This is a genomic window from Novosphingobium silvae (assembly GCF_009856825.1).
Lineage (GTDB): Bacteria > Pseudomonadota > Alphaproteobacteria > Sphingomonadales > Sphingomonadaceae > Novosphingobium > Novosphingobium silvae.
On the sequence record NZ_WVTD01000005.1, the window covers coordinates 1 to 53,504 of the forward strand.

At 62.6% G+C, this 53,504-nt stretch carries 68 protein-coding genes (1 of these 68 running past the window's edge); 61 read left to right on the forward strand and 7 right to left on the reverse strand.

The genetic code is table 11. From position 1 onward, the window contains the following. Positions 1–313: 313 nt before the first annotated feature. The 3 genes from GR702_RS08110 to GR702_RS08120 all read left to right on the forward strand — a co-directional run bounded on the left by GR702_RS08110 (position 314) and on the right by GR702_RS08120 (position 3,160). Positions 314–799 carry a hypothetical protein gene (locus GR702_RS08110; RefSeq protein ID WP_202408152.1) on the forward strand — a complete coding sequence of 162 codons (486 nt, stop codon included), beginning with the start codon at positions 314–316 and terminating at the stop codon, positions 797–799. 28 nt (positions 800–827) lie between these two features. Beyond that, positions 828–1,604, forward strand: coding sequence for an NYN domain-containing protein (locus GR702_RS08115; RefSeq protein WP_137710414.1), 777 nt, complete (start codon positions 828–830; stop codon positions 1,602–1,604). A gap of 92 nt (positions 1,605–1,696) precedes the next feature. Continuing rightward, on the forward strand, positions 1,697–3,160 hold the full coding sequence (locus tag GR702_RS08120) for an ADP-ribosylglycohydrolase family protein (protein WP_160985488.1): 1,464 nt from the start codon (positions 1,697–1,699) through the stop codon (positions 3,158–3,160). A gap of 193 nt (positions 3,161–3,353) precedes the next feature. Here GR702_RS08120 and GR702_RS08125 read toward each other — a convergent pair whose 3' ends face one another. Next, positions 3,354–4,466, reverse strand: a complete 1,113-nt coding sequence (locus GR702_RS08125) for an IS110 family RNA-guided transposase (protein WP_160985489.1) — start codon at positions 4,464–4,466, stop codon at positions 3,354–3,356. Between the two features lie 120 nt (positions 4,467–4,586). Here GR702_RS08125 and GR702_RS08130 point away from each other — a divergent pair, with 120 nt between their 5' ends. The 5 genes from GR702_RS08130 to GR702_RS08150 all read left to right on the forward strand — a co-directional run bounded on the left by GR702_RS08130 (position 4,587) and on the right by GR702_RS08150 (position 9,360). Then, positions 4,587–5,198: a S24 family peptidase gene (locus GR702_RS08130; RefSeq protein ID WP_160985490.1), complete on the forward strand. Its 612-nt coding sequence runs from the start codon at positions 4,587–4,589 to the stop codon at positions 5,196–5,198. Between the two features lie 520 nt (positions 5,199–5,718). Beyond that, positions 5,719–7,098, forward strand: a complete 1,380-nt coding sequence (locus GR702_RS08135; protein WP_226949049.1) for an integrase family protein — start codon at positions 5,719–5,721, stop codon at positions 7,096–7,098. Positions 7,099–7,571: 473 nt separating this feature from the next. Next, entirely contained in the window at positions 7,572–8,027 is a 456-nt protein-coding gene (locus tag GR702_RS08140; protein ID WP_144033782.1) for a helix-turn-helix domain-containing protein, read from the forward strand. Between the two features lie 115 nt (positions 8,028–8,142). Next, positions 8,143–8,895: a hypothetical protein gene (locus GR702_RS08145; RefSeq protein ID WP_048575835.1), complete on the forward strand. Its 753-nt coding sequence runs from the start codon at positions 8,143–8,145 to the stop codon at positions 8,893–8,895. Positions 8,896–9,024: 129 nt separating this feature from the next. Continuing rightward, positions 9,025–9,360, forward strand: coding sequence for a hypothetical protein (locus tag GR702_RS08150; RefSeq protein WP_237449622.1), 336 nt, complete (start codon positions 9,025–9,027; stop codon positions 9,358–9,360). Between the two features lie 117 nt (positions 9,361–9,477). Here GR702_RS08150 and GR702_RS08155 read toward each other — a convergent pair whose 3' ends face one another. Then, positions 9,478–9,702: a hypothetical protein gene (locus GR702_RS08155; protein WP_237449623.1), complete on the reverse strand. Its 225-nt coding sequence runs from the start codon at positions 9,700–9,702 to the stop codon at positions 9,478–9,480. A gap of 41 nt (positions 9,703–9,743) precedes the next feature. Continuing rightward, complete coding sequence (locus GR702_RS08160; protein ID WP_048575834.1) at positions 9,744–10,082, reverse strand: hypothetical protein; 339 nt, start codon at positions 10,080–10,082, stop codon at positions 9,744–9,746. A 265-nt stretch (positions 10,083–10,347) separates the two neighbouring features. On the opposite strand from GR702_RS08160, the gene GR702_RS08165 reads away from it, so the two are divergent. From GR702_RS08165 to GR702_RS08265, 22 genes are all read left to right on the forward strand, one after another. Further along, positions 10,348–11,262: a DUF7146 domain-containing protein gene (locus tag GR702_RS08165; RefSeq protein WP_082166042.1), complete on the forward strand. Its 915-nt coding sequence runs from the start codon at positions 10,348–10,350 to the stop codon at positions 11,260–11,262. Between the two features lie 90 nt (positions 11,263–11,352). Continuing rightward, the gene (locus GR702_RS08170; protein ID WP_048575832.1) at positions 11,353–12,990 is read left to right on the forward strand and encodes a PRTRC system ParB family protein; all 1,638 of its coding nucleotides are present in this window, start codon (positions 11,353–11,355) and stop codon (positions 12,988–12,990) included. Between the two features lie 36 nt (positions 12,991–13,026). Then, positions 13,027–13,461 carry a PRTRC system protein E gene (locus GR702_RS08175; RefSeq protein WP_048575831.1) on the forward strand — a complete coding sequence of 145 codons (435 nt, stop codon included), beginning with the start codon at positions 13,027–13,029 and terminating at the stop codon, positions 13,459–13,461. A 47-nt stretch (positions 13,462–13,508) separates the two neighbouring features. Beyond that, on the forward strand, positions 13,509–13,715 hold the full coding sequence (locus GR702_RS08180; RefSeq protein WP_048575830.1) for a PRTRC system protein C: 207 nt from the start codon (positions 13,509–13,511) through the stop codon (positions 13,713–13,715). Positions 13,716–13,899: 184 nt separating this feature from the next. Further along, the gene (locus GR702_RS08185) at positions 13,900–14,880 is read left to right on the forward strand and encodes a hypothetical protein (RefSeq protein ID WP_237449624.1); all 981 of its coding nucleotides are present in this window, start codon (positions 13,900–13,902) and stop codon (positions 14,878–14,880) included. A gap of 8 nt (positions 14,881–14,888) precedes the next feature. Next, positions 14,889–15,704, forward strand: a complete 816-nt coding sequence (locus GR702_RS08190; RefSeq protein WP_048575828.1) for a PRTRC system protein B — start codon at positions 14,889–14,891, stop codon at positions 15,702–15,704. Beyond that, positions 15,701–16,363 carry a PRTRC system protein A gene (locus GR702_RS08195; protein WP_048575827.1) on the forward strand — a complete coding sequence of 221 codons (663 nt, stop codon included), beginning with the start codon at positions 15,701–15,703 and terminating at the stop codon, positions 16,361–16,363. Before GR702_RS08190 ends, GR702_RS08195 begins: the two co-directional genes overlap by 4 nt. After that, positions 16,353–17,111, forward strand: coding sequence for a PRTRC system ThiF family protein (locus GR702_RS08200; RefSeq protein ID WP_160985492.1), 759 nt, complete (start codon positions 16,353–16,355; stop codon positions 17,109–17,111). Before GR702_RS08195 ends, GR702_RS08200 begins: the two co-directional genes overlap by 11 nt. 168 nt (positions 17,112–17,279) lie before the next feature. Then, the gene (locus GR702_RS08205) at positions 17,280–17,501 is read left to right on the forward strand and encodes a hypothetical protein (RefSeq protein WP_048575825.1); all 222 of its coding nucleotides are present in this window, start codon (positions 17,280–17,282) and stop codon (positions 17,499–17,501) included. A 63-nt stretch (positions 17,502–17,564) separates the two neighbouring features. After that, a complete protein-coding gene (locus GR702_RS08210) occupies positions 17,565–17,840 on the forward strand; it encodes a hypothetical protein (RefSeq protein ID WP_048575824.1) in 276 nt (91 codons plus the stop codon). After that, positions 17,837–18,109 carry a hypothetical protein gene (locus GR702_RS08215; RefSeq protein WP_048575823.1) on the forward strand — a complete coding sequence of 91 codons (273 nt, stop codon included), beginning with the start codon at positions 17,837–17,839 and terminating at the stop codon, positions 18,107–18,109. The genes GR702_RS08210 and GR702_RS08215 overlap by 4 nt, the downstream gene beginning before the upstream one ends. Before the next feature lie 64 nt (positions 18,110–18,173). Continuing rightward, the gene (locus GR702_RS08220) at positions 18,174–18,653 is read left to right on the forward strand and encodes a hypothetical protein (protein WP_048575822.1); all 480 of its coding nucleotides are present in this window, start codon (positions 18,174–18,176) and stop codon (positions 18,651–18,653) included. 20 nt (positions 18,654–18,673) lie between these two features. Beyond that, the gene (locus GR702_RS08225; protein ID WP_048575821.1) at positions 18,674–19,912 is read left to right on the forward strand and encodes a hypothetical protein; all 1,239 of its coding nucleotides are present in this window, start codon (positions 18,674–18,676) and stop codon (positions 19,910–19,912) included. Positions 19,913–20,027: 115 nt separating this feature from the next. After that, positions 20,028–20,354: a hypothetical protein gene (locus GR702_RS08230; RefSeq protein WP_048575820.1), complete on the forward strand. Its 327-nt coding sequence runs from the start codon at positions 20,028–20,030 to the stop codon at positions 20,352–20,354. A gap of 178 nt (positions 20,355–20,532) precedes the next feature. Then, positions 20,533–25,689 (forward strand): helicase-related protein, encoded by a 5,157-nt coding sequence (locus tag GR702_RS08235; RefSeq protein ID WP_160985493.1) that lies wholly within the window; start codon positions 20,533–20,535, stop codon positions 25,687–25,689. Between the two features lie 62 nt (positions 25,690–25,751). Next, on the forward strand, positions 25,752–26,033 hold the full coding sequence (locus GR702_RS08240) for a type II toxin-antitoxin system ParD family antitoxin (RefSeq protein ID WP_048575818.1): 282 nt from the start codon (positions 25,752–25,754) through the stop codon (positions 26,031–26,033). Continuing rightward, positions 26,030–26,326: a type II toxin-antitoxin system RelE/ParE family toxin gene (locus GR702_RS08245; protein ID WP_048575817.1), complete on the forward strand. Its 297-nt coding sequence runs from the start codon at positions 26,030–26,032 to the stop codon at positions 26,324–26,326. The genes GR702_RS08240 and GR702_RS08245 overlap by 4 nt, the downstream gene beginning before the upstream one ends. Positions 26,327–26,617: 291 nt before the next feature. Further along, the gene (locus GR702_RS08250; protein WP_048575816.1) at positions 26,618–27,838 is read left to right on the forward strand and encodes a helix-turn-helix domain-containing protein; all 1,221 of its coding nucleotides are present in this window, start codon (positions 26,618–26,620) and stop codon (positions 27,836–27,838) included. Positions 27,839–28,001: 163 nt separating this feature from the next. Continuing rightward, a complete protein-coding gene (locus tag GR702_RS22660) occupies positions 28,002–28,232 on the forward strand; it encodes a hypothetical protein (RefSeq protein ID WP_337192553.1) in 231 nt (76 codons plus the stop codon). Between the two features lie 67 nt (positions 28,233–28,299). Then, complete coding sequence (locus GR702_RS08255) at positions 28,300–29,115, forward strand: deazapurine DNA modification protein DpdA family protein (protein ID WP_337192554.1); 816 nt, start codon at positions 28,300–28,302, stop codon at positions 29,113–29,115. A 98-nt stretch (positions 29,116–29,213) separates the two neighbouring features. Continuing rightward, a complete protein-coding gene (locus tag GR702_RS08260; RefSeq protein WP_048575815.1) occupies positions 29,214–29,795 on the forward strand; it encodes a hypothetical protein in 582 nt (193 codons plus the stop codon). A gap of 2 nt (positions 29,796–29,797) precedes the next feature. After that, complete coding sequence (locus GR702_RS08265; RefSeq protein WP_237449625.1) at positions 29,798–30,385, forward strand: RES family NAD+ phosphorylase; 588 nt, start codon at positions 29,798–29,800, stop codon at positions 30,383–30,385. Positions 30,386–30,481: 96 nt separating this feature from the next. Here GR702_RS08265 and GR702_RS08270 read toward each other — a convergent pair whose 3' ends face one another. After that, entirely contained in the window at positions 30,482–30,979 is a 498-nt protein-coding gene (locus GR702_RS08270; RefSeq protein WP_048575813.1) for a Ros/MucR family transcriptional regulator, read from the reverse strand. Between the two features lie 225 nt (positions 30,980–31,204). Here GR702_RS08270 and GR702_RS08275 point away from each other — a divergent pair, with 225 nt between their 5' ends. From GR702_RS08275 to GR702_RS08400, 26 genes are all read left to right on the forward strand, one after another. Then, entirely contained in the window at positions 31,205–31,723 is a 519-nt protein-coding gene (locus GR702_RS08275; RefSeq protein ID WP_048575812.1) for a hypothetical protein, read from the forward strand. Between the two features lie 73 nt (positions 31,724–31,796). After that, a complete protein-coding gene (locus GR702_RS08280) occupies positions 31,797–32,333 on the forward strand; it encodes a hypothetical protein (protein ID WP_048575811.1) in 537 nt (178 codons plus the stop codon). A gap of 97 nt (positions 32,334–32,430) precedes the next feature. Then, on the forward strand, positions 32,431–33,078 hold the full coding sequence (locus GR702_RS08285; RefSeq protein WP_048575810.1) for a hypothetical protein: 648 nt from the start codon (positions 32,431–32,433) through the stop codon (positions 33,076–33,078). 11 nt (positions 33,079–33,089) lie between these two features. Further along, positions 33,090–33,770 (forward strand): metallophosphoesterase, encoded by a 681-nt coding sequence (locus GR702_RS08290; protein ID WP_048575809.1) that lies wholly within the window; start codon positions 33,090–33,092, stop codon positions 33,768–33,770. A gap of 216 nt (positions 33,771–33,986) precedes the next feature. Continuing rightward, on the forward strand, positions 33,987–34,448 hold the full coding sequence (locus tag GR702_RS08295; RefSeq protein WP_048575808.1) for a hypothetical protein: 462 nt from the start codon (positions 33,987–33,989) through the stop codon (positions 34,446–34,448). A 144-nt stretch (positions 34,449–34,592) separates the two neighbouring features. Further along, the gene (locus GR702_RS08300) at positions 34,593–35,246 is read left to right on the forward strand and encodes a hypothetical protein (RefSeq protein ID WP_160985494.1); all 654 of its coding nucleotides are present in this window, start codon (positions 34,593–34,595) and stop codon (positions 35,244–35,246) included. 5 nt (positions 35,247–35,251) lie between these two features. Beyond that, positions 35,252–35,716, forward strand: a complete 465-nt coding sequence (locus GR702_RS08305) for a hypothetical protein (RefSeq protein ID WP_237449626.1) — start codon at positions 35,252–35,254, stop codon at positions 35,714–35,716. A gap of 27 nt (positions 35,717–35,743) precedes the next feature. Beyond that, positions 35,744–36,208 carry a hypothetical protein gene (locus GR702_RS08310; protein ID WP_237449627.1) on the forward strand — a complete coding sequence of 155 codons (465 nt, stop codon included), beginning with the start codon at positions 35,744–35,746 and terminating at the stop codon, positions 36,206–36,208. Between the two features lie 155 nt (positions 36,209–36,363). Next, entirely contained in the window at positions 36,364–36,558 is a 195-nt protein-coding gene (locus GR702_RS08315; RefSeq protein WP_048575804.1) for a hypothetical protein, read from the forward strand. Positions 36,559–36,895: 337 nt separating this feature from the next. Next, entirely contained in the window at positions 36,896–38,173 is a 1,278-nt protein-coding gene (locus GR702_RS08320) for a DUF3560 domain-containing protein (RefSeq protein WP_237449639.1), read from the forward strand. Further along, the gene (locus GR702_RS22045) at positions 38,170–38,688 is read left to right on the forward strand and encodes a hypothetical protein (RefSeq protein WP_174521978.1); all 519 of its coding nucleotides are present in this window, start codon (positions 38,170–38,172) and stop codon (positions 38,686–38,688) included. The genes GR702_RS08320 and GR702_RS22045 overlap by 4 nt, the downstream gene beginning before the upstream one ends. A 2-nt stretch (positions 38,689–38,690) precedes the next feature. Continuing rightward, complete coding sequence (locus GR702_RS08330) at positions 38,691–39,131, forward strand: hypothetical protein (protein ID WP_048575802.1); 441 nt, start codon at positions 38,691–38,693, stop codon at positions 39,129–39,131. Positions 39,132–39,280: 149 nt separating this feature from the next. Further along, on the forward strand, positions 39,281–40,978 hold the full coding sequence (locus GR702_RS08335) for an ATP-binding protein (protein ID WP_048575801.1): 1,698 nt from the start codon (positions 39,281–39,283) through the stop codon (positions 40,976–40,978). A 19-nt stretch (positions 40,979–40,997) separates the two neighbouring features. Then, on the forward strand, positions 40,998–41,651 hold the full coding sequence (locus GR702_RS08340; protein WP_237449628.1) for a DUF1419 domain-containing protein: 654 nt from the start codon (positions 40,998–41,000) through the stop codon (positions 41,649–41,651). 123 nt (positions 41,652–41,774) lie between these two features. Next, positions 41,775–42,317, forward strand: coding sequence for a hypothetical protein (locus GR702_RS08345; protein WP_048575799.1), 543 nt, complete (start codon positions 41,775–41,777; stop codon positions 42,315–42,317). Next, positions 42,314–42,679, forward strand: a complete 366-nt coding sequence (locus GR702_RS08350) for a DUF6283 family protein (RefSeq protein ID WP_048575798.1) — start codon at positions 42,314–42,316, stop codon at positions 42,677–42,679. The genes GR702_RS08345 and GR702_RS08350 overlap by 4 nt, the downstream gene beginning before the upstream one ends. Before the next feature lie 94 nt (positions 42,680–42,773). After that, positions 42,774–43,322, forward strand: coding sequence for an ATP-binding protein (locus GR702_RS08355; protein ID WP_048575797.1), 549 nt, complete (start codon positions 42,774–42,776; stop codon positions 43,320–43,322). A 64-nt stretch (positions 43,323–43,386) separates the two neighbouring features. Further along, positions 43,387–43,812, forward strand: coding sequence for a hypothetical protein (locus tag GR702_RS08360; protein ID WP_048575796.1), 426 nt, complete (start codon positions 43,387–43,389; stop codon positions 43,810–43,812). A 134-nt stretch (positions 43,813–43,946) separates the two neighbouring features. Further along, positions 43,947–44,135, forward strand: a complete 189-nt coding sequence (locus GR702_RS08365) for a hypothetical protein (RefSeq protein WP_048575795.1) — start codon at positions 43,947–43,949, stop codon at positions 44,133–44,135. A 31-nt stretch (positions 44,136–44,166) separates the two neighbouring features. Beyond that, positions 44,167–44,361, forward strand: a complete 195-nt coding sequence (locus GR702_RS08370; RefSeq protein ID WP_048575794.1) for a hypothetical protein — start codon at positions 44,167–44,169, stop codon at positions 44,359–44,361. A 138-nt stretch (positions 44,362–44,499) separates the two neighbouring features. Then, positions 44,500–44,904: a hypothetical protein gene (locus GR702_RS08375; RefSeq protein ID WP_157080320.1), complete on the forward strand. Its 405-nt coding sequence runs from the start codon at positions 44,500–44,502 to the stop codon at positions 44,902–44,904. Positions 44,905–44,992: 88 nt separating this feature from the next. Next, a complete protein-coding gene (locus GR702_RS08380; RefSeq protein ID WP_048575792.1) occupies positions 44,993–45,445 on the forward strand; it encodes a hypothetical protein in 453 nt (150 codons plus the stop codon). Positions 45,446–45,521: 76 nt separating this feature from the next. Further along, positions 45,522–46,037 (forward strand): hypothetical protein, encoded by a 516-nt coding sequence (locus tag GR702_RS08385; protein WP_048575791.1) that lies wholly within the window; start codon positions 45,522–45,524, stop codon positions 46,035–46,037. Between the two features lie 84 nt (positions 46,038–46,121). After that, a complete protein-coding gene (locus tag GR702_RS08390; RefSeq protein ID WP_048575790.1) occupies positions 46,122–46,412 on the forward strand; it encodes a hypothetical protein in 291 nt (96 codons plus the stop codon). A gap of 96 nt (positions 46,413–46,508) precedes the next feature. Beyond that, positions 46,509–46,760 (forward strand): type II toxin-antitoxin system prevent-host-death family antitoxin, encoded by a 252-nt coding sequence (locus GR702_RS08395; RefSeq protein ID WP_048575789.1) that lies wholly within the window; start codon positions 46,509–46,511, stop codon positions 46,758–46,760. Further along, the gene (locus GR702_RS08400; RefSeq protein WP_048575788.1) at positions 46,750–47,172 is read left to right on the forward strand and encodes a putative toxin-antitoxin system toxin component, PIN family; all 423 of its coding nucleotides are present in this window, start codon (positions 46,750–46,752) and stop codon (positions 47,170–47,172) included. The genes GR702_RS08395 and GR702_RS08400 overlap by 11 nt, the downstream gene beginning before the upstream one ends. Before the next feature lie 11 nt (positions 47,173–47,183). Here the strand turns inward: GR702_RS08400 and GR702_RS22050 are convergent, their stop codons facing one another. Both GR702_RS22050 and GR702_RS08405 read right to left on the reverse strand, forming a co-directional pair. Further along, positions 47,184–47,333 (reverse strand): hypothetical protein, encoded by a 150-nt coding sequence (locus GR702_RS22050; protein ID WP_169800572.1) that lies wholly within the window; start codon positions 47,331–47,333, stop codon positions 47,184–47,186. Positions 47,334–47,625: 292 nt separating this feature from the next. After that, positions 47,626–48,108 carry a hypothetical protein gene (locus tag GR702_RS08405; protein ID WP_231923294.1) on the reverse strand — a complete coding sequence of 161 codons (483 nt, stop codon included), beginning with the start codon at positions 48,106–48,108 and terminating at the stop codon, positions 47,626–47,628. Between the two features lie 54 nt (positions 48,109–48,162). Here GR702_RS08405 and GR702_RS08410 point away from each other — a divergent pair, with 54 nt between their 5' ends. The 3 genes from GR702_RS08410 to GR702_RS08420 all read left to right on the forward strand — a co-directional run bounded on the left by GR702_RS08410 (position 48,163) and on the right by GR702_RS08420 (position 50,546). Continuing rightward, positions 48,163–48,360: a DUF5818 domain-containing protein gene (locus GR702_RS08410; protein ID WP_048575786.1), complete on the forward strand. Its 198-nt coding sequence runs from the start codon at positions 48,163–48,165 to the stop codon at positions 48,358–48,360. A gap of 572 nt (positions 48,361–48,932) precedes the next feature. Then, entirely contained in the window at positions 48,933–49,409 is a 477-nt protein-coding gene (locus tag GR702_RS08415; RefSeq protein ID WP_048575785.1) for a DUF736 domain-containing protein, read from the forward strand. Positions 49,410–49,490: 81 nt separating this feature from the next. Beyond that, on the forward strand, positions 49,491–50,546 hold the full coding sequence (locus GR702_RS08420) for an SLOG family protein (protein WP_048575784.1): 1,056 nt from the start codon (positions 49,491–49,493) through the stop codon (positions 50,544–50,546). A gap of 165 nt (positions 50,547–50,711) precedes the next feature. Here the strand turns inward: GR702_RS08420 and GR702_RS08425 are convergent, their stop codons facing one another. Further along, positions 50,712–51,035: a hypothetical protein gene (locus tag GR702_RS08425; protein WP_048575783.1), complete on the reverse strand. Its 324-nt coding sequence runs from the start codon at positions 51,033–51,035 to the stop codon at positions 50,712–50,714. A 466-nt stretch (positions 51,036–51,501) separates the two neighbouring features. On the opposite strand from GR702_RS08425, the gene GR702_RS08430 reads away from it, so the two are divergent. Next, entirely contained in the window at positions 51,502–51,801 is a 300-nt protein-coding gene (locus GR702_RS08430) for a ribbon-helix-helix domain-containing protein (protein WP_048575782.1), read from the forward strand. A gap of 172 nt (positions 51,802–51,973) precedes the next feature. Then, on the forward strand, positions 51,974–53,504 hold the 5' portion of the coding sequence (locus GR702_RS08435; RefSeq protein WP_048575781.1) for a type IV secretion system DNA-binding domain-containing protein. 608 nt of this gene lie beyond the right edge of the window; the window shows 1,531 of its 2,139 coding nt (coding positions 1–1,531); its start codon is at positions 51,974–51,976; the stop codon falls past the right edge of the window.

Sequence of the window (53,504 nt, forward strand, 5' to 3'; positions counted from 1 at the left end):
CCCTATTGCTGGACCGATGCCAACGCCGCGCAAACCTCGTTCGAACTGAGCAGCATCGCAAGCGCCGCCTGATCGTCCAAATTACAGCCCCGTTCTCAAGGCCACGTGGGGGATTTTTACCGCTTACGAAGGAGCATCCGGCGTGAGGGCTCAAGGCCAGCTAATCACCGCTGTCGATATGGCCATTGCGAGTGGAATAGATCCGAAGCGCTTTCGAGCTGCCCTTCGAGCCGCAAGTCTCGATTGGCATCCGAACAACGGACGTTGGGAGGTCGTGCGAGGGAGCTATGAGCACCAAGACATGGAACGGGTCATGGCGCAGCTAAGTGAAGGGAGTGTCAGGCTCCGATCGACTCCAAAGGCTGTACAAGGCACTGCCGATGCCGGAATTCGTGACGAGCATTACGTGCTCGATCTTTGCGACGCAGTTCTCGGGCTGAAGGCCGTGCGACAGCATTGCTTCCCGTTTCTGACCGGAGATCCAGATCAGCGCGGTCACCGGAAGCCATTGCCTGTCGATGGCTTTTATCCTGCTCTTGGCCTTGTAGTGGAATATCATGAGCGCCAACACCGTGAACGTGTCGGATTCTTCGACGATAAACCAACGGTTTCCGGGGTGCCTCGAGGCGAACAGCGCCGACTATATGATGAGCGGCGCGCCGATTTTCTGCCGAGGCATGGCTACAGTTTAGTAGTTCTCGAGGTGGATGAATTCGCACATGATAGAGCCAAGCGCTTGCTCAGGATCCCTGACGACCAGGCCGTTGTTAGCCGGCGCCTTCAAAGTTTTATAGGCTGATTAATGAATATCAAGGCAATGGTGCAGAATGGCCAATGAACCTCGCACCCCACGTCTTGCTGTCTTGATTGACGCAGACAATGCATCTTCCCGGATCGCACCGCGCCTCTTCGAAGAGATTGCAAAGATCGGTGAGGCAAGTGTCCGCCGCATTTATGGCGATTTCTCCGGAACCAGGCTTAAATCCTGGGCCGACGTTCTCGCCACTCATGCGATCAAGGCCCACCAGAACTTTGCGTACACCAGCGGAAAGAATGCCTCGGATATTGCTTTGGTCATCGACGCGATGGATCTTTTGCACACCGGTCGTTTTGACGGGTTTTGCCTTGTCTCCTCCGACAGTGATTTTACCGGCTTGGCGTCGCGTATCCGTGAGCAGGGCATAGATGTCTACGGCTTCGGAGAGCAGAAAACTCCAGAGAGCTTTCGACAAGCTTGTCGCCGCTTCATCTACACTGAGAACCTGCTGCCAGAGGCGCCAACGTCAGATGAGCCAGGCCGACAAGATGCTCGTCCGGCTAGTGCAAAGAAGTCGCCCACTGCTGCTGCCCCTTTGATCCGAACTGCCATCTCACAGCTCGATGATGAAGGGGGCTGGGTGCCTCTTGGGCGGGTGGGCCAACGCCTTGCAGCGCTCGCTTCAGACTTTGACCCCCGAACCTATGGTGAAAGCAAGCTGAGCGATCTGGTCGAGAAGGCAGGCAGCTTTGAATCTCGCAGAACCGAGACCGGGCATTTGCAAATCCGGGTCTCTCCGTCTGGGAAGGCGGGCCAACCTAAACCCAAAAAGGCAACAGCCGGATGAAAGCCGGGCTTCGCCCCGGCGCCACCAATACCTGTCAGGTGCCTTAGGCATATACGACCGATAATGTCGTACATGGGTCATATCAAAGCGCGATGAGCAGAAATCTTCGAACAAGCACCACTGATCCGATCCAGATCCCTACACTTCCGGCCGCATCAGGACGCATCGGCATATCCTTCTGTCCAGGAAAGCAAGGGCCTGCGCTCGCTGGCTTTACTTGGAAGCGTGATCTTGCGACCGATCTAGACGCGGTGCGTGGGTGGGGGGCTGCTGCCGTCGTCTCTTTGATTGAAAAGCACGAGATGGGTCTGCTGGGAGTCGCGGATCTAGAAGCTGCGGTTGTTGCGCGAGGGATGGAATGGCTTCATCTGCCGATCCCAGACGTTACGGCTCCGGGCGAAGATTTCGAGCAAAGATGGCGGACGGCCGGAGCGCGGCTGCGCGGCTTGCTCATCAACGGGAACGGCATTTTCATCCACTGCCGCGGCGGGCTCGGTCGGGCCGGTACTGTGGCAGCGAGGCTGCTAGTCGAACTTGGCCTTGCTGACGCTAGCAGTGCGATCGCTCACGTTCGCCGCGTCAGGCCTGGCGCCATTGAGACGAAGGCACAAGAAGATCACTTGCGAGAGATCGAGCGTATCTATGATCGGTCATATGGCTGTTTGGTTGGACTGGCGGTCGGAGATGCTGTGGGGACGACGCTCGAGTTCAAGCCGCGCGACAGCTATGCTCACATTACGGACATGGTCGGGGGAGGGCCATTCGGCTTGGATGCCGGGACCTGGACCGATGACACCTCCATGGCCCTGGCGCTGGGAGAAGCTCTGCTCGCCAGCGCGGCCAAGGGCTCGGCTTTTGAGCCGGGAGAAGCACAACGGCGCTTTGTCGATTGGTGGAGGAACGGCGCCTTCAGTCCCACGGGCAGTTGTTTCGATATCGGGATCGCAACCCGGCAGGCCCTTTCTCGGTTCGAGGAAACGGGCGACCCGATTGCCGGCTCGACCGATCCGTACTCAGCAGGCAACGGCTCACTAATGAGGCTCGCGCCAGTCGCGATCTGGGGGATACAGCAAGATCCCGCAGTAGTGACACGAGTAGCCCGCCGACAGAGCATGACCACGCACGCTGCAGATGCGTGCCTCGATGCCTGTGAAGCGTATGCACTGGTCTTGCGGGCGGCTATCCTAGGTGCCGACTTTGAGGATGCACTGGCGGTTCCCTTGGGCGAATATGGACCAGAGGTCGGTCCAATCATGGCCGGTAGCTGGCGCGGGAAAGCACGCGATCAGATTGCGAGCAGCGGATTCGTAGCGCACAGCCTCGAAGCAGCGATCTGGTCCGTGGCAAACACGACGAGCTTCGATGACGCAGTGCTGTTGGCAGCCAACCTCGGTGACGATGCCGACACTACTGCCGCAATTGCGGGGCAGTTGGCCGGCGCAATTTACGGCGCGTCGTCGATCCGCCGATCATGGCTAGAAAAGCTGGCATGGCGCGACAAAATTGAGAATCTCGCGCGTAATCTGGCGTTCCCGGCAGTCGCGCCATCAAGCTAGCGTCGCGGCCGGGACACGGCATCGATCGGAAGCGTTGCTGCCCGGTCCGCATTGAATCCCGTGGGCGCCTAAGGTGTCATTATTGATGCCCTAAGGCCGAATTGGCGGATAATGGGTCAGCTTTGACGCTTTACGGAAGGCCGCCGGCAGCGGGATCAGACGGCAGGCTTGGCCCAATTACCTACAACGGGATCTAGGTCCCAGAAATACGTACGGGGTCCAAGCCTGCCTCCTCCGTCTGGAGGAACCGCGGTTTCGATTTGCCCGGATCAAACGAGGCGCCCGTCTTCCACATTGCCATCATGATCACAGCGAGCTTCCTTGCGACGGCAACGCGAGCTTTAAGAAATCCTATCTTGGTTGCCAGTTGCAGGCCCCAAGTGCGCAACGTACTTTCGGTTTTGATTGTGCGAAGCAGCACGGTGGCTGCTGTGATTAGGTGCGACCTGGTCAGCTTGTTTCCGTATCGGCTGATTCGGCCACGGCGCGCAGTGACGCCGGATTGATATAGATTCGGTGTGAGGCCGAGATAAGGTCCGACATCTCGATTGTTCTTAAATCGGTATGGGTCCCCTACAGCGCTGTAAAATGACAGCGCCGTAATTGTCCCAACGCCAGGAATTGTCTGAAATCTGGCGCAAACCGGGATGCTGGCAGCCATTGTGCGCATCTTTCGATCCATATCCAAGATATGAGAGCGCAGATCTTCTCCCATCCTGACCAGAGGATCCACATCGACGCGGATCGTCACGCCGTTGGTGCTCAAAAGCCTGAGTTGGTTCGCGACTTCAGCCGCGAGCGATCCTCGCCCATTCAGGAGCTTGATGCTGGCACCGTGCAATCTGAAAATGGACTGTAGCAGCGCATCTGTCCTGGCTCGATGCTTTAGCAGGGTTCGACGGATGTTGATCATTATCCGGATGTCCTGGTGCTCCACCGGTTTGATGAAAACATGGGGACCGAAGGACTGCGCCAGTCGGCCAAGCTCAGCGAGACCTTTGGCATCGTTCGCATCAGTCTTTTGACGTCGGATAGCCAGGAATTTGCTTGATTTGCGAACGTCGACGACTTGAACGGGAAGCCCGAACGAATGGAGATCCCGAACCATTTGAGTGCCGACACCGGCCTCGATCGTAACGGACTGGACTGGCTCAACGCCGAACCGTCGAAGGATATCTCTTATCGGAGCGGCACGGGTCTCAGTCATTGCCTCGAAGAATGCGTGGCCTTCGGCATCGACGAGGCAGACCGCAGTCTCCTGGTGGCCGGCGTCGAGGCCGACCCAATAGCGCAGGTGCCGTGGCATTTTTGCTCCCGTGTGGCGTTTGCTTCCTTCGCTTGCCCTACTGACCTTGTCGGGTCTGTCCGACTAGGATTCGTCCTCTGGCATGTGATAGAGAGGTAGGAAATCGAAGGAGATGATAGGATGGAGCCGCGGGAGGCCTTGGATAGCCTAATCAGCGAGCGAGGAGAGACCTACGCTTCGATCTCGCGCCTCCTCGGGAGAAACTCGGCGTACATCCAGCAGTTCATCAAACGAGGTTCTCCAGCCCGCCTTGACCAAAGCGACATAGCGCTGCTGGCATTGCATTTTGACGTTCCCGTAGAGGTGCTGGGTGGAAAGGAGGGGCCAACAGTCGGGCAGCGTTCGATAGTCAAAGTCCCCTTGCTGAACGGGACAGGTAACGATTCACGCTCACAATGGCGGCTGGTTGATGCGGCTTGGCTAGGTCGGCTGTGTAATCAGCCAGCCAGTGCCGCAATCTTGCCAATTGTTGGTGAGGCGATGGAGCCGACCCTCTGCAATGGCGACGAGGTGATGATTAGACGAGTTCGCTTCCAGGAGAGCGTGCGTGAAGGCCTTTATGCCATCCGTGGGTCTTCTGAAATCTTCGTGAGGCGGATAGCGATCGACCCAACGAGGAATCGTCTGACCGTTCTTACCGACCACCCCGCATATCCGAGTTGGCAGGGCATCCAGCGCAAGGGCGTCGATATTGTCGGCCGGGTGATCTGGATCGGAGCTCGGGTGGCCTAGCTGTCATTATGACACCGTGCTGCCTGAGGCTCTAAGCGGCCATCCCAGCGTGCGATGCTGGAGCGGAGCAAGATGGGATTAGCAGTCGCGCTGGCTGGGAGGTGAAACGACGACTCGCCCAAGCGCAGTCGGACAAAGCACAGGCCATGAATCGTTCACCGTGAACGCTGATGTGTGGAGGCTGAGCAGCCGCAGCGCCGAATTAGCGCGCTGCTACCTAGAGAGCTACCTAGCACAAAAACGCTCTCAACCGCCCGATCAGACGAGCTTCGTATCTGATTGAAAAGTAAGGGGAAGGTGGTGGACGCACTAGGGCTCGAACCTAGGACCCGCTGATTAAGAGAAATTGGATTCGGCGTCTCGCGGTGGAACATGGAGTAACCTTGGGGCACATCGTGTCACCTATGAAGTCTATGATTTCCCTTTATTTTCCTACCTTTTCCCGGCAATATCCTGAGCAAGCTGAAATGGGGCATTACTTCCGATTTGCTGCACAGTTTGCTGCACACTTGAGGCTGCTATGGCTACAAAAAAATTCTCTGATCCGTGGCTCCGAGGGCTGAAAGCTGCTGAGCCTGGGTCTCGCGATGAGTGGATGGACGAAATCGAGGCTGGGTTGATCGTTCGCGTCAATCCGAAGCGCCGGGTGTCGTTTCTTCTCATGGCGCGATTTCCAGGAGGTGATGGCACAACGCTGCACGCTAGCCGGCGTGTTCTCGGAGATTATTGCCCGGCTGACGCGAAGGACCGCGTGTATGTCGTCGCTAAGGGCGTCTGTAGACTCACACTAGACGCCGCTCGCCAGAAGGCGCGCGAATGGAAGGCGATAATCGCCGAGGGTAGGGATCCCGGCAAACCTGAGGCTGAGGCTGAGGCTGAACCTGAAGTTGAATCAGACACCATCGCGTCGGTTTTCGCCGAGTATTTTAAGCGCCATGTTATGAAAGAGGGGCAGAAAGACGGTCGCGGCAAGCCACTCGCGCCGCTGCGGTCCGCCAGCGAAATCCAACGGATATTTGACCACTACATCTTCGCCGATCTCGACGGCAATGAGCGGTGGCGCGACCGTTTGATCGCATCCATCGCCCGGCGTGATGTGACTAAACTGCTCGATACGATCCAGGATGCCAGCGGTGCAACACAATCAGACGCGGTGCTCGCTCAGCTTAGCGCGATGTTCAATTGGCACGCCGCGCGTGATGATGATTTCGTATCCCCGATCGTGCGGGGGATGAAACGCACCAAGTCATCCGAGCGGAAGCGCAAACGTATCCTCAGCGACGAGGAAATCCGAATTTTCTGGCGAGCGTGCGAGACCCAAGGCACTTTCGGCGCTTTCTGTCAGTCATTGCTCCTGACGCTCCAGCGGCGTGAGAAATTGAGACTTATGCATCGGGACTTCCTCACGTCTGATGGTTTGTGGGCGATTCCGACCGAAGATCGTGAGAAGGGCAACGCCGAGTATATCAGGCTGCCTCCTATGGTTATGCAGATCGTTCGCAAGCAGCCTACTAGTGCAAGCGCTCCCTTTATCTTCCAAGGACGCTTGAAAGGGCCGATCAATGGCTTCACCAAGGACAAGGCGGCGCTCGATGCCAAGATGGAGGAGATCGCTGGCCATCCGATCCCGCATTGGGTGTTGCACGATTTGCGACGCACTGGAAAAACACTGATGATCCGATCTGGCGTCTCCCCGCACGTCTCCGAGCGGGTGATGGGGCATGTTATACCTGGCGTGGAAGGTGTCTACGATCAGTATGAGTATCTGGCTGAAAAGACGGCCGCCCTTAGAAAGCTGGCAGCGTTGGTGGCGCGGATTCTCAATCCGAAAGACAATATCGTTTCGCTGAAGCCCGGGCTTCGATCCAAATCGCTTACCAAGAAAAAGGCCTCGGGATAGATCGAGAACCCTTTGCCCATTACCTACGGGGATCGAACCGGATTTTGGGGACACTACAGGGGATCGGAGGGGAAATAAACCACTATTTTTCAATAGTCAGCTTGCCCTAGATTACCCTCCATTACCCTAAATGTGCCACGAAATGTGCCACGGAGCACGCCGACCCGTGGCGCTGAAAAGCCAGCTAACGCGTCGCATCTGAAAGTTCAAGCTAATGCGCTGGTTCGACGTCGCACGTCTTGTCAGGCGCTGATGAGCCACCGTGCCAATCTGCGGACGAGATCAGCGAAAATGTCTCGCGATGTTAACCACATCCATAGCGAATATCCCCTCATAACGACACATTGCCGCACGATGGAATTCGTGCATGATGCCCTTGGAACATTCCGTTCCATACAGTGGGGGACAATCAAGAGCGGGACATCGACGCGGTTCGCGCGATGATACTCGCGATGGGACGGAGAGCGATGCCCATGAAACACGATGCTCAAATTGAACCTATGCTGGACGAGCACGGTCGCCCAGCCGTTTTCGCGCCTCTTTGCAGGTCGATCATCAAGGCAAGAGCGACGTCGACAGCAACGTTCGGCTCACTCTGCTCAGATCCTGGAAGTGAGATGCTTCTCGACCTCTACTGGCGCGAAAGTCAGGGCCTGAAGACATCTCTAACCAGCTTGTGGCTTGCGTCCAAAGCATCCGAGATGACGGGCCGTCGGTGCCTGGCGGTGATGGAGGAGCAGAACATTGTCGAGCGGATGCCTGACCCTTCCGATGGACGCCGGGTCAATGTGCGGTTCACGTCGGAGGGCCGCAAGAAGATGGATGCCTGTTTTAGCGCCCTTTTGCTCGGCTACGCCGAAACCTGTCGGGATTGCGCTTGCAGTTGCAATGATGGACCGACTTCACAGGACTGCAAGCCGTTGGAGTAACGTGCCATTCTGCACTCTGATCGGCGACCTCCCTGCCGCTTCCACATATTGGAGGCGATGATAAGAACCCGCGGTGGAGCGCTGGCGGGTGGCCATGGTAAGGTTTTGTCCGTGTATGGCGATAATCATCTATTCGTCAGAACGGATATGGCATGCCGATCTGATATTTGGATCGGCGGAGGAATGCATGAATGCGGAAGATGCTATAGAGTTCAGTCGCAGTAAACTCGCACGCGACATCGCGCGGCTGCTCAACGGGCAATCGCGGACAGAACGACGTGCCATTCTCACAATGGCAAACAATATTCTGGACGCGGTTGATCGAGAGCCACTGTCACCACCGTGCGATGCCGACCTTGAACCTTCAGGTAGAGCCGACCCGGCGATCGAGGCCTTAGCCGCCTGGCACCTTATCCTACCCCGCACACGCAACTGCCTGATACACGATGCAGCCTTCGACCTTGGCGGTGAGACGTTGCGCCTCAGCAATGTAGCGACCCGATCGCACGAAAGCCTCGTGTTGATCGGCGGATTTGGCCGGATCTCCTATTATGATCTTGCCAGGATCATGAAGCGCTATGGCTGGGGTTTTAGTGCTCGACTTCCCGGACAATCGGCCGTGCCGGCACATTTCTTTCGGGACCCGGAGGGCGGTCTTGCCGCTGTGGACCGTGAGCTTAACGCGTATAGGCGTAGCCATGCGTTCGACGTGCATCTCCGCGAGACGAAGCAGCGCGAGAATCTGACTTACGAACAGGTGGCCAAGCGCTGCGGAGTGTCGGCGCAGGCAGCGAAAGAACGAATTCGAAGGGCACGCTATCTCGAGGACAAACGGACCGAATTTCCTTTGCCCAACGGTGCCTTCTAACTGCCTGGTCGTACAATCTGGCCGGAAGGACAAACGATGGATCAACGCGTCATCGATCTTTGGGATCGGCTCATGTCCTATGGCGAAGGAGATGCGGTCCCGCGCCCCGCATTCCGTAATGAGGTATAGGTGCTGCATGAAGCGATCACCGATGAGCAGAGTCGGCTTGGCCTCATGCGGATATTCAATTTTATATGCGATCTGGTGGCAGCGCATCTCGAAGATGCAGGTGGTAATCTTGAAGCCTTCGCTCCACCGGCAGGACCAGATATGGATTTCCTGCGCGCCGAAAGCCTTGTCGACGGCGTGCTGGACTGGAGCCGGCTGCGTTATGTGACCGAGCGCGAGGTACTGGCGAGCCGCGTGACAGCAGATGATCCGCTACGTCGTTACGCATTGGGCGACGATTTCGCCTTTGATGAATTTCGTGGAACGCCACCCCCGACGAGGCCGCTCCGCCATTGAGACAACGATTCTTGGCACCTCGATATTGGGGGACGTGTCAAGATACCGAATAGCGACTGGTGGGTTATTGCAGCGTCTCCCGCTGCTGGGCCAGAATTCTGCAATAGCCGACCTCCGTCATCCACTTCGCGCGGCGCAGATGATCTTTCCAGCAATGCAGAGTCCGCTCCGGCTCGGCGATCGGATCACGGTGTAGCACGACCGGGCAACCTCTTGCCAATCCGCGCCCGCGACGTCGGCGCCCAATAGCCGGAAATATGTGATGGTATGCTGATCGTCATAGGGCGTGATGTTGTCCGACCAAGGCACTTCGTCGGCAACACTTGGATCAAGTTCGATCATCGGTCTCTTCACCTTGCCTGTCCTTTGAGTCGGATCGCCCACTAGTTTGTCGTCTTTGGCGTTCCGTTGGCGTGATTCAACTCGAGGAGAAGCCAGTCTCGAAACTTGCCCATATATTCTCCCGTATCCGCGACAATCTGCGCCACCAGATCCTCACTGAGATCATCCTTTGTCAGATCGAGATCACGAAGAGCGCTCGCCACCATATGGCGCTGAAAGACATATATGGCGTTGCGGATGTATCCGCGCACAATTGTTTCGATCGCTTTGTCATCACCTTTTGCGGCATGGATAAGCTTTTCTATCGCCAAAACCGTAGGATTTGGCTCATCAATCGTCTGCCGCATTTCCGGCGTCAGCTTCCTTTCCAGTTCGGCCATAGATTACTCCGGATCGCTTGCTCATGGCATGTCGGAATATTCGCACGGACATACCAGGCGGACAAGGCCTAGCTGCGGCGAACTCCCGTCGGACTTCCTTCCGCAGTAGGACCATCCATTCTTCAATCGAGATCACACGAGGTGCGGACTGTGCGGAAGGTTCGCTTCGCTGTCTGTCACAGACCTCCTGATCTCACGTCGCGTCACCATTCCGGAAGGGGAGGGGGCTTGGGTTGGAGGATAGCCTTCAGCTGGAGTTTTTCTCATGGCCCTTTCGCGGACCAGCGCCGATCCCCGCTTGCATGCGGCCGCCGCCAGCATCGTCAAATCCCTGGGCGGCGAATGGAAGCCATCGGGTGCAATGTGCCGTTGCCCCGCCCATGACGATCATCGCCCGAGCCTTTCTGTCCGGGTCGGTGAACGCGGTATCCTGTTCAAATGCTTTGCGGGGTGCTCCACCATCGAAGTCATTCGCGCGCTTCGCGGTGACCAGCACCGCATCCCTTCGAACGAAGGCGGTCGCACCATGCCCGATGGGCAAGAGCGCCAACTCTCGGGACGGATACGCTCTCTCTGGAGGGAAGCCGGTCCGATTGGCGATACACCGGCCGAAGTTTATCTCGCATCTCGCAGACTGGCTGGTTCGTATCCCTCGCTCCGCTATCACGATCGGGTTCCCTACGGGCGCGGGGAAAACGTCTGCTTCCGCCCCGCGCTGCTTGCCGCTGTGGAGTGCGATACCGGCGTCATAGCTCTGGAGCGGCTCTTCCTCGATCCTCGCACTGGTCTGCCGATCGCCGACCTCGATCCCCCGAAACGGCTGCTGGGCCGACCCCTCGGCGGCGCGGTTCGCTTTGGTACCGCAACTTCCGTGCTCGGCCTCGCTGAGGGGTGGGAGACCGCATGGTCCGCGCATCTTCGGCTGGGCATTCCGGTTTGGGCCGCGTTGGGGTCCGATCGCTTGCCTCTGGTCACAATACCCGAGCGGGTCGAGCATCTTATTCTCCTCCCTGACGATGATCCTCCGGGTCGCCGTTGCGCGCGACGCGCCCGGCAGGCGCACACGCGGCCGGGTCTTGTGATCGAGACCAGGTTTCCCGGCGGCGGCTTCAACGACTGGAACGACCTGCATCGCGCAGAAGGGAGAGAGGGAAGGAGGTGGTTGGAGCAGGTGGCCTGACGGTCGGCTGCGATCCGCACATTCAGGCACGCGCGGCGGGACGCCGAGGCGGCTCTGATCAGCCCGCCAAATTCCACAAGGAGACGAGCCTTGACCTCGCCACAACAGAGCTATCCCGCCACACTGTCGCTATCCAGAATCGTGAAGGGCGACAATCCCCGCCGCTACTTCGACCGGAAAAAGCACGAGGAAATGGTCGCCTCGATCCGGCTGCGCGGCATTATTCAGCCCATATTGCTCCGCCCGAGAGCCGACGTCTTCGCCATCGTCTGCGGAGAGCGCCGTTACCGGGCGGGGCTAGAGGTCTACGGCGCCGACGGCGAAGTGCCAGTCATCATCCGCGAGATGACGGACCAGGAAGCCCTCGAAGCCGCGATCGCCGAGAACGACGATCGTGACGATCCTTCCGAGACCGAGCAGGCGGATGCCGCTGTCCGCTACCTTGCCGCGTGCCAGGGCGACCGGGCCGAGGCCATACGGCGGCTCGGATGGTCGCGCGATAAGTTCGATCGCCGCCTTGCGCTCGCCAATCTCTCCGAGGTGGTCAAAACCGCGCTCGACGAACGCCGGATCAAGCTCGGCCATGCTGAACTGCTCGCTGCGGTTCCCGGCGACAAGCAGGACAAGGCCCTCGATACGATCCTGAAAGCCGCTCTCGATGTGAACAAGACGCGCGAACTGCTTATGCGCGTCACGCAGCATCTCGGCGGCGCGCGCTTCGACAAAAGTGAATGCACGAGCTGCCCGTTCAACTCGGCCACGCAGCGCGCGCTTTTCGAAACTCATGTCGACGACGGCTATTGCACCAACGCGGCGTGCTTCGAACTCAAGACCGAAGCCGCCGAGGTGATCCGTTTCGAACAGGAAGAACGCGCCGCGAAGGCCGCACGGGCCGCGGCTCCACCCCCCGTCGAGACGGACGACGGTGACGATCATAGTGATGGGATCGAGGACACCACGTCATCGCCCGACACTCAGCCGCGTTCCGACGCTACCACCTTGAACTTGGATGGCGCCGGTACGCGCGCCGCGACGCCCGCCGCCCCGGTCAAGCCCGCAACCAGCGCCAGTGCGGCGGACAAGCCAGCTGTCACCGCCAGGTCGATCGCAGCCCGCACCACCGAGCTTCGCGAGGCGATGTGGCGAACCGCGCTTGCCCGGGCGCTCGCCGGCAATGCCGAGCAGGCTCGCACGACCATCCTTGTCGCGGCGATGTCGGGCACGCTCTCGCAGATCAAGTCCAATACGCTGACGTCGCGCGCCGGCCTGCTGGTCGGCCCCGAGTTTCCGGAGCTCGACTACAGCGCCCAGATCACCGCGATCCGCGCGCTGCCCGACGCCCGCGCGGCGAATGTGCTGTCCGTCATCGGCGCCGCCTACGCCAAGGATGTGGTCAGTTTCGGCCATGTCGCCGATCTCGCCAGGATGTTCGAGGTCGACCTTCGGCCAAGCTGGCAGGTCGATCAGTCGTTTCTCGAGCGATACACGAAGGGCGAGCTCAAATTCATCGCCCAGGAATGCGGCCTTGTCGCACATGTAGGCGAGAAGCGGTTCGCGAAGATGCTCGCCTCAAAGAAGCCCGAGCTGATTACCGGCATGCTCAATCGGATCGGCTTCGATTGGGCCGGGCGCCTGCCGAGCGCCATTACCCTCGACGGCACTTATGGTGCGCCCCCGGACCGCGGTGCCCACCAGGCCGAAGCGCCGATCGCGGAACTCGCTGCCTGACCGGCTTCCCCACACTCCCAGACAAAGGATACCGACATGCTTGTTACAAGCCTGCTCCCGCTGCTCGTCCGCTATTCGCTCGGTCTCGACATGGTCGCCGGACCCGACGAGACCGTCACCCTGACGATCATTCCGCGTAAGGCGGGCCCAAAGTCTGCCGCGCTCGACGGCAGCGAGACCCGGCCAATCTCGATCACGGCCAGCGCCGAGGAGATCGATGCCGAATTGGCGCGCGGCGCGAACGGCGCGCTCGGCCAGCTCATCGCCACGCGCAGGACGCTCGCGGACCAGATTGCCGAGCAGCGGCAGGCGGACGAAGACGCCAGGGCCGCCGCGGCGGAAGCTGCGAAGGCAAAGGCCGCCAAGGCTGCGGCGACCAAGCCGCCCGCTCCGACCAGCCCTCCGAAGATCGAGACGCCGACCAGTCCCCCGGCTGACGCCAAGGCAGATGAACCCGCCACCCTGTTCTGAGCCGATCCGCTCGACCCGTTCCCTCATCACCAACCCGGAGATCTCATATGCAGGTTAATCAACTCACGCGCGCCTATCGCTACGACGGTATCGACCTTCCGGTGCCGCCGCATCTCGCGGGTGACCCGGATGCCCTGCGCGCCTATCACGCCACCCTCTACCCGGCGATAACAAACGCCGAGATGATCGACGTCGGCGTTTCGGGCACGGCGCACGTGACCGAATATCGCCGCGCGGTCGGCACCAAGGGCTGACCCATGCCGCACGCTAAACGCGCGGCTATCCCGGCCGCACCCCGCAAAAGCCTCATCGAATGGATCGAGAACGATGGCAACTCGGCTGATATCTCCCAACCTGCCTGCAGCAGTCAGGCCAAGGCGCTCCATGCGCGGATCCTCTCCGACCCCTATGACGGGAACCGCGAAACCCCGGAACCGCTTGCATGCCCGGCCGGCTTGCCCCTCCCGCCGCTCGGCTGACCTCGCGGGGCGCGCCGTCGCGATCTCGGCGGATGTCCCCGCGATATTCGATGCGCCGCTGCCGCCGCATCACAAGCTGATCGGCCGCTGGGTCGCCGCGCGGGAAGCGTCGTCGGGATTATACACGCGCGCCGCGGCCCGTCAGCATATCGAAGGCATTTTCAACGCCGCCGTGCTCGAGATCCTCGATCCCATCGAAATCGCCGACTTCAGGGTCGCCGTCATTCTCAAGGAGGGGGACGGCACGCCGGCGATTGCCGTGATCTGCCAGAACTTGGGCCAGATCGAACTGGGATGGATCGAAACCGGCGATGCGCCCATTCCCTGGCGCGCCGCCGCATACAGGGCGCTCGAGCAGTGCCTCGGCCGCGTCCTTCCGATCTTCAGCTACGAGGATCTCTTCAACGAGATATCTATCTACTATTGGGATGGCGAGACCGACGACGAACGCGCGCGGCAAAGCCTGATAGCCTATCACGGCGCGGACGCGGACGAGCTCGACGAACTTACGCTGCCGTCCGAAATGAACGCGCGTCGGCCCGAATGGATGATCAAGGAAAACGCGGCGCCTTCAGCGCGGCTCCCATCAGGCCTGCGGCAGAAACTCAAGAGATTTCACGCCGCGCACAAAGCTGTCGGCTCTCTCCGGCCCGAACGCAACGCATGGGACTTCGATCTCGAGGTCGCCTACGACTATATCCCCGGCATCGAGGAATGCTCGTCCCTTCCGCCGCTCACGCTCGTTCCCTTCGATCACTTCGCGCGCGAACTCGATGATGTCGCCCGCAACGGCATGGAGATGGGCTTCATGGAGGTCGCCGGGCTGTGCCCGCTGCGGGATGCACACCACATCGACGACTGGTTCGCGTCCGTACGGCTCGGCGCGGAATTCCTGCTCGCAGCACAAGAGCTGATCCAGGTCGATCCAGCCAAACTCTGAGGTGTCCAATGTCCGAACATTCTACCCAGTTCGAAGCCGCTGGCGGCGGCCTGGTCCTGAGGGGCGCGATCCTGCTCTACCGCAGCGAAGGGCCGCGCAATTTCAGCTCCTATGGTGCCCACCGCGGGGATGCGGGGGCGTTCGCCAGCATGCACGCGGTCGAGCATGACGACGAGGGCCGGCCGACGATAGCCGCGGGCGTTCCGCTCTCTCGCGCGCATCTGCGGCAATGGACCGAAGCCCTCGGGCGGACAGTCCGACCCGAACTCCTGCCCGAAAACATACTGGTCGCTCACCCCGACATGCTTGTCTGGTGGGTTCCCGAACAGGTGCGCCCCGCCTATTTCAACCTGTCGACGCGTTTGGCGGGGCTTCAGGTCCTGACGGAACGAACGGTCGTGCCGGTGCCCTATCCCGCACATCTGTTCATCGCCACCGGGTCGCGCCTCGGTGTCTACGCGCTGCCCGTGAACGAGCGTCCGACCGCCGACACGCGCGTGCTGCACTCACCGATCCTCAACGTCTTCGTCAATGGATCGCTTTGCTGGGGCAATATCCCGACACCGCGCGCGCTCGCCATTTCGTCCATCCCGGAGTTCGAGCGGGCGGTGTTCGACAGTTGGTCGACGCACCCAAATCCGGGACAGGAGTTCACCATCAGCGGCAAGGGCGGCCTCGTCCGGCTCTGGGACGGTCTTGCCGCCCGCCGTGCGAAGCGCTTTCCGATCAAGCGCCTCAAGCCGTTTGGCGCCGGCGCCCGGCAGGGACGGCGCTCATCGACCGAACCAGTAACCGTTGGCAGAATCATCGGAGGCGCGAAATGACCGCCTTGCTCGCCGACGATCCCACGGCTGCCGCGCTCCTTGCCGATGTGCCCTGCTATCCGGTCCCGCTGCATGGCGGATCGCCGGCGCTCGACGCACTACGCGCCGCTCGGGTCGGGCGCGGCCTCGCTGTCGGGACGGATGGCGTCCTCCTGATCCTGCGCCGTCCATGGCTCGCGCTCGACATTCCGGTCACACGGCCGATTGCGGCGCACCTGCCTTATGGTAGCGTCGGCGGCCCAAAGGCAGACCTGCGCTGCGGGTTCATCCCCGCGGGATTCCTCACATCAGTCCTCGAGTCGCTGCGCGCGGCCCTACCGAATGAAAGCGCGGCTTTTATTCTCTGGAACGAGGCCTCGCGCGAGTTCGCCCTGGACTTTCCCGTCATCGACGAGGCCACGCCCTCGCGCCTTGTCTATCGCACGCCGGTCCTGCCGCCCGATTGGCACATGATCTGCGACATCCATAGCCATGGCACCGGGCCGGCCTTCTTCAGCGCCACCGACGATGCCGACGACGCGCACGCGACGAAGATATCGCTCGTGTTCGGCCGGTTGGACCAGCTCGACGGTCCCACAAGAGCGTCGCGCCTCTGCGCCGGCGGCATGTTCCTGCCGCTGCCGCGCAGCCCATTTGCAGGAGACCATCATGCCGCCTGACACCAGCGCCCGCCACTATCTTCCAGCCGCATTCGGCGACCGCACGCTCAAGGTTCTGCTCATAGGCTGCGGCGGCAACGGCGCGCAGATGCTTATGGGACTCGCCTCGCTCGACATGGCGCTGCGCGAGATCTCCTCGCGATCGCTGCACGTCACCGTGGTCGACGACGATATCGTCACCGAGGCCAATCTCGGCCGGCAGCCCTTCTTTCGCTGCGATCTCGGCAATTCAAAGGCGCGGACGCTCATCGAGCGCATCAACCTTGCGCATGGCCTCGCCTGGAAGGCGGTTCACGGACGCGCGCCCGGCAAGGTCGGCGTCGACGGCGCCGATATCCTCATCACCTGTGTCGACACGGCCTCGGCCCGCCGTGCGATCGGAGCGGCGCTTGCTGATGAACGGAACGGTCCCGCCTATTGGATGGACCTCGGCAATCGCTCGAGTGACGGACAGTTTCTGGTTGGCTGCCCCGCACGGGCCGGCGCCAAGGTTCGCGCACGGCTTCCGACCGTACTCGAATATTTCCCCGAACTCGCCGACGACAGCGTGCCTGACGACAACGCCCCGTCCTGTTCTGTTGCCGAGGCGCTTGAACGCCAGTCGCTGTTCGTCAACCGCATCATGGCGAGCCACGCCCTCGCGCTGCTGTTCGACCTGCTCGGCCGGGGCTCGATCGGCCATGCGGGCGGTTTCATCAATCTTGCCAGCGGGCAGGCGGTCCCGATTCCGCTGCCGCGCAACGACTGAAGCCGTATTCGCTCGGACGGCATGTCTTCGACGGCCTGCCGACGGCTCACCATCCGGAAACCGGCCGCCTTTGGGCAACAGCGCATCGGTGCCGCCGCTTTTTACCCCCGAGATGGCGCACTCACGGGTCGCGTTGACACCGCTGAGCGAGACTAAAGGAGAACAAATATGCCTCAATTTGAAGTCCAGGTGATCGCGCGGCTGTGGGTCAATCAACGTATCGTGATCAACGCACCAAATGCGGAAATTGCGGCGCAACAGGCAATCGAGACGGCCCGGGAAAGCCCCGCTGCTTGGGAGGTTCCCGGCGCGAAAGATTTCACCGAGATACTGATCGACCCGGAAGAACTGACTGATTTCGACACGGACGAAATCACGGTTGAAGGATAGCGGCTAGCTCCGCCCAAGTAGTCCCACCCGTCCCTGTTTCTCTCTTTTGGAAGGATAGTGTGCATGACGCCTATTACTGACGATAACTGGACACTCCACTATACGATTGGCCGCGTTCTCGCCGCCAAGGTCAAACCCGGCGATGTGGTTCACATGCCGGGCGGGGGCGGCGACCTGATCGTGCTCGGCGGAAGAGCGCCGCTGCGCGCCAACGACCGCGGCAGCATCATCGTCCGCTATGCCCTCGCCGGGGATAGTGACAGGTTCGAGACGCGTCCCGGCGCGGTTGGGATGGTCTGGATCAGCGCCGCCGGTGGCTGGTCGGAGCTACCGGCATGAAACCGCACCATGTCCATGTCTACACGACGATCCGGGTCAAGGTCGCGGTGACCGCGGAAGATCATGCGGACGCCATGCGGCAAGCGGCAGCGATCGTCGGGACAGGGATTTTCCCTGTTCGTCTCCTTCCCAACGCTGCGGCGGTGCTCGACGCGCAGCCAGCCGAAGAGATCACCAGCTTTCTGGTGGACGAAGCGGACGATCCGGAGTTCGAGAACAGCTGCTTCTACGATGCGGAATACCGCAGTCGCGAGGACTGCCCAACATGACCGAATGAAGGGGAGGAGGAAGGGAAAGGCGCTCCGTTTGGTGGAGCGGTCTGGAGCATCCCCCATGAAAATCGAACTACGGCGCATCTCCTACAATGCCGCGCTCTCGCAGGAAACCGCCGCTTTTGCAGCCGAGGTCTGGATCGACGGCGAGCTTGCCTTCCACGCACGCAACCAGGGAACGGGCGGGGCGGACTTCTATCGTCAGGTCGGCCGATGGACCGAAGCTGAAGTCAATGCCTGGCTGACGGCCAATAGACTCCCGCGCAGCCTTGGCGACGACCTCGCTTGCGATCATGATCTTGAGATCGAGGTGAGCGACCTTCTGATGCGCGCCGTCGAAGGCAAACGCCTCAAACGCCTTCTCCGCACCAATCTGATCGCGATCGAACGCGATCAGATCCTGCAATATCCGCTCCGCAAGCGGCCACTGGCGATCGTCACCCGCGCCGTGCGCGCCACCAATCCCGATGCCGTCATTGTCAACGACGCCGGCGACGATGTGTTCGCGCGCGCCCTGGACGTGCTGCTCGCCAGCCGCTGACAGCCCGGATCGGAACGCCGATGACCAACGACTTCGATCCCGCCGATGCGGGATGCTGGATGGCGCAAGGCCGTCCGGCCCACCACGCGCATGCGCTCGCCGACGCTTGGCGCCGCTTTCCCGACCTGCCGAACGACGCGCCCCTGGACGAGCGCATGGCGCGTGCCCGCGAGCGTGTTCAGGCGCTTCGCCCGCTCAACGAAGCGATCGGACTGGAGACCGAACGCCAGCGCCAATTCGCGAACTTCGCCTGCATCGAACGCCAGATTGCCGAGGGCAGCACCGACAGCCGCAATGCCTTCATCCTCCATGCCCGCGACGTTCGTGGTTATGATTGGGACGCCTCTTACGCCTATGCTGACGGTCGCTATGCTGCGGAGGCTGGATGGGAATCGCGTCCACCGTCACCATGCCGCGCGGGGGAACAGGACGTCCGCCGACCCGCCTACCACCAGGGCTTTCTGGATGGCGGCGGTCAGCCCGACGACATCTTCGATGCCGCGCGGCGGTCCTTGGCGGTCACCCCATCCGAGATCGCGCACCCTGAAAACCCGCGCGCCGCCCGGCCGCTTCCCAGCCAATGGCCAGGCCCGACCGATACCCCGGCGCCCGTGTCATGGCATCGCCGCCTGCTGCTGCTCGGCGCTTCGGAGCGCGAGACAGGCGCGATCGGCATCCTCGCGATGCTGAGCGAACGGCCCGGACATGAGGCTGCGGCCCAATATGTCATCAGCGCCGAAACCGGGCTGCATCCGCTATCCGGCTTGTCGGCCCCGCCACCCGGCGATGGCGCCGCGCTCCGCCAGATCCTGCGCCAGGGCGACTATACGGACATCCTGATCGTCGCCGACGATGCGGAACTCGACCGGCTCGATGCCGATGCCGATATCCTGCCGCTCGCGCGAACGATGGAGCGGACCCGCAATTCGGTGCTCCAGCAGCGCGCGCAGTTTCGCCTCTGGCTCGCCCGGGGCCGCGCGCCCGGCGACCAGTTCGCCGCCGGCCATATCCGGTGGTCCAAAATGGCGGCCGGGCTGTCGGGACGCCTCGGGGATTTCACCGCGCGCTATGCCGGTCCGGCGCGACCTCGCGGCCACCGCATCGTGATCGAGGATGCGAGCGGCGATCTCGCCCATGGCTATCGCACGCCGTTCGGCGAGAAACTCCATCCCGAGATCGTGATCGGCAACAAGGCGCATGCCCGAACCGCGATGGCCGACCTGCTGCGGCAATATGCGGCTTCGCTTCGCCTGGGCTGATCCCGCATTTCCGGCCCGGCGGGACATAAACGCAGATGCCGCCTTTCGAGCAGACGCGTCATGGATGGGAAGGGGGAGGAGGATTGGCGGTATTTTCGACGAAGGACTTCCGCCAATGAACTCTGCCCTTGCCAACGAGCTTGACGCCCGAGCCGCCGAAGGCCGGCATCCGGTCACTCTCAGCCAAATCAAGCAGCAGTTGCGCGATCTGGGATACGCGCTCGATCGCACCCTCGACTGCCGCTCAATCGCCCGCATCATGACGGGGCCCCGCGCCGGACAAACCTACCCCAGTCTCTCGACGGGGATCAAGGAAGCGGACACCGGACGTAGCGCTTTCCACGTCGATGCCCGCCGCGACACCAAATTCCGGATGCTTCAAAAGCTTCGGTTTGAGGTCGGCCTCTATACCGTCCTCAAAGGGGCGATCCTGGACCTCTGATCGAAACCGCCCGGCCTCCCATCGATCACGCAGCGCCAGGGGCAGTCAGCCAAATCATTGCCAACCGCGCACGTAACAAGCCCGCTTGAGCCGCCGCTCGGCGTGAGGCCGCAGCCCCCCTGACATCCGACCGGGCCGCCACGCCGCGCCCGCAAGACCACCGAAAAGGAAGCATTCCATGCGAAACAGTGCATCCGCGCTGGCTCTCCAGCTGTGCCTCGACTTCGACCAGCCGGTCGCGCCCGCCAAGCCAGCCGCCCCCGTCGATCCGGAGCCGACGCTCTTTTCGGCAACCATCGTCGACACCGCCCGGCCGCCAGTCGAGGCAGCTATTGATTTCTCCCTATCGGCGGGGCGGACCCTGGCGTCCTCATGGAAGGAACGCGCACGCGACAATGTCGAGGCGATCCGGCTGCTGAACCTGCTCGACCGCGAAGGACGGTCCGCATCACCGGCCGAGCAGCAGGCGATTTCCAGGTTCATCGGCTTCGGCGCGTCGGAACTTGCCAACAACATGTTCGCCCGCCGCGGGAAAGAATATCGCGAGGGCTGGGAGGAACTAGGGCAGGCCCTGGTCGCCGAGACGACCGATGTCGAACTCCAGTCTCTCAAACGCGCGACGCAATATGCGCATTACACCCCCGAATACATCATCCGCGCCATGTGGGACGCTGCCCGGACCCTCGGCTTTACCGGTGGGCAGGTTCTGGAACCGGGGTGCGGCAGCGGCCTCTTCATGGGGCTCCGGCCGGATGCATTGTCGCAGGACACGCTGTTCGTGGGCATCGAGAACGATCCCGTCACCGCTCGCGTCGCAAAAGCGCTCTATCCCAATCAGGTCATCCGCTGCGTCGATTTCGACAAGGCGCCCCTGCCCGCCGACTTCGACCTCGCGATCGGCAATCCGCCCTTCTCGAACCTCACCATCCAGAACCGGACCGAACTCGGTAAGCTCGGCCTGTCGCTTCACGACTATTTCATCGCCAAATCGCTCGAGCATCTACGGCCCGGCGGCATCGCCCTGTTTGTGACATCGCGCTATTCGCTCGACAAGAGCGATCCCAAAGCCCGCCACCATATCGACGGCATTGCCGATTTCCTCGGCGCGGTGCGCCTTCCGGGCAAGGCCATGCGGCAAGAGGCGGGCACGGACGTCGTCGTCGATATCCTGCTTTTCCAGAAACACACCCCCGATGCCCTTCCACGCACGCAGAACTGCATCGAGCTGGCCGAGATCCCCGACAGCGACGAAGGTTTCGGGCCGCTGCGGATCAACCGCTATTTCCTCGACCATCCCGATCATGTGCTGGGGCGTCACGAATGGCGCAGCGGCCAGTTCGGCATGGACTATAATTGCGCGGCCGACCCCGACGCAGACCTCCCGGTCGTCCTCGCGGCCACCTTGTCCGCGATCGCATCGAAGCACGCGGGCGCCTGCAAGCCGCTCGAGCGCACCACATCCCTGCGCGACATGCCAAGCGCCACCCTGGATGTGCAAGTCGGCACCGCCGCGGACGAAGCCGAGTTCAAGGAAGGCAGCTATCTGGTTTCCGGCGGTGTCCTCCACCAGATCATAAATGGCACCCCGACCGTGGTCGGCGTCAAATCCGGCCGCGGCGGCGCTGGTCTGTTTCCCAAGCACGCGGCTATCATCAAGGCCCTCATCCCGATCCGCGATACGGTCCGCGCGATCCTGCGCGCGCAGTTGGGCGACCGGCCCTATGATGCCCTTCAGCAGGCGCTGTTCACCCACTACCGGCAGTTCGCGAAAAAATACGGTCCGATCAACCGCCCCATCACCAGCATCCGCACCGATCCGGAGACAGGGGCCGAGAAGGAGTATCAGCGCCGCCCTAACCTTCAGCCCTTCCTCGATGACCCCGACGTCTGGCTGGTCGCTTCGATCGAGACCTATGACGAGGCGAGCGACACGGGCACGCCCGGTCCGATCTTCACCGAATGCGTCGTCAAGCCGCCGGTAACCCATGAAATCCATTCGGCGCAGGATGCCCTGGCGCTATCGCTCCATGACCGCGGCCGCGTCGATTTGCCCCTGATCGCTCAGATGCTCGGCGTTACCGAAACCGAGGCGCTCACCGATCTTGCGGGGGACATCTATCTCGACCCCGTCCGCAGCACACCGCATTTCGATCACTGGGTCACGGCCGACGAGGTCCTTTCCGGGCCGGTTCGCACCAAGCTCGCCCTCGCGCGCGAGAAAGCCGGGACCGATCCGCGATTTTCTGCTGTCGCCACCGCGCTCGAAGCGGTCCAGCCGGTCGATCTGAAGCCCAGCGAGATCACCGCGCGTCTCGGCGCGCCCTGGATTCCGGTCGATGTCATCGAGGCGTTCATCCTCGAAATCATGGAGGTCGAGACCCGGATCCTCCATACGGTGGAGCTGGCGAGCTGGACGGTCGACAAGGCCCCGTTCGCCGGGCACGTCAGTTCCTCCTCGACCTGGGGCACAGCCCGCCGGAGCGCGGCGGACCTGCTCGAAGACGCGCTGAACTCCCACATTCCCAAGATCTACGACGTCCACCGCGACGCCGACGGTTCGGAACGCCGCGAGCTCAACGTCGTCGACACCGAAGCGGCCAAAGAGAAGCTGGCGAAGATCAAGTCGACCTTCGAGACCTGGGTCTGGCAGGAGAGCGAACGCGCCGATCGGTTGGTCCGCATCTACAACGATGCCTACAACAATCTCGTGCCCCGGAGCTTCAGCGGCCAGCACCTGAAGCTGCCGGGCGCGTCGACGACGATCCGCATGCGCGATCACCAGAAGCGCGTCGTCTGGCGGATCATCGCGTCGGGCTCGACCTATGTGGCCCATAGCGTCGGCGCGGGCAAAACCTTCAGCCTCTGCGCCGCAGTGATGGAGCAGCGGCGTCTCGGCCTCGCCAACAAACCGATGATCACGGTGCCCAACCATTGCCTCGCGCAGATCGCGCGCGAGTTCCTGATGCTCTATCCCACCGCGCGCATCCTGGTCGCCGACGACACGAACTTCGTGAAGGAGAAGCGGCAGCGGTTCCTGGCGCGCGCGACCACGGGCAATTGGGATGCGATCATCATCACGCATGATGCGTTCAAGTTCGTGCCCACGCCGTCATCTTTCGAGAAGCAGCTGATCGAGCACCAGCTCGACAGCTACGAGGTGCTGATCACCGGCATCGACAGCCAGGACCGCGTGTCGCGCAAACGCGTCGAACGCCTGAAAGAAGGACTGAAGCAAAGGCTGGAGAATCTCCAGTCCCGCAAGGATGACCTCGTCCATATTGGCGAGATCGGCATCGACCAGATCGTCGTCGACGAGGCCCAGCAGTTCCGCAAGCTGACCTTCGCCACCAATCTCGGCGACCTGAAGGGCGTCGACCCGGTCGGCTCGCAGCGTGCCTGGGACCTGTTCGTGAAGAGCCGTTATCTCGCCGGGACCAATCCCGGACGCGAACTGATCCTGTCATCGGGCACGCCCATCACCAACACGCTGGGCGAGATGTATACGCTGCAGCGCTTCATGCAACCCGACGAGCTTCACGCCAAGGGCCTGCACGAATTCGACGCCTGGGCGTCTGCCTTCGGAGACACCCGCACCGAACTCGAACTCCAGCCGAGCGGCAGCTACAAGCCCGTCACCCGCTTCTGCGAGTTCGTCAACGTCGCCGACCTGATGGCGATGTATCGCAGCGTCGCCGATGTCGTCTTGAAGGATGATCTGCGCCAGTACGTCAAGCTCCCCACCATCAGGGGCGGCAAACGGCAGATCGTCGTCGCGAAATCCGGCGCGCCGTTCAAAGCCTATCAGCGGGTGCTCGCCAAACGCATCCAGGCCATCGAGACCCGCGGCGGCCGGCCGCAAAAGGGCGACGACATCCTGCTGTCGGTGATTACCGATGGCCGCCACTCGGCGATCGACCTGCGGTTCGTCGACGCGGATGTCGGCAACGAGGAGGGCAACAAGCTCAATCTCCTGATCGAGAATGCTTATCGTATCTGGGAAGAGACGGCCGACTATCGCTACATCGATCCGGAAACCGGCAAGCCGTATCCGCTCTCAGGCGCGGTGCAGATGATCTTCTCCGATCTCGGCACCGAGGCCGCGCTCGAAACGCGCGGCTTCTCCGCCTATGTCTGGATCCGCGATCGGCTTGTCGCGATGGGCGTGCCGGCCGAGCAGATCGCCTTCATGCAGCATTACAAGAAGAACAGCGCCAAACAGCGCCTGTTCAACGATCTCAACCAGGGGCGCAAGCGGTTCGTTCTGGGATCGACCGCGACCATGGGCACCGGCGTCAACGCGCAGCAGCGCCTGAAAGCCCTGCATCATCTCGACGTTCCCTGGCTGCCATCCGATATCGAGCAGCGGGAAGGGCGCATCGAGCGCCAGGGCAACCAGAATGACGAGATCGAGCTTTACGGCTACGCCACCAGCGGCTCGATGGACGCGACCAACTGGCAGATGCTCGAGCGCAAGGCCCGCTTCATCAACATGGCCATGTCGGGTGACCGCTCGATCCGGCGGATCGAGGACGTCAGCTCCAACGTCAATCAGTTCGCGCTGGCCAAGGCTCTCGCGTCGGGCGACGACCGCCTGATGAAGAAGGCCGGGCTCGATGCCGAGGTCGCACGGCTCCTGCGCCTGCGCGATGCCCATGTCGACGACCAGTATAATATCCGCAGGACCATCACGCGAACGACGCGCGAGATCGAGGACTGCCACAAGCAGATCGCCAGGCTCGAGGCCGATCTTGCACATCGTGTTCCCACGAAGGTGGATGAGATCCTCTTCGATTGCGACGGCACGATGATGACCGATCGCAAGGCTGCCGGCGAACGTCTCCTCGGATATGCGCACCGGATGCGGAAAGGTCGCGCCGAGGCGCGCTGGACGCTCGGCACCTTCAACGGCATCGGCCTGGAACTCTCGGGCTACGAGGCCCTCGACCCCGATGGACGGCGCTACCTCTGCACCGTGATCGCGATGCAGCATCACGGCGAGCACGCCGACTTCGAGGTGACCGAGAAGACGCGGCCGAGCACGGTGATCGGCCGGATCGAGTCCTCCATCCGCGATCTCGACACGGATCTCGCCGTCGTCAGGGCCAGTCTCGAAGCCAACGAACGGCGTCTTCCCGCCTTCGAGGCTCGCTTGGGGCAAGCATTTCCCGACGCCGCCCTGCTCGACGAAAAACTCAACGAACTCGCCGAGCTCGAGGCCGAGCTGGCGAGCACCAAGGGCGAGTTCAACGCGGACAATGACGGTGACGCGCCGCTGCCCCCGCTTTTGGACGGCGCAGGCACGCCGGTGCCACAAGAAGCCGCCGTTGCTGCCTGATGCTCACATCGGTCTGGCTATCAATGGCAATTTGTGCCATTATGACCTCAGGAGATATGTCAATGGCGTCCATGAATGTTTCATTGCCCGATCCGATGCGCGATTATGTCCAGAAGCGCATCGACAAGGGGCACTATGCAAGTGTCAGTGACTATGTGCGCGATCTAATCCGTCGTGACCAGGCGGACACGGAGAATGAACAGCGCTGGCTGAGCTCGCTTGATGCTTCAGTCGAGGAAGCGGTAGAGGAACTGGAGAGCGGCGGCGGCCGTGAGCTCGGGGCCTTCTGTCGGGAGCTCACCTCCGAAATCGAAGCTCAAGGCCACCAGACCCCGCTTCAATGATTGTCATACTGGCGTCGGCCGCCCAGCGCGATCTACGCGCGATCGGCCGCTACATCGCGCAGGATAATCCCTTGCGCGCAGTCTCCTTCATCGCAGAGCTCGAGAGCGCCGCACAGGGCCTTGCCGAGATGCCACAGGGCTTTCCGCTGGTTCCGCGTTACGAACGATACGGTATCAGACGCAGGTCCTATCGCGGCTATGCTTTACTCTATCGTGTCGCAGGCGATCGGATAGGTGTCGTCCGAATCCTTGGACCAGGACAGGACATCGACCGGGCCTTGAACCTACTTTGAGATGAGCGGCGCGCACGAAGCGCCCGTGCTGTCTGCTGTCAATGCTGCGGTTTGTCGGCATGAAACATTATGCAGCCACCCCCAACGGACGGCGCCGAGCGCGGTATCATCAATAGGCTCCAGTCGTCCTGGCGACTGCGGAGCATATTGACACACAGGTTCACGCGCCTGGTCTTCGGCGCATGGGAAGGGGAGAGGGGAGAGAGCAGGCGAGGCCTGTTCAAATGGACCGCAGACCATCACGACCGCGGTTGCTCCAGGGCAGGCGCTCCTAGCACCGGAGTCCTTCCCATGACCATCCCAAGATCCGCGCCATGGACGGCGCAGGAAATCGTTACGCTGCGTGCCTGTTATCCTGCCGAAGGACACAGCGTCGCGCAGCGGCTTCCGGGCCGAAGCGTCCATGCCTTGCAGGTCAAGGCTCACAAGCTCGGCCTGAAGACAGCCCATAGAAATCCCGCGCCGAGGCCGCGCCTTGGCGGTGAGAACCTCGACGAAGCCATCCGGCTGCGTGAGGTCGAGAACTGGTCGTTCAGCGCGATCGGCACACATTTCGGTATCTGCGAAGCCAGCGCCTGCAACGCGGTGACGATCGCCCTTTGTGTCCGGCGCGGATACCGTCCGGCAGAGCGCGATCAGCATGGGCGCCTGACGGCTGAGGGTATCGAGCGACTGCGCTATGCGTTGAAGAAGGGTTACAAGGGCATCGACATTCAGTTGCGTCTTGGCGTCTCGGCCGCCTGCGTTTCCGAGCAGCGCCGGCGATATAATCGTGAACTGCTCGCACGCGGCAAGGCCGCGCTGCCCCCGCCGGGCGGCGGCGAGGCTTACAGCGGCGTCAAACTGTCGCCGGCAAAGCGCAGGCAGGTCGAGGAGCTGTTCCTGCAGGGGCTCGGCACACAGAAGATCGCCGAGCGCACCGGCGTGTCGAAGACGAGCTGCACCAGGATCAGGGGCCGCCTTATCCGAAGTCTGCGCCGCAAAGGGGAGTCGCTTCCTGGATGCGATAGCTGCGGGGTCCGTCATGTGCATGCTGAAAGCGCGCGTTTCGTAACCGATGAACAGAAAGACCTTCTGCGCGCGATGCTCCTCGATCGGGTGCCCGTCCAGCGAGCCGCGCGCGAACTCGCGATTGGCGCCTCGACAGCCTATCGGCTTCGTGACGCCTTCGCCGCCGAACTGGCGGGCGAAGGCCGGGCCCTGCCGCCTCCAAGGCGTCCTGGCCGGGTTCGCCACGCGCCCATGCGCAATTCCTGCTGGCCTCCGGCTTCGCCTCAGGAGATCTACGCGTTCCGGCGCCTCCTCGGCTGTATGGGGTTCGCTGAGGCGAAAGCACATTGGCAGGACACGCGGCGAGAGGAGGCAAGGATAGCACGAGAAGCGGCCGCGACGCACAAGCTTACTTTCGAGGAGCAGCTTGCCAAGGTCGCGTCCGGCGAACTGCGCATCACACGCGGCTTCGTTCGCAACCATCTCGAGCCGCGGCTTCCCGCACAAGCCGTCGACGCGTGATCGCGCGCGGCACCGGCGCGCTGGGGCGGCCGGAATCTCCTGGCATGATCGATCCCGGGCAACCGCCGGTCGCCCAGCCTCTGGCGGCGACGGCCTGACCGAAGAGGAGAGGGAGGGTTTGAGGCGGGCGTGCTGATGCGCCCGGACGGCAGGAACTGGCCTCATGCCCTATGACATCCCCTCTCGCTTCCAGCAGCCGCCCGCCGGCTTGTCCCAGGCGGACCGATCACCGGTGTACTCTTCGAACGTTGCCCCTCGGTTGGCCGCGGGCACCCCCATCGAGATCATCGTCGGCCTTCCCGGCCTGTCGGAGGGGCCCTTGCTCGCCCGCGCGCGCGTTGCAGCTTCCCGTCCTCATCTCCGCGAACAGCCTGTCACGCTGGCGGCAATGTGACGGCGGGCGTGAATGGGCCGGTTGGCGGTTGAGGCAGCTTGCCAACGCCCATGGCCTCGCTTCGATCATGCTCGATTCCGCCGGATTCGTCCTCGCATCAAGATATCGAGGCCTCCCATGGACCGTCGAGGATTATGTCGAAGGGCTGGCGGCCGCCTACCCCTGGCGGCTCTGGGCAAGCCTCGATCATTGCGTCGAACCCGAGATCGCGCGCGACCGTGAAGAAGTGCTCGATCGGATCGCGCGCACTGTTCGCCTCAACATCGAATGCCATGCCCGCGCACTCGACGCCGGTATCGTCTCGAATTTCATGCCAGTTTTGCAAGGCCGCCGACCAGGCGATTATGTGCGCTGTCTCGATGGCATCGCCCATATCCTGCGTCCGGGACAAACGGTTGCGATCGGATCGACCTGTCGGCGCGCCGTGCACGGGGAGGATGGCCTTCTCGCCGTGTTCGAAACACTCGACCGCCATCTCGATTCCACGCACCCGCTCCACGGTTTCGGGATCAAAGGCCCGGCTCTTAGTCATTTGCGCGCTTTCGAACATCGCAAGATCACGGTCGACAGCAGCGCATTCTCCTATGCGGCGCGTATGTCCGCGCTGTTCGACGGACACGCCAAGACCAACCACTTCGTCGCCGACCACATGGAACGCTGGACCGAACGGCAATATGCCCGGCTCGCGCGTCCTCGGAACGGGTTTCAATCGTCATTGCCGCTGCCGTTGCCTGCGGAACCCCTTCCGACAGGCTGGGAAGCCGCCGTTGCCGCCGCGCGAGAGGAGATTCGGGCGCTCGTGATGGACGGCGAAATTTCCCACGATCAAATTACCGACGCCTGGATCGCCGAGTGGGCGGCCGATTTGCTGGGGACCGCTTGACCGACCGCTCCGCACCAAAGTGAAGCGTCAGACAGAATGCTGGTTGAATTGGTCGCGATAATCCGCTAAATGTAACTCATTAAACTAGGAGTGCCCCCATGTCCCGTCCCGCCAGCACCGCAACCGTCGATGTCGATAGCATCCTGCGCGACCGGATAATGGCGAGCGCCGACCGCATCATCAAGATGATGCCGCCCGCCGCCAAGGCGGCCGCGATCGGCAGCGTCGATGTTGCGGCGCTCGTCTTCAATATCGCGCGCGGAATCCCATCGGTCGAAACCGATGATCCCGACAAAGCGGAGGACATCACACGGGCAATCGCCTTCAAGCGCCGGCTGATCGACGAAGCGGGCGGCGCGTTCGACGCCGAGGCGGTGCGCAAGCTTCTCGGCCACAAGACCGTGCAAGCCGTCTACAAGGCCGCCCGCGATCGCCGCCTGCTGATGGTCGAAGACAATGGCGCCAAGCTGTTTCCGGCATTCCAGTTCGACGGCGACACCATCCGTCCTGCAATGTCGCGCATTCTTGCCGCCGCGCCCGGCGCCGGCGGATGGGCCGTGCTGCAATATCTGGTGAGCGGCGATGGAGGTCTGGGCGACGCGCGGCCGATCGACCTGATCAAGGGCAATGAGGCGGACGTCGATCGCGTCATACGCTTCGCCGGTACGCTCGACGACTGACGATGGTCGCTCGCGCTACTATGCCGGTGGCGACCATCGCCGCCGGGCAAACGCTCCACCGCGTGCACGGCGCATCCGTTCCCGCGCGCTGGTATGGGCGCAAGGACGCGACATGGCGCTGGGACGACCCTCAAGGGCGCTACGGCGTCCTCTATCTCGGCAAGAGCTTGACCGGTCCATTTACCGAGAGCCTGCTGCGGACACCAGGCGACCGGGACGTCCTATGGGACCGCGTCCAGCAGAAGCGCGCCGCCGCCTTCGTCACCACGCGAACGCTCCGCCTCGCAAAGCTGCATGGCCCTGGCCTCGCCTGGTTCCAAACGACGGCCGCGGGCGTTTCGGCGGACTTCGATCCCGCAATCCATCGGGATGCCTATGCCACGACGCAGACGATCTCCGCGTTCGTCTACGCTGACACCGCGCTTGACGGCATCCAGTACCGTTCACGCTTCGATACCGATCAGCTTTGTGTCGCATTGTTCGAACGCGCCGATTCCGCGATTGACCTGGTCAGCGAAAACCTGCCGATCGGCAAGGACTGGACCCGGAAGATACTGAAGCCGAGAGGCTACGAATTGATTGAGCTATAGAGTCCCGTTTCAACTTCGAAGGCGCCTCCCAGGCGCTGACCTATCCGAGGCGTCGTCACCACCGGGGCGCGAAGAGCGGCGCCCTGCGGCTTCATGCTATGCTGACTGCTCTGCCTCGGTCGGCTTCTTGCGCGGTCGCCGGGTTGTCGGCGTTTTCTTCGCCTTAGGGGCCGGAGCGGTTTCCACCGTCCTTGGCTTACGACCAAGCCCGATTTTCTTGGCGAGCGACCGGCGCTGTTCGGCGTAATTGGGAGCAACCATCGGGTAATCGGAAGGCAAATTCCACTTGGTCCGATAGTCGGCAGGGCTCATCTGATAGTGTGTCATCAGATGCCGCTTGAGCATCTTCAACTTCTTGCCGTCTTCGAGACATACGATGTAATCGGGCTTGACCGAAGCACGGATCGAAACCGCCGGTTCAGGTTTGATGTCCGGCAGCACTGCCGGCTCCCGAAGACTGTTCAGCGCACCGTGAATATTCTGGATCAACACGGGTAAGTCACCAACGGCGACGCTGTTGTTCGAGACATGCGCGGCCACGATATCGGCGGTAAGCGTTATGAGTATTTCTGCCGTATCGACCTTCTCTGTCATGTCGTTCTTCCTTGTCGTGAGGAATAATGCGGCTGCGAAGACGGACACCCGATAGCAAGTCGTTGCGGGCACGGCCAGAGCTTCCATGCGCCCCACTTGCCGGGCCAGTGACCCGGCTTGCCGCCGGACGGGCTACGCATCCGAAAATGGCCGACCGCCGTCGCCGCGACGGGCCGGAGGAGAGAAGGGGGTGGTTGATGGTGATCCAATAGGGAGGCTATAGCCATGACCGCCGTTCACATGATCGCGCCCGACCGTCGTCGGCACGCAGAGCCGATTTTCGTATCCGGCTCGCTTTCCATCCGGCAACTTCCCCAGGCAGTGAAGGCTCGCCTCGGCAAGATTGTCGACGACGGCGTCCCGGTGCTGGTCGGCGATGCCCGCGGCGTCGATACGGCCGTGCAGCTCTATCTTTCGGATTGGAACGTCGACGCGGTGACCGTGTTCTGCACCGGATCCACGCCCCGGAACAATATCGGAGGCTGGCCGGTCACGCGCGTAAAGTCCGATGCGCGTCCGGGCACACGCGAGTGGCATAGCGCGAAAGACCGCGAAATGTCGCTCCTCGCAGGCGCCGGTCTCGTGATCTGGGATGGCACAAGCAAGGGCAGCGGCTTCAATATTCGACGACTGTCCGATCGCGGCTGTCCGGTCATCATCTATCTTCATCCCGCCGGTCGCTTCGTGCAGCTGAGCACCGACGCCGAGCGAAATGCCTTCTTCTCTCGCTACCTCCCGGGCTGATGGGGCTCCGATCAATAGAAGCCGACCACCTTCATCGCTGTCGCCTCAACACGATAGACCAGGATTCAAACCCATGATCTTCTACACCGCCGTCGAACCCGGCACGCTTCACACCAGGATAGTGGGAACCCAAGCCGATGCCCGCGCCATCAACCGGGAGTTCACCCAGATCGATATCCCGATCGGAAAGCCGGAGCTGATGGCTTGGGCGAACGACATGCAGCGTCAGATCGACGAATTGCGCGACGCTCTCGGCCGTGCCGCGGCTGATGAGCCGAGCGGGACTAGCGCAGAGACCCTCGAACCCGCGCCGCTCCCACACCGGACGACTTCCAGCGATGACCGGCCGATGGAAACGGCCCCGATACGCGCTGAATCGCCAACGGAGATCATGGCACTGGACGCGGCGCGGCTCGCTCCGATCGTCGAACAGGCGGTCGAGCGCGTCGGCGAATTGGGCCAAACCGCGTTCGAGGCGATCGACGCCTACCAGGCCCGGGACGGTGTCGGTGGCTCTTTCAGCCGCGGCGTCCATATCCTGTCGGTGCTCTGCGCCAGCGAGCATCAATTGACCCGGCTGCTATTCCGGGCGCGCGCAAAAAGAACCTGATCCTCGGCCGCGGTGCTGCCGCGACGCCCGACTGGGGAGGAGGGGGAAGGATTGAGGCGGGTGTGTTGATGCGCCCGGACCTCAGGAGCCTGACCCCATGTCGTACGACATTGCCTTTCGCTTTCAGCAGGCGCTCGATCCCTCGGCGCTGATCACGCTGCCGACCGCCTTGCACGCCCTCAATGCCGCGATCACGGATTGCCGCAACGCCGGGCGGCCTCACGAAAGCGATCCCGCCGTAATTCTGCTTGCACGTCACCTCGGCGACATCGCCTCTCGGATCGAGCGTCCCAATGTCGAACTGCGGCGCGCCTGCATGGATGCCATTGCCGATCTCAGGCGCAAGCCCGCGCTCATCGCGCTGGCTCACAAAGGCGTTGCCTATGACGAGGCCGCCAAGAAGCTGTTCCACTCGGACGCGCGCAAGGCGCTCCGCCGGTTGGCCGACGCGCTTCGCCTGCCCGAAGACAGCTTCGATATTCGTTCGGTGCAAGGAGGAATCTCGGTGTCGGGCGAGATCATTCTGCACGGCGAACAGATATACGTCCAGATCAGCCTCGGCTGTATGGGGCGCGGCCGCGAGATCATGTTCCGCCGTGTCACCGGCCGCAAGGACTATTGCGGCGATCGCAACCATTGGGGGGACATCGCTGACCTGATGGCGCCCGACACCCTGGCACGACGCATCCGCCGCGAACTTCATCTTTCCGAACCTGACACACCGCCCTCGCGGCTCGTCGCCTGAGGAGCTGCGTCATGGAAATCATTGCTGCCCACGCGTGCGTCCTCGCGCGCCCGAAATCCGTGTCACGGGGGCGTCTCTTCGTCTGCGGTGATATTCACGGCTGCTACGATGAATTGATGCAGCAGCTCCGGCTTGTTGGCTTCGACACGGGACGCGATCGGCTGGTTGCCCTCGGTGACCTCGTCGACCGCGGCCCCAAAAGCGCTGAGGTCCTGGCGCTGCTCACAGAACCCTGGTTCACCAGCATTCGCGGCAATCACGAGGAGCTGATGATCCAGGCCGTCAACGGCGATCCCACCATGCACATCATCAACGGCGGGATCTGGCTTGCCCATCTGCCTGCCGACGAAAGGAATCGTCTCGCCGCCTTGGCGATGGCGCTTCCGGTCGCGCTTACCGTGATCTCACCCTCGGGCCGCAAGATCGGCTTCGTCCACGCCGACGTGCCGGGCGACGATTGGGACGCGTTCATCGAACGTCTCGACTGCCCCCAGGTGCAGGAATACGCCATGTGGACGCGCGATCGCGTGCGAACCGCGAAACGTAACCTCCCCCTGCCGCCGATCCGCAACGTCGATCATGTCTATTTCGGCCACACGCCGCTCGCCGAGTCCGTCACCGCCGCGAACATGAGCTGGATCGATACCGGATGCTTCGCCACCGGCAGGCTGACGCTGGAAGAAATCGCATAACCGTCCTTGTCGAACCCGGCCCCCGCTCGATGGGGCGGGCCGCAAGGTGATGTCCCGCAATGTCGCGGACCGCAACGACCATGTTAGCGGCTCGTACGCGGGCACCGGTCCACGCGCTTGCCCGACCTGCGAGGCGCGCTGAGCGCATCCACCGCGAACTTCCCTTTTCGAACCCGACACCCCGCCCACGCGACTGGCCGCCTGAGGAGCAGCATTATGGAAATCATCGTCACCCGTTCCCGCATCGCGGGGACGCTACCGCACTATGTCTATCGCGCGCTGGTGCCCGCCGACAAGCTATCGTCCCACCGGCGGGCACTTGCCGGTACGGTTGCCGGTCCAACGATCGCCGGTCGTATCCCATGCGTCCGCATCGGCCCGCTGCTTGCGCCCGAACGCTATTTCGAGATGGCCCATCACCTGCGAAGCGGGCTTGCCCCGCGCATAGGCGCGCTTGCTCGCCGCATCGAGACGCTGGTGATCCGAACCAGCTTTCCCGAGATGACCGCCGCGTCCACGCCGATCGTGTTCCAGCTCGACACCGATCCCGGCGATGCCTGCATCTGGACCAATATCGACGACCTGACCGCCGCGTTCGATCGTCTCGAACCCCGGTCCGACCTTCTTACCGTCGCCGATCTCGGACTTCGGCAGGACGACGGCCGGCGCGCCGCCTGATCGCCGCCACCTGACATTCGTCATCGCCATTGGAGACCCATGATGGATATTTATGTCGTCACAACATTCCATTTCTCGCAAACGCCGGCGTCCATCAGCTATCACGCCAGCGAACGAGAGGCGTGCATCGCCGCGGCAGAGCGCGTGAACGCGTTTCGCGCCGATCTCGATCCCGTATCCCTGTCGCTGGTCGATGGGGACTGCTGGCAGCTTGGGTTGGCCGCGGCGCAGTTGGTCCAGCTCGCGGTGTTCGGCCTCAATGTCACCGACGTCGATGTCAGCAAGCTTGCCGATGCCTCCGGATTCGATGTCCGGCTCGAAAAGTCCGAACTTCAGGGCATGACCACCCTGGCGCTCGACGACCGCGAGCGGTCGACCGTTCTTGCGGCGCTTCGCGGATACCAGCGGCACCACTGTCCGTCCGATCTTGCCGATACCGGCAGCAACCTCGGCCGTCACAAATCGCTATCCCCGGATGCAATCGATGATCTCTGCACGCGGATCAATTGCGACACCCCGTTCCCGGTCGAAGCCAATATCGTCGTCACGCTCGACGGCGGTCTTGTCCAGGGTATCGCCGCCGACCGGCCTATCACGGTTCGCGTGGTCGACTACGACGTCGAGGGCGCCGATTCCGGTGACCTCGTCATGATTCCCCGAGACCAGGGTGAACCGGTTCCCGCATCCGTCAGCGGTTGGGCGGTGGACAGCGTCTGTATCGATCCGGAATGGATCGCCAACGTCGACGCGGCCTGCGCTTCGGAAAGTCGGGCGACCGCGCTGATGGCAGGAGCATGACCGCCATGAACCGCATCCGCAGGGTCGAGAACTTCGACCGCTATGAGATCCTCGCCCATCCTCTTCCCAGCCGCGAAGATCGCGTCTTCCATCCCGGCGACACAGAAACCTCGCGCGCTTCGATCACCTACGCATCACACGATGTTCGGATCGCCCGACCCACGGGTATCGGCAGCAAAGGCCGGGTCGCCATACTGATGCATCATGGAGGCGGGCGACACGTGCTCGAATTCAACGAGACCGCCCTGCCGATCGCCACCGCGCTCCTGGCCCTGCCGGAAAGGCAGCAATATGCCCTCGCATATGCGATCTTCGAGCAAGCCGATGAGTGCGCCGGCGGCGCCCGTGCGGCGGAGGCGGAGCGATGGGCCGATGCGTTTCTCGATGGCCGGATCCGCAAGCGCCGTAGCGGCGGCAGGCGCTACGCCCAAATAGAAACGCCGGATGAAAAGGCCTGTCGCCGCTCCTGATCTCGCTGCGGGTTTCCGCCGGAACAAATGATCGCCTGGTCGCCGCCAGGCGAGCTCCCAGACCATCACAGCAACCTAGGGGACATTCGCATGGATCACCAACCTTCACCGGCGAGCATCACCCAATTGCCCGTCATGACCAGCGCCGATGCCGAGAACGTCGGCTTTGCCATCTTCAACCATGTCCCGACGTTGCCGATCGACATTCCCGACGGGGGCTTCACGGTGAGCGCGAAAACGAGCGAGGGGCTGCGCGTCACCTTCTATTTCGGTCCTTACCGCACCGGCGGACCGCCACGCTGCATCGACATTTGCTACCACGATGCGAGCATGACCGTGCCCGATGGCGGAGGTTCACCAGTCCCGGTGTTCGACATGTTTACGATCGCGGAGGAAGGCCGCCACCCCTACGACAGCCGCAAATCCGATGTGTCCGAAAAACCGTCGATCGCGGTCGTGCTACTCGACAAGCCCGAGAGAGCGGGCGGCTGATCGTGCCGAACATGGCCCGCCTATCGGCCGCCACACTTACGGAATGACCCCGATTTTCCGGAATTTCCGGTGCGAATGGTCGGGAGCACCGGATCGTATCGCCCGCGCCGCGGGCTGTCCCCGACCGCCATCCCTCCATAATCAGGAGCATTTGCATGAACACGGACGATCTCGACACCGCAACACCCGAGCAGCTTGCGCCGGTCCTCTATGCCGCCCTCCAGCGTCTCGGTCAGCTCGGCCGGACCGGGGCTGTCGCGCTCGCGGCGCTGGTCGATGAAGACGATCCCGATTTCGAGGAAGCTGCGTCCTGGGTCGGCGACGTAGCCGCCGGAGACCTGCGCGAATAGTTCTCCACCACCGACATTTCTACCCACGCACGAAGCCCGGCCATCGCGCCGGGCTTCGTGATTCCGGGACATGCAAATGCACCGATCCGCCCCGGCACAGGATGCTGGCGGGCGTTTGAAAGGACCATCAATGATCAGCTTCACCGCGACATACAGCCCGGAGGACAACAAGATCCACCTCTACGCATCGTCCCGCCTCGATGCCGAGACCTATGCCCGTGTCAAGGAAGCGGGCTTCAAATGGGCTCCGAAACAGGAGCTTTTCGTGGCGCCGAAATGGACGCCGCAGCGCGAAGACCTCGCCATCGAACTGGCCGGTGAGATCGAGCCCGAGGAAATGACGCTGGCCGAGCGCGCCGCCATCAAGGCCGAGCGGCTCGAAGATCTTTCCCACAAGCGGCACGCCCAGGCCAATGCCTTTTCCCGGCGCGCCGATGAACTCTCGCAAGCCTTCTACATGGGCCAGCCCATCCTTGTCGGCCATCATAGCGAACGTCAGGCGCGCCGGACGCAGGAGCGCATGCATTCGGCATCGAGCGCCGCCGTGAACGCCGAAAAGGCCGCGACCTACTGGCTGGGTCGCGCGAGCGGCGTCGAGCATTTCGCCAACATGAAGAACAACCCGCGCACGCGGGCCAACCGGATCAAGACGCTGCTGGCCGAACTGCGCGACCTTCAGCGCGGCATCAACAGAGCCCATGCGGCACTGGCGATCTGGGAGGATATCACGAGCGACGAACAGATCCGCCACGCGCTCGGCAACATGGATTCCCGCACGATCTGGGCGAGCTGCGATCTCTATTACAAGGTCGACAATGGCGAGATCACGCCCGCCGATGCCCGGCAGCAGTGTGTCGAGGGCGCCAAGCTTGCCGCGGGCGGCCCCAACCGCCGCCGTTGGATCGAACATATCCTGCACCGGCTCGCGTTCGAGCGGTCGATGCTCGGCGACGTGCCGCGCTATGACGGCGAGCTGACCCCGGTCATCATCCAGGCCTTCGCCCGCGAGCATGGCGCCGAAAGTCCCAAATCCACAGCAATCGACGCCGGACGGTTCCGGCTCGAAAGCCCGGTCCCGCTCCCGGCGCATATCGCGTCGGAGAATTCCCTCGAGCTCAGCGAGGGCGACTGGCGCGACCTGATGCAAGCGTGCGGATACACCGTGCCGGAAAAGAAGGCCCGTCAAGCCTCGGCCAAACCGGACACCGTGCCTCTGATCAATCCATCGCGCGAACAGGCCGAGCAACTCCAGGCGATCTGGAATCTGCGCATGGTTGCGGCCTGCATCGGCAAGCGCAGCACCGCCAGGGCCAACGCGGTCTACGCGACGACACAGGCCACCTATTCGGCCAATGCGAAGGGCGACTATGACCCGTTCAAGACCGTCGAGATCGCCGCCGACGGGCACCGCGTGCGAATGGAATGGAAGGGCAATGAGCGTGTGCGGTCCGGCGAACCTGTCGCCCGCATCCGTATCTCGACGATCGGCGGTGAATTCTACAAGCCCGACGCGGTGGTCATCATCACCGACAAGCCCGCCAAACCGCTGCCGATCGACCTCGACACCCTGGAGGAGGGCGCCCGCCAGGCCGCGAACGAGGAGGCCGCAGCATGACGACCGGCAGCAACACTCCGCCCGATATCCCATCGCCCATCGACGTCCCGTGGCCCGGCGATTTCGAGAAGGTCGAGATCGCGCCCGCTGCGCAAAACCGGAGCGGCGTCACGCAGACGGACACGCTCGAATTCGCGCTCGAAACCGCCGCCTGCCTCTGGGAGGGGGTGCTGACATTGCGCGACCGTCCCGCCACCGATCCGGATGCCATCGCCCTGGCACTCGCTATCCGCGAAACCTGCAATGCCGTCGGCACCGCCGACCTGCGCTTGACCGTCGTGGGCTGGACCGGCGCCGTCGAGGCGGCCTGGAGCGCGGTCGCCGACGGCTACGACCTCTGTTTCGACTGGGACTTCGTGCCGGGCTGGATCATCGACCATATCGACTGGTCCGATCCCGCTCATCCGACGATCAGGCCGGAATCCCTGCGACAAGATCCCGAATCCGCTGCGAACGGCGGACCAGTCGCCACGCGGCCGACCAGCGTGCAGCCGCCTTCCGACGAGGAGAGCTGACGATGGGGCGCTCGGTATCCTATCCCAGCGAGGCGTATGTCGCCTTCTCGCAGTGGGACGCGGGCTGGATCGAAGACGACGACGAGCCCTATACCCGCCATTTCAGCCAAGTCGCGGCCCAGGACGATTGGGACTTCATCGTCGAGGATTTCCGCGAACAGGTGCTCGCGCTCTATCCTTCGGCATGGACCGCGACCGGCTGGATCGACCGCGAAGACCGTATTGTCGCCATGAACCGCTACGCCCGCTTCGGCATCTCGGAATATTGCGGCTGCATCGCATATTGGGTGGTCCTGCGCCACGACATCCATCCCGGTCAGGAAGGGTTGGCGCAACGCTGGGTCGACCAGATCGCGGTCGGTTTCAAGAAGCGGTTCGCGACCCTCGTCCGCTTGGACGTGTTCTCCAACGGCGAGGCTATTTTCGAGCGAACTGCCCCCTGACCGCGCGGCTCCCCGATCGCGCCCCTCCTAACATCCGACACCGGCATGATCCCGCCGAGCGGCCACCGCTCGGCGGCGCGGCCCGGCCGTGGAGCGAAGGGAGAGTGATGGGGTGCGGCGATGAGGTCGCGGCAACCCAGGAGGCTCACATGACATTTCCCACCACGATCCACGCCAGTGTCGGCGAGTCGATCATCCACAAGGCGACAAGACTTTTTGCCGGCTGCGTCGCCGACGCGCTCCACGAGCTCCTCCAGAACGCCCGCAGAGCAGGTGCCACTCGCGTCGACATCCGCCGGTTCGACCGGGATAGCGCCACGATCCTGCGCATCCGCGACGATGGCAGAGGCATAGCCGATCCGACCAAGCTTCTCGCGCTCGGCGACTCAGGCTGGGACAGCGACATTGCCCGCAGCGAGGATCCGGCGGGCATGGGTGTCTTCAGCCTTGCCGGTCGCCATGTCGTCATCCGGTCGCGCCCCGCCGACGCCGAGGACGGATGGCAAGTGACGATCCCGCCGCAGGAGTGGGAGAGCGGGGAGCCGCTCGAACTTGTCCCGGCAATAATCGCCAAGGGCACCGAAATCGAAATCGAATTGTCCAAGGCGTGGATCGACGAGCTTGGAGAAGCGGTGAAAAACGCGGCGCGCTTCTATCCGCTTCCGGTCTTTTATGGCGAGGAGCGGCAGGCCCATGAAGCCTTTTTGAAAGAGGCCGTGCGCGTCGAAAACTGGAACGGGTGCAGCATCGGCGTTTTTCTCGACAAGTACACGCCCCACCGCGAGCAGGCCCGAATCAACTTCCATGGCCTCACCGTCCCGTGCCGCCTGCCGCATGTCCATGACGCCGATGGCGGGCGCGGTTGGTATGCCAAGGTCGACATCGTGGACGCGAAAAATTTGCAGTTTGTGCTTCCGGCACGCAAGGAAATGGTCCAGAATACGGCGCTCGACGCCCTGCGCGAAGCCTGCCAAGCGGCGATTTTCCGCACCATCGCCCGTGAGGGCCATCATCGGCTTTCCTACACACAATGGCTCCGCGCGCGAGAACTCGGCATCTCGCTGCCCGAGGCGGCGCCCTTCCTGCACCTCTGGACACCCCGCATCGCCGAAACGAACGACATCTTTCCGGGTGAGCGGATCGCCGGGGAACCGATGGTCATCATGCCCACGCTATCCGCGAACATCGAGCAGTGCGTCGACCGCGCGCTGAAATCCGCAGATGGTCTCGGCGGCTCGCCCGTTCGCGCGATGCTCGAATTCGCCGGATATGGCTGGTACAATGCGCTCCCGCGCGTCCTGGGGCTGTCCTTTCAGGTCGAGACGGACAACGAGACGTTCCACTATGACGACGGGGCATCGGTTCCCGACGACGTCGATTCCGGCCGCGTCGGCGCGATCACGCTCGAGCTCGCAGTGCGGGCCACCGCCGATTCCGAGGAACCCGCCGACATCCTCGCATTCCCCGCCGATGTGCTGATCGTCCCCACCGACTGTTGCAGCGACCTCGACGACGTCGCCATCCTGCTCGGCACCGACTGCGCGATCACGCCCGGCGAACTCGCCTCGCTGCTCGAAGCCTCCTGCTTCTGGCCCAACGAGGATTGCGACGCCGACAGCCATTACACCCAACAGGCGGCATTCGAGATGCAGGCCCGCTTCGCCGCGAACATGCTGCTTCTCGGCGAGGATGCGGCGGTCCTCGAGCGCGTGCGCGAGGCGTTGCGCCAGCATGTCACCTGGCTGATCCCCAAGGACCGGGCGATCAGCATGCAGGCGGTCAACCATCTGGTCGAGGCCGCCTTCGCGGACAATGACGACGCGCCTTCGGTCGACGCCGCCGAGTAGCCAAGCTTTCCCCTCGCGCATGTCCGGCGCGTCGTTTCGCGCGGCGCGTCGGGCCGCGTCCACAAGGAGCCGTGCCATGACACAAAAGCCGCCCTTCACGAAAATCTTCGACGGCGTTGCGACGCGCAAGCAGATGTTCGAGTTGTTCAACCGGATTCCCGACTGCCCGTTCGAGGATCGAATCTCCGGGAAAACCTACGAAAATACGTGGTTCGAGGTGGACCGCGAGGGCTATGACACGATGCTTGAAGTGCTGCCGCCGCTCTTCATGCGAGCCGGGATGTTCGCTTTGTCCGAGCTCAAGGCCGGCTTCGTCGGCTCGGTTTTCTTCGAGATCGATAGCATCGACGGACGCAGGCGCTGGTTCACCGGATATTGCAACCTCGGCGATCGCAGCAGCCCCGACGCGATGCGGGCCGCGATCATCGCGTATGAGAAGGTCGCTATGGCCAACCTGTCGCGAGACGCCGCCCTGGATTTGATCTGGGAGCGCACGCACGATGATTTTCGCGGTCTCGCAGGTCAGTTCAATCCCGACGCCTGGCCCACCGAGCATCACGGCAAACGGTCCATCCTCGTCCATGAACCGGGCGTCGGCACTGTCCAGAAGCTTCTCGAAAATCTCACCGACGCCGAGATCGCCGACCGGCTGCCGCACGGGCCGACGATCTAGCTGCGTCCGCGAGACCTTCCGCTCCACGAGGAGCCGCCCGCGAACCCCGATGACGCGATCGGTGACCGAACGGGATTCGCCCGGTCGAGCCAAATCCCGTCATTTTCATCAAGGAGCCGAAACATGACCAACAATTTTGTGCGAACGGCTTTCGCCATTCCGGTGATGCCGCACGAAGCCCTGTTACTCGAAGAATGCTTTGCCGTGGCCGATGAGCTGTCCAGCGATTTCGCCGAACTTCCGATCGACGGCATGCAGACGGTGAAAGCTTACTACGCATCCCGCAGCGACGCTTTCAAGATCACCTTCCCGAAGAAACCGGAAGAAGACGATCCTTTCGCCGGCTTCTTCGACCTCTGGTCCGATCCCGGCTTTCTCGGCTTTGACGCCGACCTCAGTATCCGGGGCGATCCGGAGGGCAAAGCGCAGTTCGCATTCATCAGCGGCCATGATGTCGACGTTCCGTCAATCGCCTCGCTGATCCAGAAGGTCTGCAAATCCGCGTTGCCCTTCGGTTTTCAGTGGGCGGAAGGTAACGAGGAGGACGACGGGTGCCGCTCCTTTGCGGGCGGATATTATGTCATATCCGACACCGAGATCTTCGGCGGCCCGACCCGCTGGCTCATGAATGAAACGCTGCACACCCTGCGGGCAGGTGCGGCGTGAAGCCCCTGCTCAAACGGCCGTGCAACGAGTGCCCCTGGCGCCGCGACCATCCTGCCGGCTGGCTTGGCGGCTATCGGCCGGAAGACTTCACGCAGCAAATCCAGTTCGATGGGCCGCCGCTGCCATGCCATAAGACCATCCCGGGCGACGGCACCGATGCCCGCGCCATGTGCGCCGGCGCGCTCATATTCATGCGCAACTCGTGCAAAGGTGCGCACCATCCCGACTATGGCGATGCGCTCGACACGGTCGAGCCCGACACCGCGACGGTGTTCGCGTGGTCCCACGAGTTTATCGATCACCACTGCAACCCGGACAAATGGCTGGAGCGTGTTCGGGCCAGGATGACCGCCCAGCGTTAACGTCCTCGGTCAGTGAACGGCTCAATCGCCCTGATGGAAGGGAAGGTGGCGGGAGGGGTGCGGCGATGGGTTCGCTGCCAGTCAGGAGACTCCTATGTCATTTTCCACCTCGACACGCACGACAAGCGGCCGTTCCGGCTTCACACAGGCCGACGAGCCGCCCGGTCCGCTCGATACGATCTTACGCGAACTGTTCCGCATCGCCCAACGCGCCGGTGCCTGCCGGATCCATGTCGAAACGTTCGATTATGAAGGACGTCCGACCCTCTCCGTCCTCGACAATGGCTCGGGGATCGACAGTCCACGGGCCTTGCTCGCACTGGACGCCTTCGGTTGGCGCGCGGCCCGTCTGCGGTCGCAGCCTTCATCTGGCCTCGCGCTATCGAGCCTGGTTGGACGGCATACGATCGTCCGGTCCGGTCCCGATGAAACCGAACCCGCATGGAGCGTGACGATTCCAGCCGAGGCCTGGACTGGTGAAGCGCCGATCGCGGTCGAGCCGGATGGCGGCCTTTGCGGCACCAATATCATGGTCGAGATTCCCGAAGAATGGCGTCCGGGGCTCGAGGACGCCGTGGCAGCCGCCGCGCGGCACGTGCCCATGCACGTCTTTTTCCACGCCCGGTGGAAGAATCCCGACTGATCCCGAACGATCGGGCCGGTGCCTGCCGCGCCGGCTCCGGCCGTGCCTTTTAAGGAAACATCCGATGCACGACGATCAATTCGACGCGCTGGTCGACGACGCGACCCATGCCGTCAACAACCTAATTCCCGACCGGCTGCTCGACGGCCTGGGCGATAGCGGAAGGTCGAACCTGCTTTTCCAGATCAACGACGTGCTGACGCCGATCCTGCGCGAGGTGGTCGACACCGCCGGGGACGACAGCGACAATCCGACCCGCGCAAGCACGATCGCCGGGCTTTTGTCAGAGCTTCTGGAGACGCATGCCGCCAAATGTGACGATGGCGGAGCTCGTGAGGAAGACCGTCCGCCGCATGTGATTTCGGAAGTCCACGGCACCAGCGCCAATATCGACAGCATCGCGAGCTGCGACATCGAGACCGGGACGCAAATCTACCTCGTCCTGGACGATGGCGCGGCGTTCCGCATTGCCGTGGAAGCGGTCGCCTGATGATCGAAATGCACATGGCGCTGCTCGCACTTCTCCGATCGCGACGGCCCATCACCTGAGACCCTGATCCAGCGTCGACCTTGCCCGCCTGGCGGGACGCAAAGCTTCCTCAACGCACACACAAGGAGGATATCATGGCCCAACTGTCGCCGCTCAGATCCCGCCTTTGCGATTTCGACCGAGCCTATGCGCTGGCGATCCGCATACGCGAGACCACCGGACGCCATCAGTTCGTCCTGCGCACGGGCGATCCGATCCAGCCATTCCGCATAACGGAGACGCGTCCGGCAATGGACGAAGGTCTGGTCCTGCACGTCGCCTGATCCCGATTCCCATCGTCACGGAGCTACGCCAATGGACGCTGCCGCCCAATATCCCATCAAGCCGGGCATGTGGATCAGGACCGAGGAGGGCGAGAAGCTCTTCTTCCTGCGATACTCGTTGACCGGCCATTGGGGCTTCTTCTCGGAAGACCGCCACCACGCCACACGGGAACACAAGCTCCCGCTCGCGGGCCTGCAACCCTGGCACCAGGAGCGCCGCCGATGAAAACCCACGTCATGACCAGCGGCCTTCGGATCACGCTGTCAAAAACCGAACTCCAGGCGTTGCTGACCCTCGCGCGCTATGGCGCCGAACAGATCGCGGTCGCGCGACTATTACATCGTGCCCAAGCGGCAGGAAGCCGTGGCGCCCGACATCATCAAGGGCCTCGAAGACGGCCTGGCATCGCTTCGGTGGAAGCAGGCGGAGGCCAGGGAGAGACGCGACGCACCCAGGCGCGAGGCCGAACGCCGCGCCGCACGCGAGCATCACGCCGTGGTCGACGGCTTTACGGTCTTCGGCACGCTCGGAGACTGGACCGACCTCTCGGACCACCCCGACGAGCGCCGGTGGGCGGATATGTTCATGCCAGGGACCGAGCCAAGGGAACAGGCCGAACTGCGTCGTAACGTCTGGCGGATATACGTCAGCAAAGGCAGTGCGGCGTCGGACGACTTCACGGTCTTTCCGGGCGACTGCACCGAAACCGCCGACCGCGGAGAAATCGAGCATCTCGCTCGGCGGATCATCGCCAAATATCAGAAATGACGATCTCGCGTCAGCGGGATGCACGCAATCCGGGAAGTGGGTCGCATCGGGGCGAGGCGCTGCCTCTGCTCTTCACAGGAGTTGCGCCATGCAGGAAATCACATTTCATCTCGGCTCCGCCGGACATCCGGTAAGCTGGACCCTCCATGCCGTCTACGGTCGTGCCTGCGGGATCGCGTTCGCCTCCGCCCGCGCATGGTACGCCCGGCAGGTATCGGCCCCCAAATTGGCGACGACGCCGCCAGGCGGCCAATATGTCGTGCAGATCAGGAATAATCAGGTCGTGAACGCCGAGCTGTTCTTCGACGCCGAGTATTTCCGGCATCATCAGGAGCCGGACGACCTATCCTGGCTATGCCAGTTTCACACGTTTCCGCTCGAGATGCCCGAGCGCCTCAAGGACATCGTCACCGCGGACCTGCGCAGCCGGCTGATCGCCGCCGGGTTTCTGATCCCCCGCGCCGAATGGATTGCGCGATACCCCGATCAGGCGGAGTTTTTGCGGCAATTCCGCGAACTGCGGCATCGGGACGGTGCATAGTCCGCGGGCCTCGTCTTAGCCGCGCGAAGAGAAGGAGGAGGGATGGTGGTGAGGTCCATTTGGGAGTCCACCAGCCATGCACGTTGCCAACCACGCTTCGGGTAGTCTGTCTCGAACGCCGCCGGTCTTCATTTCGGGATCCCTGTCGATCCGGCACCTCCCGACCGTCGTGAAGGAGCGGCTCTGCGCCATCGTCGACCAGGCGCTGCCCGTCGTTATCGGGGATGCACGCGGTGCGGACGCGGCTGTCCAGCGGTTCCTTGCCGATTGCGGCGTGCGTCATGTCACGGTCTTTTGCAGCGACACGAGCCCCCGGCACAATCTCGGGCACTGGCCTGTCCAACACGTGAGAGCCAACGCACCTTCCGGCACGCGCGCCTTCCACAACGCGAAAGACCGCGAAATGTCTGGCCTGGCAGGGGCCGGCTTCGTCATCTGGGATGGGTCCAGCCAAGGCAGCCGGGCCAACATCCGTCACTTGTGCGAGCGTGGACGCTATATCGTCGTCTTTCTCCGAGCCGAAAACCGCTTTGCCGTCCTGTCCAGCAACGCGAAACGGATGGCCTTTCTAACTTCCGGCCGCCTCGACTGACATCACGGTGACCACGCCGGGGCTTTCGCGAAAACTCCTGGCCCACACGGGCACGCAGGGCCATCAATCGAAGGACATTCGCTTATGAATCCCGCCCTTGCCAATGAGCTTGCCGCTCGCGTCGACGAGGGTTGGCACCCTGTCACTCTCGACGACATCGAGCGGCGGCTGCGCGATATCGGTTACGCCCTTGATCGTCGCCTGGACTGCCGTTCGACCGCTCGAATCATGACCGGCTCTCGCGCCGGAAAAACCTATCCTTGCCTCTCGACCGGCATCAAGGAGACCGACACTGGCCGTTGCGCCTGCCACACCGAGGCTCGGCGCGATGCCAATTTCCGAACTCTGCAACAGCTTCGCTTCATGGACCTCTGATCCTTTGCGGACCGTTGTCCACCGCTTGAAAGGCGGGCGTTTCATCTCTAGATATTGAATCGATCGTTTCGATCGATACGATCGAATGGAGGTATTATGCAGACGATTACGGCCAATGAAGCCAAAACCCGCTTCGGCGAACTGATCGACCGGGTTCAGCGCGAGCCCGTGCGGGTTACGCGCCGCAACCGGGTGGTCGGCGTCATGGTTTCCCCGGAGGATTACGCGGCGATGCGGGAGTTCTACGCGGACAGGCTTGCCCGCACGCTACGCGAAACCGCGAGCGAGGCTGCGCGCAAGGGCCTGACCGACAGCGAACTGGAGCGTCTGCTTTCCGATGAAGGGTGACGCTTTCGTTCTCGATACGAATGTCCTCATCAGCGCCGCGCTTTCGGCGGAATCGCCCCCTGCCAGAGTGACCCACTGGGTGATCGCTAATGCCCGGCTGATCTTCGCCGAACCCACTTTCGAGGAATTCCGATCCCGGCTCTGGCGTCCGAAGTTCGACAGATATTTGACGATCGAGCGTCGGAACCAGATCCTGCACGATTTCAGCGCTATCGCGGACTGGGTGGAACTGAACAGCGATCCTCTCCCGGTCAGCAGCCGGGATCCCGACGATGATATGTTTATCCGCGCCGCCATTGCCGGATCGGCCCGCTGGCTGGTGAGTGGGGACCGGGATTTACTTGAGGTTCAAGGTTTGCCTGCCCCCACGATCGTGTCGCCCGCGGACATGCTGAAACGCATTTCCGCATAGGCGGCACAGCCTCAGGCCCCTTCGAGCAGCCGCTCGCGGGCCAAATCCAGCGCATGCGACAGCCGCATCGCCACCACCTGGTCCTTGGGATCGACGAGGCATTCAAGAGCCGCCTCCATGTGCTTGATAGCGTTTTCCAACCCAGGTGCTTCATCCGTCATCTTTGGTTCTCCGCTAGTCCGCGCTCAGTCGGCGGGCACCCTCCTTGTGGAGGATGCCGGCCCCTGAGCCGGACGGTTGAAAACGCGAAAGATAGACGCGTGCCTGAATTTTTAGCCGGAGCCTGGACATAGTACAGGCCATCCGGCCGCAAAGGCATGCAGCCGACTCTATCTCTCGGAGTTTCAACGCTCCGGCCCACCACCGGCAGACGCACATCCCCTAGCCCGATCAAGCGTTAGTTGCCAGTCGGTTCGTGTGAAATTACCGGATGTCAAGGTCAGGTGTGCGGGATCAGCGCGTCGACTGGCGGGCCGCTTCGACCGGGCGATACATGTCTGCCCGATCGCGCATCAGGGCAGCGAGCCAGACCAGATCGCTTGCGGCATCAGCCAGCGGCAGGGGCGCAACCTTGTCGAACAGACGGCGCTGATAGGAAGACCCGTGATCGTGAATCTCAACCAGACGGTTGCGCGCCGGGCTGTTCGGATCGGTGATTTCCGCATTGGCTTCGCGAGCCGCATCGAGAAAGGCTTCTGCCAGTTCCTGCGCCTCATAGTAGCCGGAATCCAGGCCTTCCCCCAGAGCGAGGGCGGCGAGTTCGCTACGCACGCCGGTAAGATCGGAGTCGTTCACCGCATCGATCAGTGGCATGTTAAAATCGAAGGTGGTGAGATAATCCGCGATCATGGAGAAACGTCCTTTCAACCATTTACTAGAACATAAAAAGAACGCAATCAAGCTCTCAAACCTCCTATGCTGAAGGACTTTCGTCATGCTTTCTTCCTCCGCAGGGGCCGCCCACAGCGGCCATCCTCCCGCGCAGTGACCATGGCGGCTGCACCCCTGCGTCTCCATGGCCGTCTTCGCCGCAACGCGCGTGGCTTCCTCCTCGAGATGGACGATGGCCACGTCTGGCGGCTCAGGGGCGCGCAGGATTTCCCGCCGCTCCTGGATACTGCCGTCATCGTCGAGGCACGCAAGGCCAGCAGCATCCTCCTCGACGTTCTCTGGATGGGGCCGGCCTAGCACCTTGGCGGCGCGCCCGGCGCTGGTCTTCGAGCGTCGCGCCGGCGGCACCGTCGCTGCGGACCTCGGCGAGGACGCCTCGGCCCGCCATCACCCTCGTAGCAGGTCTGTCATCGCATCCTGCGCCGCTTCGCACGGTCTCGGCGTGCCAGGGCTGGTCCGGGCAAGCAAGGGCTGCCTCCGCCCAAGCTCCGGTAGAAGAAAATGGGCCTGCCGACGGAATTGCCTGTCCCAAAGGTGTCGGCAGGCCCATTTTCTTCAACCTCCACTAGGGCGCAGCGCGACGTCCCTTGCTTGCCCGGACCAGCCCTGACCCTTGAGCCCCGGCGAAGGCGGCTCCGGATGCGATGACAGACAGGCACCCGCTTCTCCTCAGGTGATCAGGAAGGAATGGCTTCGCCATGCTTTTCCTTGTTCGGGCCGCTACCGCGGCCTTTTTCTTGGCTCAGGCTCACCAGACACGATGAAATACTGTCAAGAAAACAATGACATATAACAAATAAAGGGGAGGTGGTATAAGTATAGGTGCAGACGGGGAATGATCCCCGGAGGCACATATAGGAGTAAAGGCAATGAATATCGGTGAGTTCAAGTTGAACAAGGGGCGCATTTTGGGCTGGATTGCTACCCGCACCATCGACCTGCCCAAGCTGGCCTTGCGCCCGGTCGAAAGCGAAAACGAACTGGCCCCCGCTTTTGAGATCATCGCCCCCAATGTCGGCGGCCGCGTCGTGCAGGTCGGCGCGCTCTGGGCAGCCGTCGCAAAGCGGACGGGCGAGGTATTCTATCAAGGCCATGTGGACGATCCGTCTATGCCCGAACCCCTCCCCATCGCGCTTTTCGGCTCGATTGAAGAAGGCTTCCGCGCAGCATGGCGCAGGCAGGAACGCGACGATTTCGGGCCTACCCTCCGCACGTCGCGCAACGATGCACCTTCCGGTCGCGGCGGCGGTGACGACTACGGCTTCGGGGACAGCACCGCCAATGAAAACGGCGAACTGTCCAGCCAAGGCGCCGCCGCCGATCTGGACGATGAAGTCCAGTTCTAGCCGCTAGGCCGAGACGGGCCGGGGGAGCGCAGCAACGCTTCCCCGGACCCTGACCGATCAACCTGCCATCAGGAGTGACCCATGACCAAGAAGTCAGCTAAGAGAAGCGTTAGCACACTTGCCGACTTGTCGGAACTTATCGCGGAGGAAACCGCAACGCCGGAGTTTGAAGCGTCGTTTGGCGACCCGCTTCCCCTTTCGATCATTGAACCGGGCGAAGAACCGGGCGAACATGACATGCCCGAGCCGTTTGCCGCGCAGAAGGTTTGCGGCGAACTTATCACGTCGCTTTACTGCCTATTCACCGACACACGCCTTGACCCGCTGGCCCCGCAAGTCGCTTGGGGCATCGTCAACAGCTTCCAATTCGTCGCGGGAACGCTGAAACGCCAAGAGGATGACCTGGCCAGCAAAATCCTAGACATGACACGGCGCATGGAGCCGAGCGAGGTATTCAACAAAGACCTTGAGGATACGCAGCTTCAATGCCAGTCGCTTGCCGAGCAGCGCGCCAATATCGAAACAATGCGCGACTACGCCGCCGCCATGTATAAGGCTTGCTGGCGTCGCGCATGGGCACCGGCCAAGGGTAGCAAGGCGTCATCCGTAACGACCGCAAGCTATATCAGCGCGGTTGATTTCCTGCGGGAACGCGCCCTCGCCAAGCGGGAACAGCACCATCCGCAAGGCCCGGTTGTCGTCTTTTCCGGCCCCGCCATATGGGAGGAATGGGAACCCCTCTGGACGAAGCTGACCGAAATCAAGGCGCGCGTTCCGCACATGACGCTTGTGACGACCGGGCAGCGCAAGGGGGCCGATGCCATCGCGGCAGCATGGGCCGCGCGCGAAGGTGTGCCGATTGTCGCTTTCGGCCTTTATGGCGGCGGCAAGAAACCCGCCTTCACCCGCAACAAGAAAATAGCCGAACTTCGTCCGGTCGAAGCCGTGCTTTGCGAGGGATCGGGCATACAGGCCAATCTTTACCAGACCATGCGGAAGCAGGGCGTTCCCATTCACGCTTTCCACTGGCCGAAGGATAAGCCCAAGCCCCAACGACCGCACACTATCGACACCTACCGGGCGGAGGATATATTCCAGCCCTCGGACACGTTCAGGCGAGCGCGCCGCTACGGCTGACACGAGACGGCGCGGCGCTGCCTCAAGCGCCGCGCCCCACATTGCGACACCCCCGCCAAGGCTGGCGCGCTTTCCAGCGCGCTGGCCTTTTTTCGTGCCACCGGACGCCGCCGCGCCTGACGGCGCGGCGGCGGGAGGAACCCAAAAAGGGAAGGGCCGACAGTCTCACGTCCCCGCGCCGGGAACGGCAGCCGCGCCGTTGTCTCCCTTCGCGGGCGCTTGGGCCGTTGGCGCTTTCCCCGAACGGGAGGCATCGGGCGCAACCGATGCCCCCTTGAGCGCGGCCAGCGCGGCAGCACCGCCCAGCCGCAACACATGGCCCAGCACGTCGCGGAACTCGCGTTCCGACACTTGCTCGACCGGCAGCGCCGTGACGATTCCCGCATAGCGATCGCGCAGCCTCTGGCGCGTTGCGGCAATCTCGCTCGCAATACGTTTCTCGCGCGCTTCCAGATCGGCGAGCTTATCGCGTTCAGACATTTTCGGCATGACCAGTTTCCTTGTTCAGGCTGGCCCACTCGTCACGCCCGCCTTGTCGCACAGGCGCACACGCGCCACAAGCGACCCCCGCCGCATAGCGCGGCAAATTCCCCCACATCGACCGAAACCGCAAGGGTGCGCCCGGCAGCGGTAGAGATGACGCAGCGACGCTGTCGCTGCGGGCAAGCGACGCACGCGCTGCGCGGTTTGTAATGCACCGTACGCACGGGTGCTGTGGCCGAAAACGGCCCTGTAATCAGTGCCTTGCGCTGGCAGACGCGTCAGCCAAAAAACCACAAAAGTGGCTGACACGTCTGCCGCCCCAGAAAGCGGCGTCCCAAACCCCCAGCATTTCCGCCGTTTTCTGCTGGCAGACGCGTCTGCCACGTCGATTTTATTGTGATTGCCGTCCATCCGCGCTATATTGCGGCTGCGTCGTGATCTCCTTGCCGAAGCTCCTGATGGAGCGCCCACGTTGGCAAGGATCACAATCCGGATAGACGATGCGCTTTGCGAGCGGCTGCAGCGCCGTGCTCGTAAAGTCGGCATCAGCGTTGCCGAACTCCTCCGCCCTGCGATCGACCAGGCCGCCGACCCTCGCGGCGGCTACGTCTATACGACGCAGGACGAAATCCTCTCCTGCGTCATACAGACACTCTCGATCGTCGCGGCATCGGTACGCCGTCGGTCGCCCGAAGCGCTCGAGCAGGGCATGGCCGACGCCAAAGCGTTGCTCGAAGCGAAGGGCCTGCTCGGGCCGGAGGACCAGCCATGAGCGGGCGTGGGGATACCCCCGTCACGGGCGCGCTTGTCGGCTCCCTGTCCCCCACTAGAGGCTCCTGCCACGGTGGCGATGGCGGCGATCGCTTCCTTCTGCCGTCCGGGTCTCACCCCGAACTGAAGGATCAGGCGGTCCCGGATGCCTCTGTTCGGGGGAGGGCGCAATCATGAGCATCTTCCGTAACGACACATTGGGCTCATGGACCCGCGGTGGTCAGGCGATCGTCCACAATGTCAGGATGACCACCCAGGTCTTCTTCCAGACCGTGGTCGCGGGGATCGTCCTGTGGGCGATGGGGACTGGCTGGTATGCCTTCGAGAAGTCGAGCGAGTATCAGCGTTTCGTTCTGGTCAAGATGGCGGAGGCCAGCTTCAAGGCCGATACCGCGCGAGGAACCAGTGACCCCATGCTGTTCCGCACCCCGGACGGTCGGGAATATTGGACGTCGGCCGACGCCCTTATCGAATCCCGCGTCGGTAAGAAGGCGCTCGGTAAACTCGAAACCGACCTCATCCATGGGGCGGCCATTGCCGGTATGGGGGCACTCGCCGCGCTGGTTTTCGCCTGGTTCTATTTTACCCGGACAGGACGCGGCCTCGGGTCCAACGAATATATTCGCGGCGCCCGCTTTGGGACGATCTCGGAAGTCCGCCGTGCTCTCCGGGGGCAGAAGAAAGGGGCGCTCAACATCGGCGGCGTCGCGGTGCCAGAGGCCTTCGAGCCGGAGCATATCCTGCTTGTCGGCGCCCCCGGCACGGGGAAAACCAACCTCATCACCACCATGCTCGCTGGGATCCGCAAGCAGGGCAAGCGGGCCATCGTCTATGACACCGCCGGGAGCTTCGTCGAGAAATTCTACCGCCCCGGACGCGACATCCTCCTTAACCCGCTGGACAAGCGCACTGACATCTGGAGCCCCTGGGTCGATGTCCCGCAGGAGTATCACTACGACCAGATCGCGGAATCTACCATCCCCGACAAGCATGGCGATCCCTTCTGGTCGAAGGCAGCACGCGGTACGCTGGTCGCGGTCCTGCGCAAGCTTGCCCGGCAGAAGCACACCCTCATCTCGATCCTGCTCGACCGCGTGCTCCGCTCCCCGGTCGCGGACCTCGCCGCCTATGTGAAGGGCACTGATGCCGCCGCGTTCATCTCCTCGGAAGGGGAGCGCACTTCTGCCGGCGTCCAGGCCGAGCTCGCCTCGGTCATGCGCAGTTTCTCCTATCTTGACGATACGGTGGACGGTTTCTCGATCCGTAAATGGGTCGAGGACGAGAAGGACGACAGCTGGCTGTTCGTGACCGTCAAGGCCGACCAGCTTCCCTCGCTGCGTCCCCTCATCACCGTCTGGCTCGATATCGCGATCAGCGCGATCATGAGCCTTACGCCCGATCGCAACCGGCGGCTCTATTGCGTGATCGACGAGTTGCCGACGCTTCAGAAGCTTCCTTCGCTATCCGACTTCCTGGCCCGTGCGCGCAAATATGGGGGCTGCGGCATATTGGGGTTCCAGTCCTATCCCCAGCTCAATGCCACCTACGGCAAGGAGGATGCCGCCGCCATCACCGGCTACTGCTCGACCTGGGTGGCGCTCCGGGCCAACGATTCCGATACCTCGGAACTCATCTCCAAGAATCTCGGCCGGGTCGAGCAAGTCGAGGCGAACGAGGGCATGTCCTACGGCGTCAACGACATGC

What these genes read in the sequence shown, in the direction of transcription:
- GR702_RS08110 (WP_202408152.1), top strand. Translation starts at nt 314, where the DNA reads ATGGCGCAGCTAAGTGAAGGGAGTGTCAGGCTCCGATCGACTCCAAAG.
- GR702_RS08115 (WP_137710414.1), top strand. Translation starts at nt 828, where the DNA reads ATGGCCAATGAACCTCGCACCCCACGTCTTGCTGTCTTGATTGACGCA.
- GR702_RS08120 (WP_160985488.1), top strand. Translation starts at nt 1,697, where the DNA reads ATGAGCAGAAATCTTCGAACAAGCACCACTGATCCGATCCAGATCCCT.
- GR702_RS08125 (WP_160985489.1), bottom strand. Translation starts at nt 4,466, where the DNA reads ATGCCACGGCACCTGCGCTATTGGGTCGGCCTCGACGCCGGCCACCAG.
- GR702_RS08130 (WP_160985490.1), top strand. Translation starts at nt 4,587, where the DNA reads ATGGAGCCGCGGGAGGCCTTGGATAGCCTAATCAGCGAGCGAGGAGAG.
- GR702_RS08135 (WP_226949049.1), top strand. Translation starts at nt 5,719, where the DNA reads ATGGCTACAAAAAAATTCTCTGATCCGTGGCTCCGAGGGCTGAAAGCT.
- GR702_RS08140 (WP_144033782.1), top strand. Translation starts at nt 7,572, where the DNA reads ATGAAACACGATGCTCAAATTGAACCTATGCTGGACGAGCACGGTCGC.
- GR702_RS08145 (WP_048575835.1), top strand. Translation starts at nt 8,143, where the DNA reads ATGGCGATAATCATCTATTCGTCAGAACGGATATGGCATGCCGATCTG.
- GR702_RS08155 (WP_237449623.1), bottom strand. Translation starts at nt 9,702, where the DNA reads ATGATCGAACTTGATCCAAGTGTTGCCGACGAAGTGCCTTGGTCGGAC.
- GR702_RS08160 (WP_048575834.1), bottom strand. Translation starts at nt 10,082, where the DNA reads ATGGCCGAACTGGAAAGGAAGCTGACGCCGGAAATGCGGCAGACGATT.
- GR702_RS08165 (WP_082166042.1), top strand. Translation starts at nt 10,348, where the DNA reads ATGGCCCTTTCGCGGACCAGCGCCGATCCCCGCTTGCATGCGGCCGCC.
- GR702_RS08175 (WP_048575831.1), top strand. Translation starts at nt 13,027, where the DNA reads ATGCTTGTTACAAGCCTGCTCCCGCTGCTCGTCCGCTATTCGCTCGGT.
- GR702_RS08180 (WP_048575830.1), top strand. Translation starts at nt 13,509, where the DNA reads ATGCAGGTTAATCAACTCACGCGCGCCTATCGCTACGACGGTATCGAC.
- GR702_RS08190 (WP_048575828.1), top strand. Translation starts at nt 14,889, where the DNA reads ATGTCCGAACATTCTACCCAGTTCGAAGCCGCTGGCGGCGGCCTGGTC.
- GR702_RS08195 (WP_048575827.1), top strand. Translation starts at nt 15,701, where the DNA reads ATGACCGCCTTGCTCGCCGACGATCCCACGGCTGCCGCGCTCCTTGCC.
- GR702_RS08200 (WP_160985492.1), top strand. Translation starts at nt 16,353, where the DNA reads ATGCCGCCTGACACCAGCGCCCGCCACTATCTTCCAGCCGCATTCGGC.
- GR702_RS08205 (WP_048575825.1), top strand. Translation starts at nt 17,280, where the DNA reads ATGCCTCAATTTGAAGTCCAGGTGATCGCGCGGCTGTGGGTCAATCAA.
- GR702_RS08210 (WP_048575824.1), top strand. Translation starts at nt 17,565, where the DNA reads ATGACGCCTATTACTGACGATAACTGGACACTCCACTATACGATTGGC.
- GR702_RS08215 (WP_048575823.1), top strand. Translation starts at nt 17,837, where the DNA reads ATGAAACCGCACCATGTCCATGTCTACACGACGATCCGGGTCAAGGTC.
- GR702_RS08220 (WP_048575822.1), top strand. Translation starts at nt 18,174, where the DNA reads ATGAAAATCGAACTACGGCGCATCTCCTACAATGCCGCGCTCTCGCAG.
- GR702_RS08225 (WP_048575821.1), top strand. Translation starts at nt 18,674, where the DNA reads ATGACCAACGACTTCGATCCCGCCGATGCGGGATGCTGGATGGCGCAA.
- GR702_RS08230 (WP_048575820.1), top strand. Translation starts at nt 20,028, where the DNA reads ATGAACTCTGCCCTTGCCAACGAGCTTGACGCCCGAGCCGCCGAAGGC.
- GR702_RS08235 (WP_160985493.1), top strand. Translation starts at nt 20,533, where the DNA reads ATGCGAAACAGTGCATCCGCGCTGGCTCTCCAGCTGTGCCTCGACTTC.
- GR702_RS08240 (WP_048575818.1), top strand. Translation starts at nt 25,752, where the DNA reads ATGGCGTCCATGAATGTTTCATTGCCCGATCCGATGCGCGATTATGTC.
- GR702_RS08245 (WP_048575817.1), top strand. Translation starts at nt 26,030, where the DNA reads ATGATTGTCATACTGGCGTCGGCCGCCCAGCGCGATCTACGCGCGATC.
- GR702_RS08250 (WP_048575816.1), top strand. Translation starts at nt 26,618, where the DNA reads ATGACCATCCCAAGATCCGCGCCATGGACGGCGCAGGAAATCGTTACG.
- GR702_RS22660 (WP_337192553.1), top strand. Translation starts at nt 28,002, where the DNA reads ATGCCCTATGACATCCCCTCTCGCTTCCAGCAGCCGCCCGCCGGCTTG.
- GR702_RS08255 (WP_337192554.1), top strand. Translation starts at nt 28,300, where the DNA reads ATGCTCGATTCCGCCGGATTCGTCCTCGCATCAAGATATCGAGGCCTC.
- GR702_RS08260 (WP_048575815.1), top strand. Translation starts at nt 29,214, where the DNA reads ATGTCCCGTCCCGCCAGCACCGCAACCGTCGATGTCGATAGCATCCTG.
- GR702_RS08265 (WP_237449625.1), top strand. Translation starts at nt 29,798, where the DNA reads ATGGTCGCTCGCGCTACTATGCCGGTGGCGACCATCGCCGCCGGGCAA.
- GR702_RS08270 (WP_048575813.1), bottom strand. Translation starts at nt 30,979, where the DNA reads ATGACAGAGAAGGTCGATACGGCAGAAATACTCATAACGCTTACCGCC.
- GR702_RS08275 (WP_048575812.1), top strand. Translation starts at nt 31,205, where the DNA reads ATGACCGCCGTTCACATGATCGCGCCCGACCGTCGTCGGCACGCAGAG.
- GR702_RS08280 (WP_048575811.1), top strand. Translation starts at nt 31,797, where the DNA reads ATGATCTTCTACACCGCCGTCGAACCCGGCACGCTTCACACCAGGATA.
- GR702_RS08285 (WP_048575810.1), top strand. Translation starts at nt 32,431, where the DNA reads ATGTCGTACGACATTGCCTTTCGCTTTCAGCAGGCGCTCGATCCCTCG.
- GR702_RS08290 (WP_048575809.1), top strand. Translation starts at nt 33,090, where the DNA reads ATGGAAATCATTGCTGCCCACGCGTGCGTCCTCGCGCGCCCGAAATCC.
- GR702_RS08295 (WP_048575808.1), top strand. Translation starts at nt 33,987, where the DNA reads ATGGAAATCATCGTCACCCGTTCCCGCATCGCGGGGACGCTACCGCAC.
- GR702_RS08305 (WP_237449626.1), top strand. Translation starts at nt 35,252, where the DNA reads ATGAACCGCATCCGCAGGGTCGAGAACTTCGACCGCTATGAGATCCTC.
- GR702_RS08310 (WP_237449627.1), top strand. Translation starts at nt 35,744, where the DNA reads ATGATCGCCTGGTCGCCGCCAGGCGAGCTCCCAGACCATCACAGCAAC.
- GR702_RS08315 (WP_048575804.1), top strand. Translation starts at nt 36,364, where the DNA reads ATGAACACGGACGATCTCGACACCGCAACACCCGAGCAGCTTGCGCCG.
- GR702_RS08320 (WP_237449639.1), top strand. Translation starts at nt 36,896, where the DNA reads ATGACGCTGGCCGAGCGCGCCGCCATCAAGGCCGAGCGGCTCGAAGAT.
- GR702_RS22045 (WP_174521978.1), top strand. Translation starts at nt 38,170, where the DNA reads ATGACGACCGGCAGCAACACTCCGCCCGATATCCCATCGCCCATCGAC.
- GR702_RS08330 (WP_048575802.1), top strand. Translation starts at nt 38,691, where the DNA reads ATGGGGCGCTCGGTATCCTATCCCAGCGAGGCGTATGTCGCCTTCTCG.
- GR702_RS08335 (WP_048575801.1), top strand. Translation starts at nt 39,281, where the DNA reads ATGACATTTCCCACCACGATCCACGCCAGTGTCGGCGAGTCGATCATC.
- GR702_RS08340 (WP_237449628.1), top strand. Translation starts at nt 40,998, where the DNA reads ATGTCCGGCGCGTCGTTTCGCGCGGCGCGTCGGGCCGCGTCCACAAGG.
- GR702_RS08345 (WP_048575799.1), top strand. Translation starts at nt 41,775, where the DNA reads ATGACCAACAATTTTGTGCGAACGGCTTTCGCCATTCCGGTGATGCCG.
- GR702_RS08355 (WP_048575797.1), top strand. Translation starts at nt 42,774, where the DNA reads ATGTCATTTTCCACCTCGACACGCACGACAAGCGGCCGTTCCGGCTTC.
- GR702_RS08360 (WP_048575796.1), top strand. Translation starts at nt 43,387, where the DNA reads ATGCACGACGATCAATTCGACGCGCTGGTCGACGACGCGACCCATGCC.
- GR702_RS08365 (WP_048575795.1), top strand. Translation starts at nt 43,947, where the DNA reads ATGGCCCAACTGTCGCCGCTCAGATCCCGCCTTTGCGATTTCGACCGA.
- GR702_RS08370 (WP_048575794.1), top strand. Translation starts at nt 44,167, where the DNA reads ATGGACGCTGCCGCCCAATATCCCATCAAGCCGGGCATGTGGATCAGG.
- GR702_RS08380 (WP_048575792.1), top strand. Translation starts at nt 44,993, where the DNA reads ATGCAGGAAATCACATTTCATCTCGGCTCCGCCGGACATCCGGTAAGC.
- GR702_RS08385 (WP_048575791.1), top strand. Translation starts at nt 45,522, where the DNA reads ATGCACGTTGCCAACCACGCTTCGGGTAGTCTGTCTCGAACGCCGCCG.
- GR702_RS08390 (WP_048575790.1), top strand. Translation starts at nt 46,122, where the DNA reads ATGAATCCCGCCCTTGCCAATGAGCTTGCCGCTCGCGTCGACGAGGGT.
- GR702_RS08395 (WP_048575789.1), top strand. Translation starts at nt 46,509, where the DNA reads ATGCAGACGATTACGGCCAATGAAGCCAAAACCCGCTTCGGCGAACTG.
- GR702_RS08400 (WP_048575788.1), top strand. Translation starts at nt 46,750, where the DNA reads ATGAAGGGTGACGCTTTCGTTCTCGATACGAATGTCCTCATCAGCGCC.
- GR702_RS22050 (WP_169800572.1), bottom strand. Translation starts at nt 47,333, where the DNA reads ATGACGGATGAAGCACCTGGGTTGGAAAACGCTATCAAGCACATGGAG.
- GR702_RS08405 (WP_231923294.1), bottom strand. Translation starts at nt 48,108, where the DNA reads ATGACGAAAGTCCTTCAGCATAGGAGGTTTGAGAGCTTGATTGCGTTC.
- GR702_RS08410 (WP_048575786.1), top strand. Translation starts at nt 48,163, where the DNA reads ATGGCGGCTGCACCCCTGCGTCTCCATGGCCGTCTTCGCCGCAACGCG.
- GR702_RS08415 (WP_048575785.1), top strand. Translation starts at nt 48,933, where the DNA reads ATGAATATCGGTGAGTTCAAGTTGAACAAGGGGCGCATTTTGGGCTGG.
- GR702_RS08420 (WP_048575784.1), top strand. Translation starts at nt 49,491, where the DNA reads ATGACCAAGAAGTCAGCTAAGAGAAGCGTTAGCACACTTGCCGACTTG.
- GR702_RS08425 (WP_048575783.1), bottom strand. Translation starts at nt 51,035, where the DNA reads ATGCCGAAAATGTCTGAACGCGATAAGCTCGCCGATCTGGAAGCGCGC.